This window comes from Fibrobacter sp. UWR2, assembly GCF_002210285.1.
Classification (GTDB): domain Bacteria; phylum Fibrobacterota; class Fibrobacteria; order Fibrobacterales; family Fibrobacteraceae; genus Fibrobacter.
Genome location: NZ_MWQE01000002.1, coordinates 173014 through 230684 on the forward strand (window position 1 = coordinate 173014; position 57671 = coordinate 230684).

The window sequence follows — 57671 nt, forward strand, 5'->3', positions numbered from 1 at the left end:
CACGGCCCTACCTACATGGCGAACCCGCTGGCTTGTGCTGCGGGAATTGCTTCGCTTTCGCTGTTCGAAAGTCGCAATTATGAAACGAGCGTTGCTAGGATTGAAAAACGTCTTAAACAGAATCTGGAACCGCTCCGTTCGCTTGAAAATGCAGCGGACGTGCGTGTTCTCGGTGCTATCGGAGTCTTGGAACTGAAGGCGAAACCTTCCGCAGACGATATTCTGCGCGTGATTCATGAAACCGGCGTGTGGCTCAGGCCTTTCTGCAATTACGTGTATACGATGCCTCCGTTCATTACGACCGATTCTGAAGTTGACCGCATCTGCGAAGCCATCAAGATGATTGGCGAATGTGAACCCGCGCCTGTCGTAGAAGGCGAAGACGAATTTCATGAGTGATATGGATTATTACAGCTTGAAAATGCGTGCCTCGCAGCAAGTGGGCGAGGGCGAACAGAAACACGAACAGCATATTTCCGGCGCAGAACGCATTGTAAATCGGGATTCTGTTGAGGCTGTTTGTACGGCGATGGTGCGTCGGGCCATGACGCATTCCAAGGGCGACCCGGATTTTATCAACGTGAAAATCGAGAAGGTTCACGAAAGCGATATCCAGATTTTAAAGGCCTTGCCGGTGACGCGCATAGATGTGGAAACCTGGCAGGAAGGGCTTGAAAAGGCTTTTGGACTGATTGCTCCGCTGATGGGTTCTGGCTGCGGGCTTCGCGAAAAATTGCAAGAGCTCTTGCGCGAAACTTTCCCGATGCGTGGGGCGATGCTGTACGATATCGCGACGGGTGAGCGCCTGGAACCGGACCACGAACGTGGCGTGCGCGCGACTTATATGGATGCACTCCATTCGAGCGAAGTGGATGGTTGCAAGAATCACTTTAACGAAGCGATTGTGCTGGCGACCAAGGTGGCGAATGCTCCCGGAATGGTTGCAGAATTTTGCGTGAGCGACGACCCGAATTACGTGACGGGCTATGTGGCGAGCAAGGAACTTGGCTATGTGCGCATCATGAAGATGAAGGAAATGGGCGATGAAAACGGAGGCCGCATTTTCTTGTTTGATTCGCGCAAGGTAAGTGCCGAAGAATGTATTGAGTACTTGCAGAAGAAGAAAATTTTGGTGGATGTCGGGGCATGAATCGCATTCTTGACATTTTTACGAAAGACGCTTTGGATGCAGCTCGGGCGAATAATACCTACCGCACCATGCGTTTGATGGAAACGCCGGAATCGTCATGCGTGAAAATCCGCATGCCCAATGGCGCTTCGCAGGAACAGATCCTGCTGGCTTCCAATTCTTACCTGGACTTGGCGAACGTCGACGAACTCAAGCAGGCGATGGCCCAGGCGGTTTTAGAGTGGGGGACTGGTAGCGGCGGCGCTCGGCTTACGACGGGCAACAAGACGCCCCATCAGGAACTGGAAGAATTTATCGCAAAATTCAAGGGCGAAGAATCCGCTATCACCTTCAATACGGGCTACATGGCGAATGTCGGTACGATTTCGGCGTTGTGCGGCAAGAACGACTTTATCTTTAGCGATGAATTGAACCACGCGAGCATTATTGACGGAATTCGGTTGTCGCGAGCTAAGTGCTTTGTTTACAGGCATAACGACATGGCGGATTTGGATCGGGTTATTAAAGAGGCCGCGGCGACACTAGATGCGCGGCCCTTCCGTGGGCTTATTGTGACCGACGCTGTTTTCAGCATGGATGGCGATCTTGCAAATTTGCCGGAACTCCTACGCCTCGCGAAAGAAAATGATTGTCTCTTGATGATTGACGAGGCGCATGCCACGGGCGTGCTCGGCAAGACCGGGCGCGGGCTTGCCGAACACTACGGCTGTGCTCACGCCGATGTAACTATTGGCACTTTGAGCAAAGCCGTCGCCGCCGAGGGCGGCTTCGTGGCGGGCAAGCAACAGCTGATTGATTTCCTCCGCAACAAAGCCCGCAGCTTTATCTTTACGACTGCGATGGCCCCTGCTGTTGCCGCCGCAGCCTGCAACAACTTGCACTACATCGATGCACACCCTGAACGCGTGCAGAACTTGCGCGATAACGTGAAATTTTTCTGCGAAGCCTTGCAGCATGAAGGCGTGAAAGTTGAACAGTCTCCTTCGGCGATTGTCCCGATTGTCATTGGCGACGAGGCCCGCGCTTTGGAAATTTCTGCAAAACTCCAGAATGCGGGAATACTCATTCCTGCGATTCGTTATCCGACGGTTGCCAAGGGCCAAGCCCGCCTGCGCGCAAGCTTGATGGCCACACACACGCACGAGCAACTTCAAGCCGCCGCAACAGTAATTGCGCAAGCAGTAAAGGAGTGTGTATGAGTAAAGGATATTTCGTCACAGCCACCGGAACCGATGTCGGCAAGACCTTCATCACCGCCCTTCTCGTAAAAAAGTGGCGCGATTCCGGCATTGATGCGGGCTATTATAAGGCTGCCCTTAGCGGCGCAGAACTCCGTGACGGCAAATGGGTTGCAGGTGATGCCGATTACGTGAAACGCATCGCAAATCTTCCCGATGCGCAAGAACAGCTCGTGAGTTATGTCTATAAAGAAGCTGTCTCTCCGCATCTCGCTGCCCGCAAAGAAGGCAATCCCGTAGAACTCGCGAAAGTCAAAGATGATTTTGATGCGGCCCGCAATCGCCACGAATTCATTTTCGCCGAAGGCAGCGGCGGCATTATTTGCCCCATCCGCTACGATGACCAGAAAATATTCCTCGTCGACATCATGAAAACGTTGGACCTTCCGCTGGTTATTGTTACGACGGCGGCTCTCGGCTCCATTAACGCTTGCGTGCTTACGGTAGAATACGCTCGCAGCCGCGGCCTCGATGTCTGCGGGCTCATCGTTAACCGCTACGGCTCTAGCGGAAACTTGGAAATGGAAGACGACAACATCCGCATGATGCAAGACCTGACGGGGCTTGAAATCCTTGCAAAAGTAAAAAACGGCGACACCGATCTAGGTGTGCAACCGTTTTAAAAACTAAAGAAACAAATCAGTCGGCGCTACGATGCGTCGATATCGGCGGCGATATGTAAATCGTAGTCGGGGTAGGCTTCGCTGATTTCCTTGTGCAGGATGTCCAGACCTTCTTGAGGGTTGATTTCGAAGTTCATGACCACGTCAAAACGCATGGTGCGGTCTTCAAGGTTCACATAAAAGCCGTGGAGTTGCAATGCCCAAGGGTGCTCCTTTACCAACTTCAACACGTTGCTGCGAATTTTGGCAGCTTCGTCATTCTTGGTGTTGTGTGAATACACGCCTACGCCCGTGAGAATCACGCCGGTTTCTTTGAGTACGCGTGCCTGTACCCTGCGGGTCAGTACGTCGACTTCTTCGACGGTCATGGTGTCGGGGAGTTCCATGTGCACGGAACCGAGAAACTTGTCTGGGCCGTAATTGTTGAGAATGACGTCGTAAGCGCCGCGGACTTGCGGTTCTTCGGTGAGTAGCGCCTTGATTTTCTTGACCAGGTCGCCATCGGCGCGCTTGCCCAGAATGTCGTCCAGGGTTTCGATCAGCATGCCGATGCCCGACTTGATGATGAATCCTGAAATCACGAGGCCCACGTAGGCTTCAAGCGAAATGCCCGTGAGGATGAAGACGATGGCCGATGCCAGCACCGAAAGGGAGAGGATGGCGTCGAACAGCGCGTCTGCGCCCGAGGCGACGAGTGCACCCGAATTTACGCGTTTGCCCTGGCGCTTCACGAATTTGCCGAGCACGAGTTTTACCACCACCGCCGAGGCGATAATCACCAGCGAAACTGTGGAGTAGTCTGCTGCTTCGGGGTGGATGATTTTCTTGACCGATTCCACCGCCGAGGTACCGCCGGCGTAGAGCACGATTGCCGCGACCACCATCGCGCTCAGGTATTCGATTCGCCCGTAACCGAGCGGATGTTTTTTGTCGGGCAACTTGTTCGAAAGCTTTGCGCCCACAATCGTAATGACCGAGGAGAGTGCGTCGGAAAGGTTGTTCACCGCATCGAGCGTCACGGCGATGGAGTTTGTAGCAAAGCCGACGAACGCCTTGAACGCCGACAGCACGATGTTTGCTGCAATGCCGATAATACTTGTCCGAACAATGACCTTTTGGCGATTTTCCGTTTCGTTCATAAAATTGAATCCTTTTTTAGCGGAATGACTTGGGCGATAAGCCAATCGTTCGCTTAAAGAAAATAGAAATAAAAGACATCTGGGACCATAAGGATCCGGGTCAGCAGCAGTCCTGGGTGCCGCAAGCCACATGGGAGTTTTTCGAGAAGTTCTAGCGGATAAATACATCTTTCTGTTGTCAATTTATCAAAACGAATTCGAATAAAGCCCGATATTAAGCGAATTTTTCAACTTATTTTATAGTAAGTAAAGTTCGTATGGGAGGCTTTATGTCGTTTTCATTTAAGGGATTTCCCTTTTTTGCAGGTTTTGTCGCGTTTTTGGGCACCCTCGCCAGTGCGGCAACGATTAACGTAGATATCGGCAAGGAATACCAGCGCATCAGCGGCTTTGGGGCTGCCTCGGCATGGGCCGGTTCCATCACCGACAAGAATGCCGCCTTTCTTTGGGACTCCACCAGTGGCGCCGGGCTTACGCTGCACCGCATCCGTATCGCCCCGGACGGCACCACATCTGAAACGAGTATCGCAAAAAAGGCGAGTGAATACGGCGTCAAAGTCTGGGCAGCCCCGTGGACATCTAGATACACCATAAATTACGACGGTGACAAAAAGCACCTGGATTTCAATCACGCTCAGGACTGGGCCAACACCATCTTGAAGTTTACGCAAGACATGCGGAAGGCTGGCGTTAATCTATATGCAATTTCGTCGCAAAACGAGCCCGACGGCACCGGCGACAACCACTACGAACCCGATGAATTGGCGCGTTGGGTCGGCGACTACCTTGGCCCCACCCTCGATACCACGGGCATCAAAATCATTGGCACCGAAGCTATTAACTGGTACGGATTCCCCAATTACAAAAAAGCCTTCTTCAACAATCCCGCCGCCCTGAAATACACCGATATTTTTGGGACGCACGAATACGGCGGAGACCCGGCGGCTTATCCCGAAATCCACGAAGCCGGCAAGGAATTCTGGGAAACCGAAGTCTATGATCTTGGAAGTAACAAGGAAGACGTGGGCATGGGAAGTGCTCTCCGCGTTGCAGGCGTAATCCATGACGCCCTGACTATTGCGAACATGAACGCCTGGCATTTCTGGTGGATTTATTCCTGCAGCGAAGCCAGTTGCGGCAACGGAGCCCTCTGGCCGCAAGGACAAGGCAACCCCGACAATGTGGAGCCTACCAAGCGACTCTGGGTCATGGGGAACTTCAGCCGCTTCGCGCGACCCGGCTCCTGGAGAATCGACGCCACCAAGAATCCCGAAAGAGATGTAAAGGTCACCGCCTACCGCGACTCCCTCAAGACGAAAATCGCAGTCGTCATTCTCAATTCCAAGAATGAGGAGTTCAAGGCGGACTTTGATTTCGGAAACACAAAAATTGGAAGTTTCAAACCCTACGTCACCGACGACAATAGCAACCTCAAAGAAGGAACCGAAGTCAAGGTTGATGGTACAAAGTGCAGTTTCAGCGTCCCGACCCGCAGTGCAACGACCATCGAATTCGTTCTGTGGCAGGAGCCAAAGGTTGAACCGCCTTCAGACTCTACCGATGCAATTGCCTTCGGAACGCATGCTGCGCCCCAAAACCTTCAAAGTACATATAAAGTATTTAGCCCGCTCGGCGCGTTCATCGGCGAATTCCAAGCCGGACATATCGGCGATCTCCGCAACGCCATGACAAACGCAGGCTTAAGACGCGGTGTGTATATGGTCAAATGCGGCAATGCGAAAATGCAACATATGATTTTGAAATAGCCCAGTTCAAGATATAAGGTTAGTTAAAGCAAAAAACGCAGGCTCGATTGAGTCTGCGCTTTTGGTATTAAAGGGCGTGGTTTACTTCTTCACGTGGCGATGGTACTCTTGCAAACTACAGACTTCAAAGCGGCCGAAGTCGTGCTTGTCCATGAGGCCTTCCACGGTAGAGGTGAGGGCGGCGATGGTCGTGGTGATAGGAATGCCCGACACAACAGCCTTGGAGCGCATCTGGATTTCATCGACCATGGCTTCGGCGCCGTTTTCGGTGGTGTTCACGATCCACTGGACTTCCTTGTCGTGAATGAGGTCGAGCAGGTTCGGACGGCCACGGGAGATGCGGAACACGGCGCGGGTCTTGATGCCTTCGTTGTAGAGCATCGTAGAGGTGCCGCGGGTGGCGTACAGTTCGTATCCGAGGTTCACGAGTTGGCGGATGAGCGGCACAGCCTTCTGCTTGTCTTCGTCCTTGAGCGAGACGAAGATGTTGCCCTGGCTCGGGACCTTGTTGCCCGATGCCAGCTGGCTCTTGAGGTAGGCAAGGCCGCGGTCGCGATCGATGCTCATGACTTCGCCGGTGGATTTCATTTCCGGAGAAAGCGTGATATCGACACCCGGGAACTTGACGAACGGGAAGACGGCTTCCTTGACGCTCACGTAAGGCACGTGGACTTCTTCGGTGAAGCCGATTTGTTCGAGGGTTTCGCCGAGCATGCAGCGGCTAGCATAGCTTGCAAGCGGGACGCCGATGGACTTGGAAACGAACGGCACGGTGCGGGATGCACGCGGGTTAACTTCGATCATGTAGAGTTCGCCATCTTTCACGGCGAGTTGCATATTCATGAGGCCGCAAACGTGGAGTTCCTTCGCGAATTCCTTGGCGTAGGCGCGGACCTTGTCCTGGATTTCCTTGGAGAGGGTCATCGGCGGGATGACGCTTGCGGAGTCGCCGGAGTGGATGCCTGCGGGTTCCACGTGTTCCATGATGGCGCCTACCACGGTGTGCTTGCCGTCGCTGATGCAATCTACGTCGAGTTCGGTGGCGTCTTCGAGGAAGCGGTCGATGAGAATCGGCTTGCCTTCGCCAATGGCTGCAGCTTCTTCCACGAACTTGCGCAGGTACTTTTCCTTATAGACAATCACCATGCCGCGGCCGCCGAGAACGAAGCTCGGGCGCACCAAAACGGGGTAGCCGATTTTCTCGACGATGGCGAGGGCCTCTTCCACGTTGTGGGCGATGCCGCTTTCGGCCTGCTTGATGCCGACCTTGTCAACCAACTGCTTGAAGAAATCGCGGTCTTCGGCGAGGTCGATGTCTTCGGGGCTCGTGCCGACGACGTTTGCTCCGGCCTTCTTGAGACGCATGGCGAGGTTCAGCGGAGTCTGGCCGCCGAATTGCACGATGACGCCCGCGCACTTTTCGCGTTCGTAAATGCCCATCACGTCTTCGAGCGTGAGCGGTTCAAAGTAGAGCTTGTCCGAAGTGTCGTAGTCGGTGGAAACCGTTTCGGGGTTGGAGTTCACCATGATGACTTCGTAGCCTTCGCGACGCAGCGTAAAGGCGGCATGGCAGCAGCAGTAGTCGAATTCGATACCCTGACCGATTCTGTTCGGACCGCCGCCGAGCACCATGATTCTCTTCTTGTGGCCGTGACCCGGGATTTCGCGGACGGGCTCAGAGTTTTCCGCATAGCAGCTGTAGTAATACGGCGTGATGGCTTCGAATTCGCCGGCGCAGGTATCCACGGAGTAGTAGCTCGGGATAAGGCCGATTTGCTTGCGCACCGCCATGACTTCTTCGGGAGTCTTGTGGAACAGGTAACCAATCTGGATATCGCTGTAGCCGAGTTCCTTGGCCTGGCGGAAGAGCGGCAAGTCCTTCGCGAGGTTTTCGAGAGAGCCTGCGGAAAGGATTTCGTCTTCGTAGAGGGCGAGTTCTTCGAGATGACGCAAGAAGTAGCGGTCGATTTTCGTGATTTCGTACAACTTCTCGACGCCCCACTTGCGGCGCAGTGCTTCGTGCAACACGAAGATGCGTTCGGCGCTCGGGCGGGCGACTTCCTTGGCGAGCGTTTCGTCGTCGTATTCCTTGAACTTTTCGCACTTGGCGCAGGCACCGAATCCGCCGAATCCCGTTTCGAGGGAGCGCAGCGCCTTCTGCATGGCCTGCTTGAAGTTTGTGCCGATGGCCATCGCTTCGCCCACAGACTTCATCTGGGTGCCGAGCGTAGAATCAGCCTTCGGGAATTTTTCGAACGTGAAACGCGGGACCTTCACGACAACGTAGTCGAGAGCCGGTTCAAAGCAGCTCGGGGTCGTCTGCGTAATGTCGTTGCGGAGTTCGTCGAGCGTGTAGCCCACGGCGAGGAGGGCCGCAATCTTTGCGATGGGGAAGCCCGTTGCCTTGGAGGCAAGTGCAGAAGAACGGCTCACGCGCGGGTTCATTTCGATGATGATGCGGCGACCGGTCTTGGGTTCAATGGCCCACTGCACGTTGGATCCACCGGTTTCCACGCCGATAGCTTCCATGACCTTCAGGGAGTCATCACGCATGGCCTGGTAGGCGCGGTCATCAAGGCTCTGGATCGGGGCGACCGTGATGGAGTCGCCGGTATGCACGCCCATCGGGTCGAGGTTCTCGATGGAGCACACGATAACGGCGTTGCCCTTCTTGTCGCGCATGACTTCCATCTCGAATTCTTTCCAGCCGAGGAGAGATTCTTCGATAAGCACTTCGTTGTTGAGCGAGGCGTCGAGACCGCGGTTCACGATGGTTTCGAATTCTTCGGGATTGTGGGCGATACCGCCACCCGTGCCACCGAGGGTAAAGCCCGGACGGATGATGAGCGGCCAGCTGCCGATGGTGTGGGCGATTGCGGTCGCCTCAGACATGGAGTGCGCCGAACCGGAGCGCGGGAGGTCCAGCCCGATCTTGAGCATGGCTTCCTTGAACAGGTGACGGTCTTCGGCGCGCTGGATGGATTCGGCCTTGGCGCCGATGAGTTCCACCTGGTAGCGGTCCAAAATGCCGCGTTCGTTCAGTTCCATCGCGAGGTTGAGTGCCGTCTGGCCACCGAGAGTCGGGAGCAAAGCGTCCGGGCGTTCGCGACGGATGATTTCGTGCAGGATATCGACGCTTAGCGGTTCGATGTAGGTGCGGTCGGCCATTTCGGGGTCGGTCATGATGGTGGCCGGGTTGGAGTTCACGAGCACCACTTCGTAGCCTTCGCGGCGCAGCACCTTGCAGGCCTGCACGCCGGAGTAGTCGAATTCGCAGCCCTGGCCAATCACAATCGGGCCGGAGCCAATGAGCATAATCTTCTTGATGTCGGTACGCTTAGGCATTCTTCTTGCCTCCATTCTTGTCATTCCCGCGAAGGCGGGAATCTACTTTCTCTTTTGTCATTTTTTTCGATGCGTTTTTCTGCGCGAGTGCGGCTTTCACGAGTCCGCTGAACAGCGGATGCGGCGCGGTGGGCCTGCTCTTGAATTCCGGATGGAACTGGCAGGCTTCAAAGTACGGGTGGTTCTTGATTTCTACCATTTCGACGAGCTTGCCATCGGGCGATGTGCCGGCGATTTTCAGGCCGGCCTTTTCCAAGGCGACGCGGAATTCGCTGTTGTAGTTGAATTCGTAGCGGTGGCGGTGACGCTCGCTAATCTTTTCGCTCTTGTAGAGTTTTGCGGCGTTGGAATCCTTCATGAGCTTGCACGGGTAAGCGCCCAGGCGCATGGTGCCACCCTTTTCAGTGACGTTCTTCTGTTCGTCCATCAGGTCGATAACCGGGTGGGCTGTCTTTTCGTCGAATTCCGTGGAGTTGGCGTCTTTCCAGCCGAGCACATCGCGTGCAAATTCAATCACGCAGCATTGCATGCCAAGGCAGATGCCGAGCAGCGGGACCTTGTGTTCGCGGGCATACTTGATAGCCACGCACTTGCCGTTCACACCGCGGCTACCGAAACCGCCCGGAATCAGGATGCCGTCGGCGTTCTTGATGAGGTTCGGATTCTTTTCGAGTTCTTCGGCCTCGATGCATTCCACTTTCACCTTGGCGTTGTGTTCCATGCCGGCATGTTGCAGGGCTTCGTGCACGGACTTGTAGGCGTCGCGGATGGCGATGTACTTGCCCACCAGCGCGATGGTGCATTCGTACTTCGGTTGGGTTGCCTTCTTGACGAGCTTGTCCCATTCGGAGTGGATAATCGGGTGCACGCTCAGGCGGAGCTGTTCCAACACGCGGAGGTCAAGTTCCTGCTTGGAAAGTTCGCGGGGCACGGCGTACACAGAATCCGTCACGTCCTTTTCTTCAATCACGCATTCGGGCTTCACGTTGCAGAAGAGGGCAAGTTTGTCGAGGTGATCCTGCGGGATTGTCATTTCGGTGCGGCACACGAGAATGTCCGGGAAGATACCGATGTTGCGGAGTTCTGCCACGGAGTGTTGCGAGGGCTTTGTCTTGAGTTCGCCGGCAGCCTTGAGGTAAGGCACCAATACCAAATGGACAAAGCAGGTGTTCTCGACGCCGACTTCGAAGCGGAACTGTCTTGCTGCTTCCAAGAAGGGGAGCGATTCGATGTCGCCTGCCACACCGCCGATTTCGCAGAGCACGATGTCGGCACCGCTTTCGGCGGCGGAACGGAAGGCGTCCTTGATTTCGTTGGTGATGTGCGGAATCACCTGCACCGTACCGCCGAGGTACTTGCCCGCGCGTTCCTTAGCGAGCACGGAAGAATAGATGCGGCCCGAAGTGTAGCTGGATGCCTTGGAGCACTGCACGCCTGCGAAACGTTCGTAGTGGCCCAAGTCAAGGTCGGTTTCGTAGCCGTCGTCGGTCACGAAGACTTCGCCGTGCTGGTAAGGGCTCATGGTGCCCGGGTCCACGTTCAGGTACGGGTCCAGCTTCTGCATGAACACCTTGTAGCCGCGACTCTTGAGCAGCAGCGCCAGCGAAGCGGAGGTGATGCCTTTACCGAGGGAGCTGACCACACCGCCGGTAATGAAGATGTACTTGGTCTGTTTCTTTGCGGTTGCCTTAGCCATTTTTCACCTCCCCGGCGCAAACCTTACCCGCGCGGGCCTTAAAATCCAAAATCATTTGTCTGAATTCACCGAACAGGTAGTAGGAATCGTTCGGGCCCGGAGCAGATTCCGGGTGGTACTGCACGCTGAACGCGGGGAGTTCCTTGTGGCGAATGCCCTCGACGGTGTTGTCGTTCAGGTTGATGTGGCTGACTTCCACGTTCGCCGGGAGGGTCGATTCCTCGATGGCGTAGTTGTGGTTCTGGCTCGTGATTTCGACTGCACCGGTCTTCAGGTTCTTTACCGGATGGTTGCAGCCGTGATGGCCGAACTTTAGCTTGGAAACCTTCGCACCGAGAGCAAGACCCAAAAGCTGGTTACCGAGACAGATGCCCATCAGCGGGACCTTGCCCAAAAGCTGCTTCACGACTGCCGCCACTTGCGGGAGCGAGTTCGGGTCGGCAGGGCCATTCGAGAGGAACACTCCATCGGGGTTCTTCGCCATAATTTGTTCGTAGGTGGCGTTAATCGGGAGGACCGTTACCTTCATGTTTTGTTCTGCGAGATTCCGCAGGATGTTCGTCTTGATACCGAAATCAAGCGCGACTACGTTCAGGTCGCCTTCGGTGCTGAATTCGTAACCCTTCGGGTCGCTGACCTTGCTGGCGTAGTCCTGACCGTCAAGGCCTTCCCAGGCTTTTGCCTTTGCGATTGCGTCGGCTTCGCTCATCTCGGTGCCGTCCACGTGGAGGTAGGCCTTCTGTGCTCCGTTGTCACGCAGATGGATGGTGAGGGCGCGGGTATCCACGCCCGCGATGCCCGGCTTCTTGTGGGCGAGCATGTAGTCGTGCAGGCTCTCTTCGCCGATTTCCTTGCTCACGTCGTCCAACGAGTTCACGACAATACCATTCAGGAACACGTCGCGCGATTCGGACTTTTCGAGGTTTGCGGCGTAGGCGCCGACTTCGGCCGTGGTAAAAACCACGAACTGGCCCGCGTAGGAGGGGTCTGTCAAAATCTGCTTGTAGCCCGCCATGCCGGTGTTGAACACCGCTTCGCCGACGGTATCGGTAGCCTCTCCAAAGGCATACCCGTGGAACACGGCGCCATCCGCCAGTGCCAAAAACGCCTTCTTCTCGCGTTTCGCTTTCCAGTTGAATTTATCGGTCATATATTGCTCGCTGTGTAATGAAAATCCGGATAAAAATAAAGGCAAAAGCCAGAAGCTTTTGCCAAACGATTGAAAACTTTAAAGACAGAAATGAAAATCAGATGCCCGGGGAGAGTCGCCTGGTTGCGTTGCGAGATTGCTGCAACGGCTGCGCTCAGGTGTGCCTCAATGGATTCCGATATTTTCATCGGACTCAAAATATAGTAAATCTTTTTCCCGTACGGGGAGAGTATTTTCAAATATTTTTTCAGATGCACGCGATATTTCACTTTTTGTAAAAGTCGTTTTTTTAAAAGCAATCCGCCGGCACAAGGCCGACGAATTGCATTTTGAGGTTCGGAGTACAGTTAACGGGGGAGTTGTTAATAGATAAACAGCATCTCCCTATACTTCGGCAGAGGCCACTTCTCGTCGGGCACGATGCTTTCGATCTTGTCCACGATGATGCGGAGGTTTGCCATTGCATCGAGGATTGCCTCGTGCTTGTCGCCGAGAGCGGCTTCCATCTTGGCAACGGCCTCTTCGAGGGCCTTGAGCTTTTCACCGAGTTCGCGGGCATAACCGTCCACGGCGTAGAAGCCCTGGGTCTTAGCCATCTCGTTGGTCTTCAACGCGTTACTGTATGCACAGAGCACTTGCGGGAGCACCACGTTCTTCGCGATGTCGAAAGCAATCTTGCCTTCGATGTGAATTTTCTTGTGGTAGTCTTCCATGTTGACTTCGTAACGGGAGTCGAGTTCGCGCTTGTTGAACACGCCGTACTTTTCGAACAGGGCCACGTTCTCTTTTTTCACGAGGGCCTGGAGGGCTTCCATCGTGGTGCGGATGTTCGGGAGGCCGCGCTTTGCAGCTTCTTCGACCCATTCGTCGGTGTAGCCGTTGCCGTTGAAGATGACCTTCTTGTGTTCCTTCACGATCTTCTGCAGCAAGGACTGCAATTCTTCGTGGAACTTGTCGGCCGGAACCTTTTCGAGCTTGTCGGCGATGATGTCGAATGCTTCGGCAACAATCGTGTTCAAGATGACGTTCGGTTCGGAGCAGCTCTGGCTGGAGCCCGGAGCGCGGAATTCGAACTTGTTGCCGGTGAAGGCGAACGGCGAAGTACGGTTACGGTCGGTCGCGTCGCGCGGGAGAGGCGGCAGCGTGTCGGAACCGAGCTTCATGACGCCAGCCTGCTTGCTGGACTTCGGGTCACCCTTTTCGAGCTGGTCGATGACGTCGGCGAGCTGGTCGCCGAGGTACATGGAGATGATTGCCGGAGGCGCTTCGTTCGCTCCGAGACGGTGGTCGTTACCGGCGCTAGCGACAGCCATACGGAGCAAGTCGGCGTGGGTATCGACGGCGTAAATCACGGCGCAGAGCGTGGTCAGGAAGATGGCGTTCTGGTGCGGGTCCTTGCCCGGGTTCAACAGGTTCACCTTGCCGTAATTTACGGACCAGTTGTTGTGCTTGCCGGAACCGTTGATGCCGGCGAACGGTTTTTCGTGCAGCAGGCAAACGAGGCCGTGGCGGTCAGCGACCTGGCGGAGCACTTCCATAATCTGCATGTTGTGGTCGCAGGCGAGGTTCACTTCTTCGAACATCGGGGCGAGTTCGAACTGGGCCGGAGCGACTTCGTTGTGGCGGGTCTTGGCTGGAATGCCGAGTTTCCAGAGTTCCTTTTCCACATCGTTCATGAAGTTGATAATGCGAGCCGGAATGCTACCGAAGTAGTGGTCTTCCATCTGCTGGTGCTTTGCAGGGGCGGCACCGAACAAGGTGCGGCCGGCCTGGTACAGGTCGGGGCGCTGCAGGTAGAAACGCTTGTCAATCAGGAAGTATTCCTGTTCGGCACCGAGAGTGACGGTGACCTTCTGAGCGGCGACGCCGAAGAGGCCCATGAGGCGGTCGGCGGACTTCTGCAGGGCCTGAATAGAGCGGAGGAGCGGAGTCTTCTTGTCCAAGGCTTCGCCGGTGTAGCTACAGAATGCGGTCGGGATGCAGAGCGTAGCTCCGTTGCCGTGACGCTTGATGAATGCGGGGGAGGTCGGGTCCCAAGCGGTGTAGCCTCGGGCTTCGAAGGTGGAACGCAGGCCGCCGCTCGGGAAAGAGGATGCGTCCGGTTCGCCGACGATGAGGTTCTTGCCGCTGAAGGCCATGATGGCCTTGCCGTTTTCGGGTTCCAGGAAGGAGTCGTGCTTTTCGGCGGTAGAACCGGTGAGCGGTTGGAACCAGTGCGTGAAGTGGGTAGCACCCCGGTCGATTGCCCACTTTTTCATGGCGTGTGCGACTTCGTTCGCGATGCTCGCGTCGAGCGGTGCGCCCTCGTCGATGGTGGCGAAAAGTTTCTTGCAGATGTCCTTGGGCAGGTAGGCGCGCATGGCCTCCGCGTTAAAGACGTCCTCGCCGTAAAAGTCGATGCTTGCGGGTGCTGCGGGCAAATTTGCACCCGCAGATTCACTTGCGATTTCCTTGATGGCTTTAAGCCTGTATTCGTTGCTCATGGCAATCTCCTAGTTTGAAATTTTTCGTTATGCCATATGCAAAATGCATGCCAAAAACAAAAAATTGGCGAAATCCTTGCAAAAGCGGCAAATGTTGGCTTATTACAAAAAATTGAGGATTTCCAAAAAATGAAAAAACGTTTTGTGCTTTACGGATTATGTAAATCATCTGGAGGTGAATTTGACAATCATTTGCAAATTGACTATATTTGAATTTGCGAATGAATTGCAAATTCGTTTTTTGGCGAGACTCGCCACGGATCTGGAGACTGGTGTGGAATACAAGACACAAACACGGCAGATGATAATGGATTATATGGCCGAAAATCCCGATAGGATTTTCATGGCTTCCGAAATTGCCAAAAGTCTGTCCGAGGTTTCGCTGAGTACCATCTACAGGAACCTTTCCCGTCTCGAAAAAGCGGGGATAATCCAGATTGTCGGTGCGGCCGAAAATAACGAATTGCAATACCGCTACACGGGCCCGGGTCGCTGCGAAGAAAAGATGCACCTCTTGTGCAAGGAATGTGGCAAGTTCTACCATCTCGAAGGCCCCGCGCTCAAGGTGCTGCAACTTTCGGTGCAGCGCAGCGGATTCGAACTAGACCAACAGCAGTCCGTGTTATTGGGCAGATGTGCCGGCTGCTCCCGGAGGCGCATGCGACATGGTTAAGGCTCTGTTCGGCAAGTTTCTGGTTGTACTCGCGTCGCTTTATGTATCTCGGCACCTGGAACACCATTGCCACGGCGAACACTGCCATGTTTGCCACCACATCCACCGATGCCTTGAGTTTATTTCGGTTTGCATGGAACTGGTCGTCGAGCCCTTCGAACTCGCCCTGAGCGGGGTCTTTTTCAGGCTCCCTCGTGTCAAGTTCCCCAAAACACAAATCACCACCCTCGTTTCACAAAAAGTCCTACTGCTGAATTGATGATTGCCGCCCCCAAAACGACAAGCGGCATTAAACCGCACTCCGATATCAACAACATTTGTCCATGAGGACAAGGGACTTTATATGAAAAAATTTGCATTCCTTGCATTTTTGATTTTTTTTGCAGCATTCATGCTGTCCGCTTGCGAAACGGAATCTGGTAAGAAGGACGTTTCCCAAAAGAAAATCTCTATCGTCGCAACAATCTACCCGCAATATGACTGGCTCAAGAACATCCTGGGCGAGCGCGCAGACTCCGTAGACCTGAAACTGCTCATCAAGAACGGCACCGACCTGCACAGTTACAAGTCGTCGGCACAGGACATCGCCGCCATCGCCGGCGCAGACATGGTCGTTTACGTGGGCGGAGAATCCGATGACTGGATCAAGAAGGCTCTGGAAGCCACCCCGAAGGCGGGCCGCGTACAGGTGAACCTCATGGAGGCGCTTGGCGACCGCGTTAAGGAAGAAGAAATCGTGGAGGGCATGCAGGCCGAAGAAGAGCATCACGAGCACGCCGAGGAGCACCACCACGAAGAGGAAGAAGCCGAAAACGACGAGCATATTTGGCTTTCGTTAATAAATGCAAAAATGCTCGTAGGCAGCCTCGCTGAAGCCCTTGCCAAAATCGATACCGCAAATGCGGAAACCTACAAGACGAACGTCGCCAACTTTACGGCCAAGCTGGATGAACTCAACGGTGCATATGCTGCGGCCGTATCCGAAGCGAGTAACAAGACCATTCTGTTTGGCGACAGGTTCCCGTTTCGCTATATGGTGGACGATTATGGCATTAAGTATTTTGCCGCGTTTGTTGGGTGTTCCGCCGAGAGCGAGGCGAGCTTTGAGACGGTTACGTTCCTTGCGGGGAAGATGGATTCTCTACAACTGCCCGCCATCTTCACGATTGACGGGAGCAACGGGAAAATCGCCCGCACCATCCTCGAAGCGAGCAAGAAATCCAGGAACGCGCAGGTCCTGACGCTCAACTCGATGCAGTCGGTAAAGGAAAACCAGGCCGGCGAAGATTACCTGAGCATCATGAAGTCCAACCTGGAAGTCTTGAAACAGGCTTTGAAATAATCAAGAAAGAACGAATATGAACGAACTAATCCCTCTGATAAAATGCCGCCAGCTGACCCTCGGCTATGGAAGCAAGGACCTGGTCCGTGATTTGGACTACGAAGTGAACGTTGAGGATTACCTCTGCATCATCGGCCGTAACGGATCCGGCAAGACGACGTTCCTCCGTGGAATCGCCGGCCTGCTCAAGCCCAAGTCGGGCAGTATCGAACTCTGCGATGGTCTGAAGCGTAGCGAAATCGGTTACCTGCCGCAGATGACGGTTGTTCAGAAGGATTTTCCGGCTTCGGTCGAAGAGATTGTGCTGTCGGCATTCCAGGGCAAGCACCGCCTGCTGCCGTTTTATGGACGGGACCAGCGGGACCGCGCCATGGAATGCATGGCGCTTACCCGCACCGAAAGTTTGCGCAAGTCGTGCTTCCGCGAACTTTCGGGAGGCCAAAAGCAGCGCGTGCTTTTGGCCCGGGCCCTCTGCGCTGCAGAACGCCTGCTGCTCCTTGACGAACCGGTGACGGGCCTCGACCCCGAATCATCGGAGACGATGTACCGCGTCATCAAGGACCTGCACAAGAAAGGGATGACTATTGTCATGGTGACCCACGATGTGGATGCCGCCCTAGACGATGCCACCCGTGTGATGAACTTCGACCAGATTTCCGTGAAGGGGAAATAGCCATGCCAGAAATCATCGAAAAACTATCGTTCTACCTGGATTTCCCTTTCGTGCAGTACGCGATTATCGTAGGCGTACTCGTTTCGCTCTGTTCTTCGCTCCTGGGCGTGACGCTCGTACTCAAGCGCTACTCCTATATCGGTGACGGCCTTTCGCACGTGGCCTTCGGCGCACTCGCTATTGCATCGGTGCTAAAGCTTACGAACAACATGCTGCTGATTTTGCCCGTAACCATAGCTGTAGCAATACTCCTGCTCTGCACCGGGAAAAACGCACGCATCAAGGGCGATGCCGCGGTCGCCATGGTATCGGTCGGCGCGCTTGCCATCGGTTACTTGCTGATGAATATCTTTTCGACTTCGGCGAATATTTCCGGTGACGTTTGCACTACGCTTTTCGGTTCCACATCGATTCTCACCTTGAAGGCAGAAGAAGTCTACCTGTGCATCGCGCTCTCTTGCGTTGTCATCTTCTGCTTTATCCTGTTTTACAATAAGATATTCACCATCACCTTCGACGAGAATTTCGCACGGGCCACAGGTGTCAACACCACGATTTTTAACCTGCTGATTGCGGTCATCGTAGCCGTTATCATCGTACTTGCCATGAACCTTGTGGGTGCGCTCCTGGTATCGGCACTCGTTGTATTCCCGGCACTTTCGGCAATGCGTACGTTCAAGAGTTTCTTCTCTGTAACGATTGCGGCAGCAACCATCTCGGTAATCTGTTCGCTTATCGGTATCGTGATAGCCATTCTCGCAGGGACCCCAGTAGGTTCCACCATCGTGGCGGCGGATATCGTAGTTTTCGGCCTATTCTACCTGATAGGCATCGCACGAAACGGCGGTAACTAAGTTGTCTAAACATTTCATAAAAACGGTCATCGCACTGATCGCCGTGCTTCTGCTCGCCCTGAACGCCTCCGCTAAGGATTCCGGCGGGAATGCGCCCAAGAAAATCGACGTCGACCTCACCCGCATGAGCGGCACCATGGTCTACGCGCAGGTTTACCAGATGGTAACGCACCCCGGCAAATATGTCGGCAAGCGCATCAAGATGAAGGGAGTCTTTTCGAGTTATTATGATGATGTCGTCAAAAAGCGCTTTTACGGCTGCGTAATCGCAGATGCGCTCGCATGCTGCTCGCAGGGGCTAGCGTTCGAACTGGCTAAATCGCGCAAGTACCCCGAGGAATTCCCCGATGAAGGCACGCAAATCACCATTATCGGCGACTTCGACTATGTCGTAGAAGAAGGCGAAGACGACGTCTCCTACGCCGTCATCCGCAACGCAAAAATGTCAAACGAGTAAATGAAGAATGTGGGCCTGTGCAGGGCGCATTTATTCTTTTTTTATTTATATTAGAAACGACGGCTGTGATTGTGCCGATGCATTATGAAAAAGTCTATTGTATTTTTGCTTGTCCTTTTGATTGCGGTGGCTGCTTCGGCAGCTGTCAAGAAAAAACGTTTTGATATCGGCGGGGGAGATGCGCCTGCCGCGACTGAGGTCGTCGCGCCTGCGGACGATTCGGTTTCTGCTGCGGCTGTTGCATCGGAGGCTGCTGCGGAACCCGCTGTTGCGAAATCGGTGACTGCGCCTAAAAAGCCTTCTGAAAAAACACGCTCTTTCTATATAGTTATTGCGCAGGAACAGAAGGTTCTTCGTGAAAAGTTGACTGCTGCGATTTCTGCAATGAAAAGTGGCGACTGGGGCGCTATCTGGAAATTCCTTCTCATTTGCCTTGTGTATGGTATGCTGCACGCGCTTGGCCCCGGACACGGGAAGTCAATTGTCGTGGGCTACTTTATCGCCCGACGTGGCCGCTGGCGGCAGGGTGTTGCGCTTGGCGCTGGCATTACCGTAACGCACACGATGAGTGCTGTATTGTTGCTGCTTGTCTTGTATGCGATTTTCAAGGCGACGGTATTCAATGCGTTCGAGACGGGCCGCATCGGAATTGAACGCGCGAGTTATGCGCTCATTATGCTCACGGGTGTGTTGCTGGTGGTGCTTGGAATCAAGGATTTTGTGACGCAGCGGAAGCAGGCTAAAATAACTGCGGAAGGTGTTGTCACGGAACCAGGTTCGGGAAATGCGCTTCCGCCGGTTGCCCGCTGGCGAGAAATTATCGGGGTTGCCGCCGTCACGGGAATCGTGCCCTGCCCGGCTGTGGCGCTGATTGTGCTGTTCTGCCTGCTGAATTCCATGGTGGCGCTGTCGCTCCTGGGCGCACTTGTCATTTGCATTGGCATGACGATTACGAATGTAGCCTTTGGCATTGCGGCCGTGGCATTCCGCAAGGGAATTGACAAGGGAAGTGCCCACACCCGTATTGCGACAAAAATATACACCGTCGCGACTCTCGCGGGCGGTGTCATTATCTTTATTTCGGGACTGTTACTGTTTACGAACCAGTTTGCGGGTCGCGTGTAGTAAGCGGCGCCGCAAGTGGCTTTATTCTGCGCTTTCCATCTCGTTAATCAGCTGGATATTGTACAGTTTTTGCACCTGTAAAATATCGAGGATGACGGCGATGCGCTCGTAAGTCGTGCCCTTGTCGATTTTTATGGCGACAGGGGATTTCTTATTCTGCACCGTTGCTGCCTTTTCGCGGAGTTCGTCGGGCGTGCCGCGCTGTCCGTTAAAGGCGAGTTCCGTTTCCGAAAGCTCTATGTACAGGCCTTCGGGCGTGTCGCGCTTGACTTCGCTCTGCGTCTCGGGCAAGATGAGTTTGAGTACCGATTCGTCTTGCTTGAAGACGGATGTCACCAGGAAAAACACCAGCAGCAAGAAGACGCAGTCAATCAGAGGCGTCATGTCGGGCCGGATTCGGCGGGTACGCTTTGCCATTTATGCATCCTCGTTTGTGGCATCGGCGCTCTGAGAACGAAGGTGATCTTTCTCCTTCAAAATGCGGCCTAGCTGCAAAAGCACGTCGTTTTCCACATTGTCCTGTTCCGATTCCATGCGGGCGTTCAGGTAGTTGAACGCAATGACGTGCGGAATGGCGACTACGAGGCCAATCACCGTCGTAATGAGGGCGAGCTTGATGCCTGTAGCGAATGCACCTGCGTCAGAAAGTCCCGAAACGGCGATGACGCTGAAGGCGTTGAAGATGCCGAATACGGTGCCCAAAAGGCCGAGCAGCGGAGAGATGCTTGCAATATTTTCAATCGTAGTCATACCCTTCTGTAGCGGTGAGAAGGCGAGCGCGATTTCGGTGCGGATACTTTCGATGATGATGTGGTGATCGGTGTTGTGCGTGACTACGCGGTGCAGGATTTTGGATGGCAGGCGGTTACGTATGCTTCTGTTGAAAAGAATCAGCGAGATAACCTTCCATACGATTATGGAATAACCGACGAAGTTCATCGCCACGAGCACGTAGGCGATAACGCCGCCCTGTTGAATAAAGTCTAAGATGTAGTTCATTTTTATGTCATTCCGGCCTCCGAGCCGGAATCTCCTTTATTGGTGAAGGTTATACTTGATTGGAATCTCCATTTTCCATGTCTCTTTGCCGAGTACAGTTGGAATCGGATCAAACTTGGGTACGGCTTGCACGGCGGCAAGTGCGCTTTCGTTCAGCGAGGAATACGGGCAAGGCTTTGCGACAACTGCACCGCTGATGCTTCCGTCTTTTGCGACCGTGAACTGGACGCGCACGGTGCCTTCTTGCTTTAAGCGACGGGCTGTAGCGGGGTAGTCCTTCTGCTTTTCAAAAGCTTTGCTCAGCCCCACCAAATAGGCGCGAGTCACCTTCATCAGTGAATCCTTCGATGGTTTCGGTGGTGGCGGTGGCGGCGGGGGTGGAGGAGGAGCCACGGGCTCGGGAGGCGCTTCGACAACGGGTTCCGCGTCCGTAACCACGATCGGTTCCGGCTCTGGCTCCGGTTCAGGTTCCGGCACCGTATCTTGCACGATGTTCGGGATAATCTTTGCGCGGACCACCTTCTTCACGATTTTCTTGACTTCGGGCGGGGGCGGAGGCGGCTGTAGCAGCAGGCGCTCCACATGAATCACCTCGGCGTCTTCGCGGGTGGTAACTACCTGCGTTCGCTTCAAAAATCCCCAGGCGTAAAAGCCCGCGTGCAACAAGACGGCGATAACAATGCCAAAGCAAAATACACGCCGCATCGTGAATGCGGAATACGGGTTGCGGGGCTTCGATTCAAATTCAAAATTCATTAGATCTTATTAGAAGTAATACTTCGCTTTCGCCCAGACTTCGCGGTTCTTGTCGTAGCCGGCGAGTTGCCCGCGCTTGCCGCCAAAGTGGTCGTAACCGAGCGAAATCATTACCTGGTCTGTAACGGAGTAATCGCCCGAAACGCGCGCGTAATAGGCAAGGTTGTCTATATCGAACATGCCGTAGAGCGAAAGTTTGAGCGTGTTGTTCAGCAGTTCCTTTGAAATGCGGAAAGTCATTTCTGAGGAATTCTTTTCGGCGGCTAATTTGTCCGAATAATCAGCGATGTACTTGTGTAAATACTGCACCATGAAAGTCCAGTTGTCGCCGGCGTACCAGTCGATTCCACCGAGCGCATTGAACGTGTTCTTGCGGGCGTAATCGAGGTTGTTGGCATAACCGAGCGCTTCACCAAAGTATTCTGCAATTTCGGCACGCAGCACGAATTCGCCGACAGGCATCGAGAGGTCGCCTCCGATCATGGTCATGGTCTCATGAATGCCGTGGATGACAATAGAATCCTTGACGGGATCGTAGCCTACGACCGTAACGGGCGACTGGTTATGCGTATGGAGTGCCGAGATAGAGAAGTCTAGATTCGAGAGGAAAAACGAGACGCGCGTTCCGAAGTCGCCGTTCTTGAATTTGGCATCGGGACCATCCGGGAAATCGATGCTTGCTTTTTCGGGCAATTCAGGACGCCAGGGGTTTTCTTCTTGCATGGGCATCTGGAAGTATCGCGATACGGGCACGTAAACGATTTCGGCATTCACGCGCTCGCCGGGGTACTTAATGCGGAAACCGTCAACAGCCATACGCATGTCATCGTAATCACTCGACATGAATTCGGTGTAGTCTACAGGCGAAATCAAGTCGGTAACGCGAAGCCCGTCGGCAACGCCCCACACCACAATCTGGCGGCCCGCGCGTATTTCAAGAAAGTCATTCTGGTAGTTGAAATACGCCTCTTGCAACTGCACTCCGGTGCGGTCTTCGAGAATGCTGTTGTGCACGCCATTCAGGCTGGTGAACAAATAGGCGTTCTCGTAATCTACGCGAAGTTCTGCGCGCAGGCGCGTCCGCGACGTGGTAAAATCGTGCGGATGCTGCGTCTGGACGGCGTGATACGTGTCCACGAACCCGTTGAATTGAAACGGGGATTCCTGGGCAACAGCGGTCGCCGCCGCCACCCCAATCGCTAACCACCAGATTTTAGACATTGTTACAGTCCTCTTTCCAAGCGCGGCACGGTGAATGTCTTTGCGTCAAGCGGAATGTTGAACTTGATGTCGCCGAATTCAAGGAGCGTCTTGTGGTTGGTCTGCACGTTTTCCATGCTCATCTTGGCGATAGACCAGAATCCATCTACCTGAACCACGTTTTCGACTTTTAGCGAGCGGTGCAACTTGCCGAGCTTGTCGTAGTATTCCACCTTCGCTGCAATCAGGCAGTCCTTGCGAATCCAGGAAATTTTTTTCGAGAAGATTTCGTCGCCCTTTTTCGGCACGGATTCAACCACCCAACAATCGATTCCGTCGACCTTTTCTTCGCGGAGGAGCTTGTGGGTGTCTTCGTCGATGTTGCGCTGGCCAACGTCGTCGTAAGTGAAGTCAGATCCCATGAAGTAATCCGTCTTGGAACTCTTTCCGCTAATACGGCGCGTCTTTTTCATGGCGGGCAGGTAAAGCCACTTGTCGTCATCCTTGTTGATGTCGTCGTAATCGACCGTCAGGAATCCCGTGCCCTTCACGTCGTTGGGGTAGCGGAAGAACATAATCTGCTTAGTGTCTTTGCCCACGTCCATCGCAAACGAGGTAATCTTGCGTTCGCGCTTGGCCCCGCTCTTGTTGATGAGAGTCATCGAGAGTTCGGAACTGCGGGTGTCGCCATCGGGGCGGTCATGCACTTTTTGCACGATATCGCGGCCGGTCAATGTTTCTGCGCTCACCATGGCGCTCAAGGCGACAATAATTGTCGCGGCTGTTTTTGCGAATTTCATATTCATATTTTTCTCCTATTTTCCAAAAATCTTGAATTTCTTGATTAAAAGCGGTGTCACGAAGAGGTCTGCGAGCAATGCCGAGACAAGGCCGACAAACACCACGAAGCCGAAGTTGAACATCTGCGTTGCGGCCGAGGTGGTAAAGCCAGCGAAGGTCGCCACCATGATAATCGTCGTCATCACGAGGGCCGGCCCTGCCGTGCGGAATACGTTGAGAATCGATTCGCGATAATCGTGGGTGCGGTCAAATTCCACATGCCCGTGGTTGATGAAGTGAATCGTGTCGTCGACGGAAAGGCCGATAATCATCGGGATGAGCGTCGCCGTCATCATGTCAAGCGGAATGTTCGTGAGCCCAAGGTAGCCGCCCACGAAAATACCCGGCGCAATATTCGGAATCATGCCGATAAGGCCTGTACGGATGCTGCCGAAGACGATCATCAAAAGGACAGCCACGATGACTACAGAAATCAGGAACGACGTCATCTGGCCCACTTCCAGGTACTGCTGCATGGCGGTGAACTGCGGCAAGTTTCCTACGGCAGTCACCTTTGCATCCGGGTAAAGCTTGCGAGCGAAATTCTGCAAGTCCTCGATTTCCTTCTGGAGTTCGTTGGAGTTGTAGCTCGAAATTTCAATCATCAGGCGGAGTTTCCTGTAATCGTAATCCATCCAGTAGCTCGCTTCGCTGCCGCCCGCGTTTTCGTAGAGCAAAAGCAACTGAGCAACTTCTTCTTCCGTTTCGGGAATGGCGTATTTGTCCTGACGATTTTCGTTTAGCGTGCGGTCCAAATCCTTGACGATATCAAGAATCGAGGTGGAACGCTTGGTGAGCGGATACTTCCCAGCGTACTCCTGCAATTCATCGAGCTTTTTCAGGTTTTCGACTTCCTTGGCCTTGTCATTTGCGCCAAAGTCAATCACCAAGTCGTAAGAGTAGAAACTTCCGATTTCGGATTCTGCCACGTAGAGCATCTTGTTCACGTATTCGACCTTGCGGCCCATGGTGCGTTCCACGTCAAAGGCGGGTTCTATCTTGGTGAGCCCGAAAACAGAAATTGCAGTTACAACGGCGAATACGATGGCGATGGGCTTCCCGTGTCCGAGAACGAACTTGCCGATAGAATCGAGAATGAGTCCCATGCGCGTGTCGCCACGTTCAAGCACCTTGGCGTTCGGCTTCTTGTCTTTGCCGAAACTCAGGAGAATCGGCGAAACCGTCAGCGCCACGAGAAGAATGAATGCAATCGCAATCGACGAGAGAATGCCTACGGAGCGGATCGGCTTGAGCATCACTGAAAGGAAACTAAGCAACGCGACGATCGTGGTAAGGCCGGAGAACAGCACCGACCAGCCCGTTTCACGCATGGCGTAAAGCACCGATTCCTTGCGCTTGCCGGTAAGCATCATGTTCTTGCGGAAGAACGAATTGATGTGGATGTTGTATGCAATCGAAACGGCGAAGGCCAAAATCACGGGCACCATGATGTTGGTCGCATCCATATAAAGCCCGAGATAACCCACCAAGCCGAAGGTCATAATGACGCCCGCAAAAGTCGTAATCAATGGCGAAACGATTCCGCGGAGCGAACGCGTTACCAGGAACATCACGATGATGGCGCAGAGAATGGTGATGATGAAAATGCGGCCCATCTCTTCGCCGATGTATTTCAGTTTCTGGAAACTCAGGTAAGGCATGCCTGTAGCACGCGGGTGCAACGGAGCATACTTTTCCTTGGCGATGATTTCAGCCGTTTCGCGGCCCGTCTGCATGTCGGGCGCTTCTGCCTTCACGCCCTTCGCTTCGCCTTCGGCCTTCCACACTGAATCTTCGGGGAAGGGGCGCAGCTTGATGTTGATGAAGGCCTGCTTGCGGTCGCTCGAAATCAACTTCTTCGCCAGTTCCGGCTTGTCAGCCAGACGCTTTTCGATTTCGGCAAGTCCCGCCTCGTCCGTCGGAATTTCTTCGGGCACAATCTGCGTGATTTCCATGCCCTCTTCGGTGCCAAGCATGTATTCCAAATCGACAATCGAAGTCGCCTTGCCGTCGGAATACGAGAGGCTGTCGCGCAGTTCGTTCGAAAGTTCGCGCAAAAGCTTCAGGTTGTCCGGCGTCAAGATGGAATGGTCGCTTTCTACCAGCACGCCCACGAAGTAGTCGTTACCGAAAGTTTCCTTGAACTTGTCCGTTTCGACAAGCATCGGGTCGCCCTCGATAAAGTAGCTGTCCCACGAGGCTTCGACGTAGATTTTTTTCATGCCCACGATCGAAACCGCAAGCAAAACGACAAACGCCACCAGCAAAATGGCGCGGTGGTTGAGCAGGAATTCGCCAAAACGGCCGAATCGCTCGTTGATTCTTTCAATGTTGATCTTAGGTAAGCTCATTGAGTTCTCCTTTTTTGCGGTGCAAAAATAGGGATATGGGCCTAAAAATTCTACTCCAAATGGTTTTGCTCAAAACCGAATGGGTCCATGCAAAATAGGGTGCGCCTGCTTTTTTTAATGGCAGGGTTTTCTTATTTTTGTCCGATTTTTGGAGTAAAGATGCACGTGCGGGACGACTTTACGTCCAAATATGCCTGTTTTTCATAAAAATGGGCTTTTTCTGCTTCCACGAAGTCGTAAGAATTTATATTTCTATTGACATAATGAATTAGAGTAGTACTCTTGTTCCCTATCTGGAAATTCTGGTAAAATTTCTTGGGGCTTGCCCCTGCAACTTGGGAAGAAGACGAACACTCACACCGATCGGGTGTGGGTCGTTGGGTGTATGCCCACGGTGAGTTTTCGCTTACTGTCGTGCTTAAAGTTGCGGGTTTACCAGAGTCTCCAGATAAAAGCCGAACGACACCATGCCTTTTTTGTTTTCAAAAAAGTATGGCGTGATCAGCAATCGTCATTCTCGCGCAGGCGAGAATCTCGGCATCCTGAACAAGACCACTGCTCGCAGACTGCCTTTGGCAGAAAGGTGCGAAAGATGAAAAAGACAATTTTGGCTTTGGCTACCTTTTTTCTTTGTTCATGTAACATTGACTACGATACGGATAAATTGATTGGAACTAGTTTCGTTTATATTGGGGAATGTCCTAATTTATATGATTATCTTGATAGTGAAAATTCTTGTACAAAGTCTAATGATGAACATGCTTATTCATGCAAAAAATTAGAAGCCATGAAAAAGTATTTGAGAAAGGATGAAAAATGTAAGGAGAAATTGTTGTTGGAAGTCTTGGTGCATGGGTTTGCAATTGGATCGAGTCTGTATTTATTATCAAGGTAGCAAGTAAACTGGGAACAAAACTCAAAAAAAGTAATTCAAATGTTTGAAAGGTGTAATGATGAATTATCAAGATGCTTGGAACAAAATAGTTGAGAAAGAAAAAGATCTTTCTGGAAAAAAGGAAGAAGCAGTTCAAACAATGTGGGAATCCGTTATTCTCCGAGATTATTTAGAATATAAGAAAGATTGTATCAATTCTCAACGGAAAATTAGAATCGGTTCTACGGATAAAATTGCTGACATTGTCCTTTGCAAAGAAAATAAGGAAATGTGTATTGTAGAATTAAAAAGATTTGAATTGCACGAAGGCAGAAATCAGTTATTTTCATATCTTAAACAAATAGATCGTGTATCTATTGGCGTTCTTGTTTGCGATAAATTGTATGTCTATGACTATCAATATGGACGAGATGCTGAAAAGCAACCTTATGTAGAGATTTCTTTTGAAGAGAATAATTTAGATGGAATTTCTTTTGTAGAATTGTTTAATTCATCCAATTTTGACGAAAGAAAAATTAAAGAATGGATTGCAAAAAAGAATGAAGAACGTCAATTGCTAAAGCAAAAACAAAACAATTTTAACAAAAATGTTGCTCAAATAAAAAATGAAATAAATGATAGCCTTATTAAGGAATTGCTAAAGAAGTATTTCATAAATGAAAGAGGTTTTACAAAAGAAGAATTTGAAAAGGCTGATAGTGAACATAACCAGATTTCGCCACAACCTTTACTACGTAACCGTAGAAATACGGCAAATAAGCGGATGGAAAAATTTAAAGAATGGCTTACTGCACATAAATATTCTCCAAATGTGGCAAGCGGATATGCAAGTGCGGTTAATTATATTGAACAACACCAATGCAAATTAGGAAATAATATTGATATATGGAATGCATCAAAGGGAACCATTCGAGATTTAGTTCGTGATTATGATAGCGATGGTAAGTATGCTAAAATTGGTCTAGAAAGGCATGCCGCAATTAAGAATGGTCTTAAGCGATATTACGAATTTTTATCATAATGTGTGAGATGGTTTGAAAATGCCAGAATAAATCCTATGCCCAAAACAAAAACTACATCCGAGGATGCCGATATCAAACGTTTTGAAAAGTTCGTTAAAGAACTTCTCGGCAAGGATGATGCCGAACTCTTTTTAGAAAAATACGGTGAACAGTGGAATGAACGTATTGAGAGAGATGAACCTGAATTAGATTCGTTCGTCTTAAAGGCTATTGAATTTGACAATGCTTCGTGTGCAATCATTCTTATGAATGATTGGATGAGGTTCATGAACAAGGTGGAAAATTACGAAAAGTGGAAAAAGAATTCACCTGCACAAAAGCAAGATATCATAGAAGACTATTATTTTCAAATAAAGGCTGACTTCTTTCGCGCCAGTCTAGAAAAATATGGTGGACGCAAAGGCGTCGAAGATAAACTGTTGGCGTTGAATGGAATGTTGAGAAAAAAGAATTTCGAAGATGCGTCAAAACAGTCAAAAACTCTACTCAAAATATTAGACGATAATCCGTTTGTTTCAAATGAATCCTTCCAATATGTCTCTATTATGAACGAAATGGAATGGTTTGTTTATCAGCATTATAACAAATCGTCAAATTCTAATGTTAGGAACATTAACTTTATTTGTCCGGTAGAATACATTTATTTAGAGAATGCTGCCATTGCTTTTGAAATGAAAAAATATTCAGAAGCAGAAAAATATCTGAATGAGACACTGAAATGGAACCCGGTTTCCGCATATGGTTTGTGGTTTCTCGCTCGTGTGTATCTAGAGCGAAGGCAGTGGAAACAAAGCCTAGATACAATCATTCGAGGCCTAAAATATGCGTATCGTCCATCCCATTTTAGGGCGTTTTATGATGCTTTGATGTGTTATTTCGATGGCAGGAATTTGAACAAGGATGTTTTATGTTGTATTTATTTGAAAATGCAATATGCGTCTTCGGATAAAACCAGAAAGAATGTCGCTCAGGATTTTCAAATCTTTTCTAGATCAGAATGCGCAACAAATTTGCGTGTGAAAAAATTATGCGATGCGTATATTAAGCCCCTAGAGGAGCCGGGCAAACGAAATAATAGGACTGATAGTAAATCAAGCAAGCTGGTTGATGTTTCAATTGAAGATGTTCGTGAATCGTCCCGAAAATATGGATATCCAATGGAAGTGAATCCAAAGATAATCGAACTGGCAAAATCTTATCGTGAAAAAGCCGTTTGTGCTAAAGATAATCGCGAAGCAGAATATTTTCAAACTATACTTTCTGATTTAGAGAAATGTCGGGAACAGGCGAAAAGAATTTGCGTGGCAATATCTCGTCAAAGAAAATCAAAAATTGTGAGTTGATTTGAAAAGCCAGGCGTTGCGGGCTGGCGTATGAAGCCCGCTAGAAAGGGTAGCGGAAGACCCGCTAGGGTGGGCTTAAGAGATGCCCGACCAAGTCGGGCATGACAATAAGGGTGGGGCGGGGCTGGAGCGAGGGGAACACTTTCCCCTTCAAATCTCCTCGGAGCATTCAAAACCTATTTGGAGCGGTTTTTTGTGCGAGTTTCGGCTAATTTTGGCGCATGAAAAATGCTGATTTTGTTGACCGTTTGAGCCTTGCCGAAATGGGCGAGAATCGTTGCGGAACGGTCGCCCAGATTGAGGGCGATTCCCGCTTTATTTCAAGAATTGTTTCCATCGGGCTTACACCGGGTTCCGCCTTTACGCTCCTCAAGAATGACGGGCGCTCGCCGGTGCTCGTTTTTTGCCGAGATACGGTCATTGCGGTCAATCACAAGGAAAGTTCACAGATTTTTGTCAAAGTGGAATCGTAAAAATGAGCGAAATCAAGACTATTGCTTTGCTCGGGCAGCCCAATTCCGGTAAATCGACGCTTTTTAACAACCTTACGGGACTTCACCAGCGTGTGGGCAACTGGCCCGGCAAAACGGTAGAGCAGGCCGAAGGTGAATTTGTTTATGACGGCACAATATATAAAGTAATTGACCTTCCGGGCAGTTACGGGCTTTCGGCGAACTCCGAAGAAGAAGTCGTCACGCGCGACTATATTCAGAGCGGTAAGGCCGACCTCGTCTGTATTCTGGTGGATGCATCACAGTTGGAACGCAGCCTTTACATGCTGGCTGATTTTGTGGGCATTCGCATGCCTGTGATGCTGGTGCTCAACATGATGGATGTGGCCGAAGCGGCGGGCAAGAAGATTGATGTGGCTGCGATTGAAAAGCGTCTCGGCGTTCCGGTGCTTGGCTTCAGTGCGGCCGAAACAGAACGTTATCCAGATTTTTTCAAGAAGATGGTTTCGGCCATCAAGACGCCTGTTTGCCTTGATAGCGGGAGCCTGCGCGAAGAACTCGTTGACGAAAAAAAGAATGGGGAAGATGTCATCAGCCGTATCGAGGCTACCCTCGGCGATTTTGAATACGGCGTTTGTGAAAAAGTTTGGATTGCGGAAAAACTCCTTGAAAAAGACAAACTCATTTGCGCTGTCGTGCGCGAGTCGCTTCCGTTTGCCCGCAAAAATGCGATTGATGCAATCCTTGATAGCGAAGAAGGGCGCGACGGCGGTATTCTTACTGGTGAAGCCAAGTATCGCTGGGTTTCGAAGATCGTGCGTGAATCGGCGACGCCCAAGTCCATCGAGAAGGTCTTCAGCAAGTGGGACCGCATCGCCACGCACCATATCAAGGGCAAGTTCTTTGCGTTCGGCATCATGGTTGTATCGCTGATTGCATGTATGATTCTCGCGTTTCCGGGCATGGGAATCGGTTTTGGAATACAGCCTGTATTGCAGTCGCTTGTGGAACGCGTTAGCAACGCGCTTGGCGTCTGGCCTGTGGTGATTTCGTTCATCAATCTGGTGCTCGTCGGTGGAACTTGCATCACGATTTGTATGACGAGTTTCATTTTCTCCATCATTTTCGTTTTCCGCATCCTCGAAGAAATCGGCTACATGGCGCGTTTCTCGTATGCGTTCGACAACTGGCTTTCGCGCCTGGGCTTACAGGGCAAGGCGATTATGCCGCTGTTTTCCGGAATTGGCTGCACGGCGGGTGCAGTTTGCGGTACGCGCGTGCTTGATACCCGCGGACAACGCCTGCTTGCGCTCGTTCTATTGTGGGCCATCCCGTGCGGGAGCAAGGTGGCCGTCGTGCTGTTCCTGGCGTCGACTTTCTTCGGGTCGGCCGCACCGCTGTTTGGCATCGGCTACGTGGCGTTGATTTTTGCCAGCTTCTACCTGTCTTCGCGCCTGTTCGGCAAAAAGCTTGTCCCGCAGAATGAACGCGTGGGCATGATTATGGAATTGCCACCGTATCACAAACCGCACTGGAAGATGATTGCTGCGATGGTCGGGCGCAGCACCTGGGGCATTTTCAAGAAGGCCTTGAAGATGATCCTGATGGTGGCGGCCCTTTTCTGGGCACTCTCTTACGCAGGCGACGGGAATGTGGAAAATACGCTCCTGTACAAGATTGGCAATGCGATTGAGCCCGTGACGATGTTCTTCGGAATGCGCTGGGAACTGTTCGTCTCTTATTTGGGCGGCATGTTCAGCAAGGAAGCATCGCTCGGTATCATGAGTACGCTTTTCAACCACACCGGCGAGGCGTTCTCTCTTGTGACCCGCGTGGCTGCAAGCGAAAACTTGGGCGAGGTGCTTGCAAGTACCATCACCAAGCCTGAAGCGCTTGCGTTCTTGTTTGCGTCGATGTTCAACGTTCCCTGCGTGTTGGCGATGGGCACCACCTACCGTGAGGCCGGTTCGTTCAAGTGGCTTGCGACCATCATGGGCTACTACTTGGCACTTTCGCTCGGGCTCGCCTTTGTCGGCTACCACATCGGATTGCTGATTTTCTAAGTGAAATTTTATAGCGCGCTGTCGAGCACCATCATGAGCGTGAAACCCACGGCAAAAAGGATGGTGCCGGCATCAAAATGCTCTCCTTCGCTGACTTCGGGGAGCATTTCTTCTACAACCACGTAAATCATGGCTCCTGCCGCAAGCGAGAGCAGGTAGGGCATAAACGGCGAAAGCGCCTCAGCCGCAAGCAGCGTGATTAACGCGCCTACAGGTTCTACGGCTCCGGAAAGTGCGCCCAGGGCAAAAGCCTTCTTGCGGGAAGCCCCTTCGGCACGGAGCGGGAGCGAAACCACCGCTCCTTCGGGGAAATTCTGAATGGCGATGCCTATGGCAAGCGCAAACGCACCCGAAAGCGTGATGGCTACATTCCCCGAAAGCCAGCCTGCGAAAACGATACCGACAGCCATGCCCTCGGGCAAGTTGTGCAATGTCACCGCCAGCGTAAGCATGGTCGTACGCTTCAGTTTTGCCTTGGGGCCTTCTGGCGTGGCGCTACCCAAATGCAAGTGCGGTGTTATTTTATCCAAAATGTACAGGAACAGGATGCCGGCCCAGAATCCGACCGTCGCCGGGATGAAAGCCAGTTTGCCCATCGATTCGCTCGCGCTGATTGCGGGCAAAAGTAGGCTCCAGACGGAGGCCGCCACCATGACGCCCGCCGCAAACGACAAAAGACCACGTTTGAGATTTTGCCCCATCTGCTTTTTCATAAAGAATACGCAGGCGGCACCGAGAACCGTCCCTAGGAACGGGATGGCAAGACCCTGGGCAATTTGTGCAATTGGTTGGCTCATGCCATAAAGATAGTATTAACCTTTCCCGTACGGTTTTGTGAGGTACACAAGGGCGGTGGTAAGCGTGTAGTCGGCGATGAGTGCGGCTCCAAGACCCACGATGGAGAGCAGGCCCACGTTGTGGAGCGCGCCCATAGGGCTGAAGATGAATACGAAGAACATCGCGCAAAGGATGAAAGTGGTCATGCCCATGGTCTTTCCGATTTCGCGGTAAGAGAGCAGTAGCGCGTGTCTGTAACTGCCTGTGCGTTCAAAGCCGTATTTGATGTGGTTGTTCATGTGGATGGTGTCGTCAACAGCGATGCCCAAAATCATTGGCATCACGATCATCGTAATCATGTCGAGCGGCATGCCCGAATAGCCCATGACGCCGCCAATCAGGAGGACGGGCGCGACGTTTGGAATCATCCCGATAAGGCCCGCCTTGATGCTCCCGAACGCAAGAATCATCATGATGGCGATAATCACGAACGACCCGCCGAACGAGCGCAATAGCCCACCGACCAGCTTGCCATTCATTTCGGCGTAGTTCACGACTTCACCCACCACGGAGACTTTCGCATCGGGGAAAATGCGGGCGGCATAAGCGTTTGCCGAATCCAGGTCCTCGACGATTTTGTTGGCATCATAGCCGGCCAGTTCTATGTGAATGAAGGTTGTCTTGTAATTTTCGTCCATGCGTTCAAAGAGCGCATCGGGGTCCGAGATTTCGTACAGGAACAGCAGTTGCGTGAGCATGTCCTGCGCGTCGGGAATCTTGTAATACTCGATACTGTCGGCGTTCAGCGTGCGGTTCATCTCTTTCACGAGGCGCGTCACCGATTGCACGCGCGGCTTGTCGCCCGAAATCTTGGTGAGTTGGAGTGTGCCGAGTTTCTGTTCGAGTTGCTCGATGCGTTTCATGTTGGCGGGGTCCTTGAGCGCATCGTCGTTCTCGAATTCCACCATCACGTTGAAGTCGTAAAGGCTTCCGAGTTTTCCGCTGAGCATGTCCTTGAGCCGCATCACGAAGGGAATCTTTTCGCCCATGGTTTCAGTGTAATCCATATTCACGTCGATACGCATCATTCCTGGAATTTGCAGCAACATCACCGCCGCCGAAATTACTGCGACAACAACGCTGTGCCTGCACACCTTGCGCCCGAAGAATTCAAAGAGGATGTCCGCCTTGGTGGCCCCCGCCGACTTTACTTGCGTCGGGTCTGGTTTATCATTCTTGCCGAAGCTCATGAGAATCGGAATCAAGATGATGACGTACAAGTAAACCATCGTGACGATGCCCGCCGAAATCCCGCCAATCCAACGGATGGGGCGGATGCCTGCGAACAGGAACGAAAGGAGCGATGCGACCGTGGTGATGACGGTAAAGAGAATGGGCCAGCCCGTTTCTTCGACGGCGCAAATCACGGATTCGCGGCGGTTGCCCGTGCGCCTAAAATGCATGCGGAATGAATTGATATAGTGGATGGAATAGCCTGCTGAAAGTGCCATGCCCAAAAGCACCGGGAGCGCGACCATGCTCTCGTCGCCAATAACGCCGAGCCACGCATTGATGCCGAGTACCGAAGCGATGCCGCCGACCGTTGCAATCGCGGGCACCACCACGCCGCGGAAAGACCTTACGAACAAGATAAGGCATACGAGCATCACCAGGAATCCGAAACCGATGCGCACGGCGCATTCCCGCGAAATGACCTCGTTTTCTTCCATCTCTGTGTAGCTCATGCCCGTCGGGAGCATCTCGAACTTGTCGCTCTTGAATTCGTCGGAATAGATGACCTCGCGGGCGAAAGGCGCAATGCTGTCCTTGCCGAAATCGACTCCGCCTTCGTAAGATTTCAGCGAGAGGATAATCCATGTTTCTTTCGCGTCGTCCGAGACGATGTTGTTCACGAGCGATTCGCGGGAAAGGATCAGTCGCTTTTTCGATTCCAGTTCTTGCGGGTCATTGGGAACGCCGCCCTCGAATGGGTCGATGACTTCGAAGCCTTCGTCGTTTGCAACCGGAATCGACAAATTGTGCGTCAGTGAAACAACGCGGTCGGCGTACGGCACCTCGTTTTCGAGCCTGCGCGAAAGCCTGTCAATTGCCTGCAACACCTCCGGCGCAAAAACGTCGTCGGCACGGACCATCACCATGTAGCCATCGTCGCTGCCGAATTTTTCGTTGAAGTGCGCCTGGTCGATTTTCACCTTGTCCCAGTCGTCAAACCAGTCCTCTTCGCTGCTCGTCATCTGCAGTTGCGGGAGCCCGAGACACGCCAAAAAGGTCACAATTGCCGTTACCAGCAGAATCAACCAGCGAAACTTCACCTGAAAACGCCCCAATCGGGCAAAAACCTTGTTGACACGAGAAACTTGCATTGTAAAAATCCTCCAAAAGCCCCAACGGAGTGTAATTCCGTCAGGGCTACTTCATTCCAAAACACAATAAAAAAGAATCTTTCATTTTAGGCGGTGGCGAGTGCCTTGCCGAGATCCTGGCAGGCGGCCTTGCCGGCGTCATCGGGGGCGTTCTCAATGGCGAGCGGTTCGGCTACAAGCACGAGACCGGCGGCTTCGGCGTCGGCCTTCCACGGGTTCATCCATTCGCCGCCACCCCAGCCGTAAGAGCCGAACAGGGCGACCTTCTTGCCGTTGAGCGAAGGCTTGACGGCTTCGTAGAAGGGCTGGAATTCGGAATCTTCAAGTTCTTCTGCGCCCATGGCGGGGCAACCAAGCGCATAGCGGGTGTATTCGCTCAGCTGATTCTGAGAAAAATCCGAAACGCTGAACACGTCGGCTTCGGCACCTGCTGCTTTGGCACCTTCGGCGACGTACTTTGCCATCAGTTCGGTGTTGCCGGTTCCGCTCCAGTAAATGACTGCGATTTTTTCCATTGTGATTCTCCTATTGACGAGCCTTTGGCTCTGTTGTTTGTTAAAAGTTTTACCCGACGGCGAGCATCGGGAGCGAGTAGCCGCGTTCAAAGAGGTTGCTCATGACCGTAAAACATTTCCTGAAGCATTCAAAGCGCTTTTCCGCCGTTTCTACGTCGCCATACACCTTCCAGTAACCGCAACTTTTGCAGTTTTGACCGCCATTGGCGATGAACCCCTTGACATCTTCGAGCGGGTAGCCCAAGAAAAGCCCGATTTCGTGCGGAAAGCAGTGGCACTTGCTAATACGGTATGTCAGGTTTGCAATGAGTTTGTCTTCGTCAAAATGCCTGTAGTCGTATTGTTCGAGAAAGTGCCGAATATCGCTGGCTTCGCACAGACGCTTCAGGAGGTTGCGGCGGTAAACGTACACGAAGCTTCGCCCGCATCGCTCGGCAACGACGCGCACGAATATGCCCGACGGATTCAGTTCACGGTTCCAGCGGGCAAGTAAAGCGCATAGCGGCTCATGCATCGGCATGCAGTTTTCGACGCAAAAGAGGCTACCGATTTTGCGGGCGGCAAGCGTCGGGGCGCATTGGCGAACCAGTTTGTAATCCATCAATCGTTGTGCGGTCATATTAAAAAGGGTGTGAGATGTGGAGTGTGAGGTGTGTGATTATTTCATTACTCATTTCACACTACACATTTCTGTTTACTTCCTGCAGTTCGAGCATCTTGCTGAACAGGCCGCCTTTCGCCTTGAGTTCGGCGGGGGAGCCTGTTTCGGCGATGTGGCCGTCTTGCAGCACCACGACCTTGTCGGCGTTCGCGATGGTGCGCATGCGGTGCGCGATGATGATGACTGTTTTGCCCTTCACCAGCTGCGAAATGCCGCGCTGGATCTTGGATTCGTTTTCCACATCGAGGCTTGCGGTCGCTTCGTCGAGCAAGATGATGGGCGCATCCTTCAACAGGGCGCGCGCAATCGAGATGCGTTGGCGTTCACCGCCCGAGAGCGTTTCGCCGTTTTCGCCGATGACAGTGTCGTAGCCCTGCGGCATCTTCTGCACGAAATCGTCGCAGCCCGCAAGTTTTGCAACCTTCAGGATTTCTTCGTCGCTGGCGCTGCGTTTGCCGATGCGGATGTTGTCCTTGATGCTCGTGTTGAACAGCACCACGTCCTGGAAGACGATGGAGAAATTCATGAGGAGCGTTTCGGGATCAATCTTGCTGATATCCTGCCCGCCGAGCGTTATCGTGCCGCCCTGAATGTCCCAGAAACGTGCCGCGAGCTTTGCTGCAGTCGTCTTTCCGCTACCGCTCGGGCCCACAAGTGCTGTGATTTCGCCCTGCTTTGCCGTGAACGAAACCTTTTTCAGGACTTGCTTGTTCTCGTTGTAATTGAAATCGACGTCCTTGAATTCGATATCGTAATTCTGGGGAGTGAATATGGTTACACCATCTTGAGGTTTCATCTGGTCCATTTCGCGGAACCGGCGCAGGCGCACGTTCACAAAGAACAGTTCAGCGAGGTTGTTGAACACCAGGTAAACCGGATTGTAGACCGTTGCCGCGCAGACGATGAACACCAAGTAAGTAAACACGTCAATTTCGCCCTTGGTCCAAAGGCGTGCGCCAGTAATCAGCACCGTGGCAAGGCCCATCTTGAGAATGCCCTGCGCCGAATTCAGGAACATGCCAACCTTGATATCGGAATCCATCTGCGATTTTTCGTAGTTGATGCAGTCTTTGTCAAAATGGTTGAGGTAGGCGGCTTCGCCCGAATACGAGCGGATTTCCTGCACGTTTTCGAGACCTTCCTGGATGTCTTCCATAATCATGCGGCGGGCGTTATATGAATTTTCGAACCAGCGGTCCTGAATTTTCTTGGAAAGCGCAATGAGCAATGCTGCTGCAGGCACCACCCAGAAAAGTGCGATAGACATTTTCCAGTTGTAGCAGAACAGCATAATGCCAATTATGGTGACACTTCCGATGGCGGCGAAAAGTTCCGGCACTGCATGCGAGAAAATCATTTCGAGTGCGTTGCAGTCGTCCATGATGGTCGAAGTCAAGTCCGAAAGATTCTTCTTGCCAAAGAACGAGAGCGGCAGTTTGCGAAGCTTTTCGGCAATCGAGACGCGGCGGCGCATGCTTTCGTCATACACGCTGCTGTAAGTCGCGCTGTACGAGAACCTGTAAATGACAAGCATCACGATAAACAGGACTGCAGCAATTCCCACATAGAACAAGGTTCCGTGCGGAGTCTTGCCTGCAAATTCACCGACGCCCATCTGCTCCATCAAAAAGTAAAAGAGCATCATCATCGGGAACATGAGCGAAACAAAGTGCAGGAATGTCCACAGTACGCCACGGACAAACGTGCGCGAACCTTCTTCCGAAAGAGCAAAAGTATTCTGAACCCACTTATACATTTTCGCCTCCTTCATTATCCTTTGAATTGTCGAGGGTCCATGTGACGGACTGCTGGTATTCGGCCCACATCTTGGCGTAAACGCCGTTCTTTTCAAGTAATTCGTTGTGCGTTCCGCGTTCGGCGATTTCGCCATCTTCGACAACGATAATCTGGTCTGCGTTCACCACGCTTGTAAGCCTGTGGGCGATCATCAGCACAGTCTTGCCTGCGGCCAGTTTGTGCAATGCTTCTTGAATCAGGCGTTCGTTTTCTGGGTCAGCAAAGGCGGTCGCCTCGTCGAGCACCACGATGGGGGCGTTCTTCAAGATGGCGCGCGCAAGCACCACTCGCTGCTGCTCGCCACCTGAAAGGTAAGTTCCCTTGCTCCCGATAATGGTATCGATGCCGCCTGGCAACTTGTCGATGATTTCGCGACACTGCGCAAGGTCGAGCGCCTTGTTTACCTGCTCGAGAGTCGCGTCGGGCATGCCATAGCGAACGTTATCCAAAATGCTCATCTTGAAAAGGCGAGTATTCTGGAACACGAACGAAACGTTCTTCATCAGCTCCTTCGGGTCAATCTGCTTCACGGGCACACCGCCAATAGTAATTTCGCCGCTATCGACGTCAAAGAAGCGCGGTAGGAGTTTTGCAATCGTACTCTTGCCGCCGCCCGAAGGCCCGACAAGTGCTACCGTGTGACCAGCCGGTACTGTGAGCGAAATATCGCTCAATACCTGCTTGTCGGTATCAGGGTAGGTAAAGTTCACGTTCCGGAATTCCACATCGAACTTTTGCATCGGCACCGGATTTTCGCAAACCTCCAAATCCTTGGTGCGGGCGATATCGTTGATACGGTCAACCGCGATTCCCGCCTGGTTCGTGGCATTGCTCAGGTACATGCTGCGCATCACGCACTGCGAGAACAGTGGTGTTACCAGCACGTAAATCATCATGTTCACGATGGTGAGCTTTACATCGCCGTCGTTACCGATAATGAGCGCTGCCGTCGGCACCAGGAACAGCACGAATCCGTTCACGAGAATCGTGTAGATGCAGTAAGGGACCTTCCAGTTGTTGGAATAGGCTGTGACCATCTTGTGGTAAGTCACGATACTGTTGTAGAAACTCTTGAACGAAAAAATCGTCTGCTGGAAAACCTTGACTACGGGAATCCCGCGCACGTATTCCACCGCTTCGGAGTTCATCTCTTCGAGGGCCTGCATGTAGCGTTCCATGAACTTGGTTCCCCTGCGGCCAAGGGTACCCAAAATGAACAAGGCGTATGCGATAGGCACCAAAGAGGCAAGGCCGAGTCGCCAATCGAAAACGAACATCATCACAAGCGCCACGATGGGAATCAGGATGGTGCCCGATATATCGGGCATCTCGTGTGCGATGAAGGTGTGCGTAATTGCAGCATTGTCGTCGATAATCTTGCGGAGTTTGCCCGTCGGGTTCTTGTCGAAAAATCCAAGCGGAGCTGACATCAACTTTTTCATGGCGAATCGACGCAGGTCGCCTTCGAGCCTGAATGCAACCATGTGCGAGCAGGCGAGGGCCGCAAAGTAGAGCAAAACGCTTGCGACCGAGGCGAGAACCGCTCCGATGGAATAGTCGAAAATCTTGATGTTCGTCATGTCGCCGCCAGAGATAACCTCGCGGACAATCTGCCACATCAGTAAAAACGGCACGAGCCCTGCGATGGCGCTCAATGCCGAGAGAATCAATGCTAGCGGGAACAGCGGTTTTCGCGATCCCATGTATGTGTAAAGTTTAGAGAATGTCTTTTTCATAATTATGCGACGTTTGTCATCCTGTACTTTTTCCTGTATTCCTTGGGGGTCATGCCCATCACATCTTGGAAGGCGTGGGCAAACTTGCTCCCGTTATTGTAACCGACTTCGCCTGCAATCTCGAGAATCCCGCGGTCACTTTCGCGGAGTTCCTTGGCGGCGATTTTCATGCGCTCGCGGCGGGCGTAGGTAAATACCGGCAATCCGAACACGTTCTTGAAGCAAAGCTTCATCGCGGTCACCGGCATATCGAATTTGTCTGAAAGTTCGTCGATAGTCCAGTGATTGTCGATGTTTTCGCAGATAAACGAACGAATGCAGTAGATTTTTTCAATCTGGAGCGAAGAGAGGTTGCATTCGCGGCAGGCGAACTCGCGCTGCGTATCCAGATTCTTTAGGGTGAGCAAAAGCTCCAAAATGGCGAGCCTGCCGTATTCCGCCTGTGTTTTTTCGGGCTTGTTTTCGATTTTTTCGAAGGCGCGTGCCACCTCTTCCTTGGTGTGCACGATAAACGGGCGTCCCGGACGGCACATTTTTTGCGCGAGAGTCCTGAGGTCAAGCGAAAAGCCCGCAAAATGATCCTGGATGTACTTTTCCGATTCATCGTAGAATAAAATACGGTCACCGCAGTAATCGGCAGAACGCGTCAGCGCACCCGAAGTCCAGGCGTCGTAAACCAGCATTTCTCCTGCATTCAGCTGATTGCAGGGGAGCGCTCCGCCCGCCCAACTGATGCGCCCCTTCCGGCAAAATTCAAGAATGAGAAACGGGTCCCTTTCAAGTGTTGTATGGTAGCACCCGACTTTGTGCAACCATTCAATTCCTTTGATGTTTAGCATTCTTTCCTCATAAATCGATTCAGACTGAGTTTGTTAGTCTAATCTTAAAAAGTAAGACAAATCTAACAAGTGAACGAAACTTTGTCAAGGCTAATTTTGTGACGTCAATAGAAAATTTTTATTGCAAAAATGTCTGAATGGGGTGAAAATGGACTAAATGGAGTCTGTGTTTCAAGAAAAGAATCCCGGTCTTTTCGGATTTTTCCTCCTCCGTTTGGAGCAGAACTCCCCGGACGACATTTCTAAAATGCTCCGCAAAATTAACAACCGCGGTTTTCCCGCATCTCAATCAAGGAGTATATATGAAAACACGTTTTCTGGCGGCTCTTGCTGTATCGTTCAGCATGCTTGTCGCTTGCGGCGACGACAACTCTTCTTCTGCTAACGGTGACGATGAAAAGGAACTTTCCTCCTCGTCTACCAAAAAATCCAGCGACAGCAAGGACAAATCTAGCGATAGCAAGGATAAATCCAGCAGTTCCAAGAAGGAAGACAAGAGCGAATACAAGCGCGAATTCGCAACGTCTATCGCCTCGGGCGAGACGATGTTCATCGGTACGATGTCCCTGGACCACACTGGCGATCTGGGCAAGGACTACATCGAAGTCGGCACCCGCGCAGGTGTTGTCTATTACGACAATTCCCTGTTCATTGCTGACCTTGACGTGGGCACCATTGCCCGCTACAGCCTCGATGCTAATAACAAGATTGGTAGCAAGACCGCGGAACTTTCGCTCGCGGGCGTATGGGCAAACCATATCTACTTCGTGAACGAAGAAAAGGCTTACTTGGGCGGCATGCTCGACTCGCTGCTCATCATCAACCCGAAGACCATGAAGCGCACGGGTGCGATTGACCTTTCCGAATACAAGGGCGACGATGCTCTCGTGGTAAGCCCGGGTACAGGCGTGATCGTGGACGGTCGTCTCTATGTCGGCCTGTTGCAGAACGTGAGCGACTATGCTACCGGCAATACGGCCCAGGTCGCGATCATTGACGTCGAAAAGGATTCCGTGATTGCCGTGGCCGAAGATGACCGCGTTGCAGCCGTGGGTTCGCTTGATGACTCCCAGAACCATGCGTTCATTGTTGTCGATGATTACATCTACTGCTACAGCAACGCCTCTTGGGGCTACGCTCCGGGCCAGAAGGATGGTTTCTTGCGCATCAAGGTGGGCGAAACCAAGTTCGACAAGGATTACGTTTGGAACGTTTCGGATGAACTCGCTATCAAGGACGTTACCGAGAAGGGAAATTACAAGTACCTTGGCGTAATCAGCGTGCCCAAGGGCGAAATCGTCTATTCTTTCTTGAACGTGATGGTGGACCTGCAGCAGGTCTGGACCGACATGGACAGCTACCACAATAACACCTGCAAGCCGGTTGAAATTGACCTTGCCAAGAAGACCATGAAGGCGCTCCCGATTGGTTATTCTTCTAGCTGGGCTAGCTACGGCACCTACATCGAAGAAGATGGCAATGTCATTTTCGCGGTCTCGACCGAAGAGGGCGGCAACGCCTACTTCCGTTATGACCCGAAGAAAGAAAAGGCCGAAAAGATCGCTACGGTCGAGCCTATCCCGATGTGGATTGTGCCGCTTAAATAGGCTCTTATAAACCCTTAACCTATATAGTCCTCATAAACACGATGGTCCGTTCCCGCCTAATGGTGGGGGCGGATTTTGTTATTGGTACAGGATAAATCCATTCGGATTTTCAAAGGCCCGTTTGGAGTAGAAAATTAGCCTGAAAATTGCTTAATTGCGCTGCGATGAAAAAGATGGTTTTATACAAGGCGACAACGCTTGCGATTATTATGGTTGCGTTCGGCGCGATGGCAGCCCGTGCGCAGGATGACGAAATTACCTCGATAGACGATTTTCTGGAAGAATCCGCTTCGGAAAGTAATGCGACAACTGATGACGCAAACAGCGCGACGGCGCAATCAGATGCATCTGCGGCAAATGCCTCGGGCGTTACGCAGTTGGACGAACTCTCGGTGGAGTCAGAAATAGAAGCGGAACAGGCGCAGCAGGCGAAAAAGGCGGAATCGGTTGCGACGATTGACGCGGCCGAGATGCAGAATACAAGCAAGACCGTTTCAAAAGCGGTCAATTCCGCTTCGGGCGTGAAAGTGCGCAAGTCCGGCGGCATGGGCAGCGAAGGTAAAATCAACATTCGCGGCATGGAAGGCAAGAACATCAAGGTGTTGGTGAACGGTGTCCCCGTCGAGACGCAGGGAAACTTGGGCCTTGACGATATTCCTATCGACCAGATTGCGGACATTGAAGTTTACAAGGGCTATGTCCCCGCGCGTTTTGCGACAGATGGAGCAGGCGGTGCTATCAATATCATTACTAAAAAACGCCCCGCCAATTCGGTAGATGCGTCCTATAGCCTTTCGAGTTTCAATACGCACAAGGCTTCTGTAACGGCAAGCCACGTGATTGACAGCATTGTGGGTGGGGCAGGCTTGGAAGTAGGCGTGTCGGGCTACTTTAACCATTCCGATAACGATTACGAATTCACATCTCCCTACATGAAGAGTTCTGCGGGCAAGGATACGAGCGTTGTTCGCGACCATGACCGTTATACATCTTACAACGTGCAGGCTTTTGCGAACTTGATGAATGCGTGGTTCGACCAGGTTTCGTTTGGGGCGAGCTACGGTGCGTTCGATAAGGAAATTCAGGGGGATGCGAACCGCATTGTCGAAACGAGTGCCGAAGGATACAATTTTGGGGCGACATTCGGCCTGGATAAGAAAAATATCTTTGTAAAAGACCTGAATTTCGGTAACCATTTTTCGTTCGGGTACAGTGAAAATAAAACCATTGACACGAGCCGCGTTCATTGCCGCAACTGGTATAGCTGCGATACGGCCAAAAAGAATGTGGGTGAGTTGACGATGATGGGACTCCCGAAACTGAGAACAGTGCAGGCGTATGATTTCAACGATTTGCTGAATTTGGATTACCAATTCATTAAGAATCAGTTTGTTTACTGGAATACGCTTTTCCGGTACCACAAGGAAGATCCCGAAGATGACGTGGGTTCCGAAATGGTTGGATTCAATACGGCAGGCTATCCTGGCAAAACAATTTCGGTGACGACGGGTCTTTCGCTTGAAGACAATTTCTTTGATTCGAGACTCCAGAACCTGTTGGGTTTCAAATTCCATTATCTGAAGGCTGAAATTTCAAATACTTCCACCAGTATGATACAGCAAGCGGTATTGGAAAAGAATGATTATACGGACTTTAGTTACGATGAAAGCATTATGTTCCGGATTGTCAAACCGCTTGCGCTCAAGGGCTCATACCAGCATGCAGTGCGCCTGCCCACGCCCGACGAACTGTTTGGCGATGGTGTGCGTGTGAGTGCCGCCACAAGCCTCAAGCCCGAAGAAGCTGACAATTTTAACGTGGGCCTGTCTCTTGATTTGCAAGAAATCCCGCTGGTGGCGCGATTCCGGTTTGACGGAGACGTGTTCTATTCCTACTACAAGAACCGAATTCACTACATGGGCTCGGCGCAGATGTCGGTGCCGTATTTCAATATGGACCCGATTCGTGGATGGGGTTACGAAGGCGACGTGAAACTCGATGTGAATGAGTGGGTGTTGCTCGGGACAAACTGGACTTTCCAGGATTTGCGCAACATCGATTACAATGCGAAGCAGGGTATTCTTGAAGATGCGATTATCCCGAACATTCCTCGGTTCTTCATGAACTACCTCGCTGAATTCCACATGGGCGATATATTCAATAAGAACGATTTTGTCAAGTTCTGGTGGGCTGCTAATTACACCGATGAATATTATTACGGTTGGAAAATCAGTTCCCGCCAGAGCCGGAAAATAGACGCTTCGTTCACGCATGACTTGGGCGTGGAATATTCCGTGTGGGATAATAAACTCGCTTGGAGCTTTGAAGTCGATAACTTTCTGGACGAAACCGTTTACGACAAGTATGGAGAATCTAAACCGGGACGCACTTTTGCAACCAAGATCCGGTACAGTTTCAGGTAGATATATCTAACTTCGGATAGTTTACGCTAACTAAGTTTTATGATTGGAAACTAAGTTGCATAGCGTGAACTAATTTGCAAATTTGCAACAATGTTAGTCGCTCGGAAAGCTTATGGGACTGGGGCTTGAAGTCTGTTTGTTAATTTGTATGTAGTTTGCATTTTAAGTGAATTTTAGGTAGATTATTATGCAAAGAACAACAAAGCTTTAATGAAGATCCCCGACCAAGTCGGGGATGACATTAGGGCGGAACAAAAGGAGTAAGCTATGTCCGTATGGAAAAATGAAAAGTTCTGGTTGGTGATGGCTGGTGCTGTAGGCTCCGCTATTGCAAAGAAGATTCTCAAGGCTCCCAAAACTCGCGAATATGCCGTCAAGGGACTTGCTCAGGGCATGAAGTTCACTGCCGACGCTAAGGCCACCTTCCAAGACATGAAGGACGAAGCTGCCGACATCTGCAACGACGCAAAGAAAGAAGCAGAGAAATAGACGAAAGAACGGACCTTTCGGTCCTACAGACGAAAGAGTTTTCGATGAAATGTAGAATCGTTTACGATCAGCCGGGGCGAATCCGCTTTCGGGCGGGGGCCTACGCATTTGAAAAAATGCATGAACCGCGCATCCACATGGCATGCGTGAGTGAACCTTATGTCCAGAAAGCGGTAGTCCATTCGGAAAACGGCGGTATTCTGCTGGAATACGAAGATGGCTATCGTGAACAGGTGATTGATTTCGTTCGAAATCTGAACATTGCAAATCTTCCGGAAATTGAACCCGATACCGAATATCAGCTGCAGGCTCTTGATACGGATTTCAAGAATAAGCTCGCGTTCATGATTGCGCGGCGTTACTTGGCCAAGTTGTTTATTCCGGCTCCTATCCGCACGGTGCACCTGATTTACAGGGGCCTCAAGTTTGTGGCTAAGGGCTTGAATTGCCTTGGTGAAGGAAAGCTTTCTGTCGAGGTGTTAGATGGAGCCGCTATCGGAGCGAGCATCCTGCAGCGCAATTACGAATCGGCGGGAACCATTATGTTCTTGCTGAACGTAAGTAGCCTCTTGGAAGATTATACTAAGGCGCGTACCCGCACAGCCCTTACCGCAAGCCTTGCCGTGAAGGTAGACCGCGTGTGGGTTGTCAAGGACGGCGTCGATGTCCAGGTGCGTATGCAGGATGTTCAGGTGGGCGACCTCGTGCGTGTGCGTTCCGGCAGCATGATTCCGGTGGACGGAACCGTTACCGAAGGCGACGCCTTTGTGAACGAAGCGACTATGACGGGCGAATCGCAGGCGGTTCATAAGACGGTCGGTAAGTCCGTTTTTGCGGGCACCATCGTAGATGAGGGCTCGATTGTCGTGTCGGTGCGTGCCGTGAGTGGCAATACCAAGATTCAGAAAATCATTGAACTTATCGATCGCTCTGAAGACTTGAAGGCCTCTATCCAAAGCCGCGCTGAACGCCTTGCCGACGGAATTGTACCGTTCAGCTTTATCGGATTCGGGCTCACGCTCCTGATTACGCGCAACATCACCAAGGCCGTCTCGATTCTGATGGTGGACTATTCTTGCGCCATCAAGCTTTCCACTCCGATTTCGGTGATTTCGGCGCTCCGCGAAGCGGCTGACCGCAACATGACCGTGAAGGGCGGCAAGTACCTGGAAGAATTCGCGCTTGCAGACACCATCGTTTTCGACAAGACGGGAACGCTCACCAAGGCGGAACCGAAACTTGAACGTGTTATTCCGTTCGGAAACCGCAGCGAAGAAGAAATCCTGCGTATTGCGGCCTGCATCGAAGAGCATTTCCCGCATAGCATGGCACGCGCCATTGTGCGTGGTGCCGCCGAACGGGGAATCGACCACGAAGAAGAACACGCCGATGTCAAATACATCGTGGCGCATGGAATCGCGACGACTCTCGACGGTGAACGCGCCGTTATCGGCAGCAAACATTTCGTCGTCGAAGACGAAAAAATTGCGGTGGGCGAGGCGGAGCAGAAAAAGATCGACGAACTCGCCGGAGCCGCATCCGTGATTTACCTAGCCATTGGCGGGAACCTTGCGGGCGTGCTTTGCATTAGCGACCCTCCGCGTGACGAAGCTGCAGAAGCGATCCGCATGCTGCGCGAATGCGGAATCAAGCATGTGGCGATGATTACCGGCGACAGCCAGAAGGCTGCCGAACGCACAGCGCAACTTTTGGGCATCGATACCTTCTTTGCGCAGGTTTTGCCCGAAGACAAGCACCGCTATGTGGAAAAAATGAAGGCCGAAGGCCGCCGCGTAATTATGGTGGGCGATGGAATCAACGATGCTCCCGCCCTTGCCGCCGCGAACGTGTCGGTCGCTATGAGTGATGCCAGCGACATTGCCCGCGAAACCGCCGATGTGACCCTCCGCAGCGAAGACCTGCGCGACCTCGCCGAACTCCGCACATTGAGTACGCAACTTATGGAGCGCATCCAGGCGAACTACCGCTTTATCGTCGCCTTCAACACGTCGCTACTGGCCGCAGGTTTCTTCGGGATACTTGCCCCCTCGACCTCGGCCCTGCTGCACAACCTCTCGACCATGGCGATCTGTGCCAAGAGCATGACGCCGTTGAAGCAGAATTAAGGAAAATGTTGCAGAAAAGGTAGTACAATAACTACCTTTTTAATGATGTTTTGGATAAATTTTTGCAAAATTTTATAAAAAAGGTGGTATATACACTACCTTTTTGTTAAAATTTTGATTATATTTAGAGTGTGAGATACCTGACCCTAGAAAAAGCCCTTGAGGCCTGGCTGGCCCTCCAGCCGCTTTCAGAAGATGACAAGGCTCGCCTTGCACGTCGTTTTTCGGTCGATTTCAACTACAACAGCAACCACATCGAGGGCAACACGCTCACTTACGGGCAGACGGAGATTCTTCTGCTTTTTGGGAAGGTCATTGGTGAAGCGAATGTACGGAGCGTGCAGGAGATGGTCGCGAGCGAGGTCACGCTCAAGATGATGGTGGCGGAGTCCCGTGTCAAGGAGACTCCTCTCACCCAACATTTTATAAGGGGCTTGCACCGCACATTGCTGCGTGAAGACTATTCCGTCCATCGTGAACTACCCGGAGGAATGCAAGTTGGGTATGTGGTTCATGCAGGGCAGTACAAGACTCGCCCGAACAGTGTCATTACACGATATGGCGACCGATTCGTTTATGCATCCCCAGAAGAAACGCCTGCGTTGATGACGGATCTTGTCGACTGGTACAACGATGCTGAAAATGAGGGCAAGTTGTCACCAGTGGAGTTGGCTGCTTTGTTCCATTACCGCTATATCAGGATTCATCCGTTCGAGGACGGCAATGGCAGAATTGCTCGGTTGCTCGTCAATTACATTTTGGCGAAACACGATATTCCCATGGTTGTAGTCCGTAGTCGAAAGAAGGACGAATATCTGGAGGCTTTGCATGCCGCCGATTTGAAGGTGGGATCTGCGCCTAGTTCTGGTGCGAGGGCTTCGTTGCAAGCGATTGCCCCGTTCCTCAAGTATTTCCGCAACATGGTTGCGCAAGAGATTGATGCCGATGTTCAGTTTCTCACAAAGCGTGGCGAAAACATCTGGTGGTATGATGGAGAATGCATTGAGTTCCGCACACCGAACTACGGCAGAATTCTTAACATGATGCTGAGTGAACCTGTATTGACGAACGCCGAAATCCAGAGAAAACTTGGTATTCAAAAATCAGCAGTCGATAAGTTGGTCCAGCGTCTTCTCGATAAGCACTATGTCGAGCGTGGGAAAGAGGACGGCTCCTGGCATGTATTTATCACGCCGTCTATTTAATGCGTAAAGGTGGTGTTATACCACCTTTTTCACTAAAAAAACGACTTTCCACCCTAATCCAGGTTGGAATATGGGAGATTCCCTGAAAAACGGTGATTTTGCTCAAATTTGAGGCTTGTGAGCCTGGTTTTGTGTAAAATTTTCGTTCCGACGGCCCTATTTTAAGTTATTTTTAGATTGAAAAAAGAGTTTTGCTCTTGTTCTCCAATCGAAATCTCGACCATTTCTTTGAACGAGGACAAGGCGAACGCTCACGCAGGTATGCCATTTTGCGGTGTGCCTCGGTTTGTCGTGTCAGCTGTTTGGCTGATTTATGGCCGCATAAGCCAATGACAACAGCCCGTTTGGGGCGTGGGTCGTTTGCGTTTATCGTTCAAGGCTGTCGAGAGCCCCGATTGGATAGATGCATCGACCTGCGCCTTTTCGTTTTTCAGACAGAAATCGGCAATCCTTGCAGAACCGAGCAAACTCCGTAAGTTGAAGCGGAGGCTGCGATGGCTGGAACGAAAAATGAAAAGTGCTCAATGGATTTTGTGCCTTTTGATGGTTTAAAAAATTGTTTCGTCAATAGAAATAAAGATAAAATGACGATGAAATGGTTTGACAGGCCGGATCCGACAATCTCGCGCTATATGCCGTATATTACATTTAAAAAATCCGTAAATGACAATTGTTTGTTATTTGTTTCACCTGAAAAATGGACCGATCCTTTTGAAAAAATATATCTACACGCGCATTTATCAGGTTTCCCGAACATTAAAGACTTCATTCCTCCGAAAGTGGCTTGTCTGTGTTTCACGAGACATTTAACCAGAAATTCAGATGCGTTTTGGAAAAGTTTTAAAAAAGATATTAACCAACAACTTGTTAGAGTTGAGTTCTCTTTGAAATCATTGCTTGTACAATTATGTTCAAAATTAAAAAATGTACATATATATGTCTCTGCAATTGATTACTCCCTCGAACAACGAAAAATTAAGCAGCCAAGCCTTTTTCTTCCAAGCATTATTAATCTGAATGATAACAAAAAAATTAACCAAGAAGAATTGTTTATCAAAATGCTCTCATATAAAAGGATGTCATATGAGTATGAGAACGAAATTAGAATATTTCTTGTCCCTAATGGCAACAAGGAAATTCAATTTCAAGATAATGGGGTTTTTAGAATAAAAGAATTTGACTATGCTGCTGCTGTGAAAAAAGTATGGATTGAACCGTTTCCTTCAGGATGGATTACCAAAGCGAAAGCTAAAGAGCAAATGCCATTATTATCTAGTCGGATTAATCGATCTGGTATATATAAAACACAAAAACCTTGCGAGCAAATATTGTTTTCAGATTTAAAAAATGTTGTTTTTGAGGGGGAAAAAGATCATGGTTGAAATTCTAAAAAAAACAATAGCGTTTTTTTATAGCTTTGTCGCGATGGCCTTGGCTGCACCCCACATTTGGGATGGATCCGCAGATGTGTCTTGGTATGAAGACGGAGCCCAAACATATAATCTGACAACTCCAGAGCAATTGGCAGGGCTGGCAAAGTTAGTAAATAACGGAACATCTGATTTTTCCGGAAAAACAATTTCTCTAGGTGCAAACATATTCTTGAATGATACAGTAGGAGCTGGCATTGAAACTTGGTATGAAAATGCGCATAGAAATTGGGTTCCCATTGGAACGATAAATCACCCGTTTAAGGGAGAATTCGACGGACTTGCAGGAAAAAACAACCATAAGATTTATGGGCTTTATATAAAATCAACGTCTTATCATGTGGGGCTTTTCGGTTATACAAGTGTTGCAAAAATCAGCAATATAGACATTTTAATTGGAAATATTTCGTCTGAAGACGACGATGTTGGAACTTGTGTTGGATACGCATTGATGGGATCGATTACAAATGTACATGCCGAAGGAATTAAGGTTAGAGGTGTCGATTATGTGGGAGGACTGACTGGAGATTTTAGTGGAAAAATCAAGAACAGTTCTTTTGTAGGAAATGTGACTGGACGCAATAACATTGGAGGAATTGCTGGCCGAGCTGTCAGACCTATATCAAAATGTTATTCTAGCGGAATTATAGATGGCGAGGGCAATTATGTTGGCGGGATAGCAGGAAGTGCTGCAGGAATAGATTCTGTTTATCATACAGACGGGATTGTGCGTGGGCAACGTTATGTCGGTGGGTTGGTGGGAAATAGCAGTGGGTCTGTTTTGAATTCTTATTCAAAAGGGAATATTCTCGGAACAGGGGAATATGTTGGTGGCTTGGCGGGCTATGTGAACGGAAATGTTTCAAATTCTCATTCGGAAGGTAATGTAGCAGGCTTGGGTAATTATGTTGGTGGATTAGTTGGCTTATTGTATATTTCTTATAGTAATTCTCAATCTGTTTCATGGGATATTGCTAGAGATTCGTATTCAATCGGAAACGTAAAGGGCGAAAATTATGTTGGTGGGCTTATTGGATTAGATTCTGTTTATCGAAACGCCAGGAACGATTATGCGCTAACGAGAAAAATTAATGGCGTGAGTGTTATGGGAACCATAGAGGGGAAAAATTATGTTGGAGGAATTGTGGGCAAAATGAGCTATGGCTATAGTGATAGTTCTTTTTCTTCTAATTTTTATTCAGAAATAGATTCGTGCCATCATGCTAATGGTGAAGTTGTTGGAGTAGGTTACGTTGGCGGTTTGCTGGGTTATACTTATGGTTCTATATCAAATTCATACTCTGAAGGAAATGTGAAGGGACTAAGCAATTATGTAGGAGGGCTTATTGGATATGGAACGGATGTCCAAAAGAGCTATGTGGAGGGTTCCGTAGAGAGCGATTCTAGTTATGTTGGAGGAATTACTGGTTATGCGTCCGGGACAATCGATTCTAGCTCTCATATAGGAGGACCCGTTAAAGGATTTGGTTTTGTTGGAGGCTTAACGGGTTCAGCAAAAACCATTTTAAACAGTTTTTCTGAAGGAAACGTGTTTGGGAGAGGGGATTATGTAGGGGGGCTTGTTGGATTTGTAGAAGGCATTCAGAAAAGTTATGTAAAAGGGGCCGTTGAAAGCGATTCAAGTTATGTGGGCGGACTTGCAGGTTATGTGACAGGGACAAATGATTCTAATTATCATATAGGTGGAAATGTTAGAGGTTTTAGCTATGTTGGCGGATTACTTGGTTATGCAACAAATGGCGTTTTTAATTCTCATTCAGAAGGTAATGTAACGGGATTGGGTAATTATGTTGGCGGATTACTTGGTTATGTCGCAAGCGACGTTTTTAATTCTCATTCAGAAGGTAATGTAACTGGGTTGGGTAATTATGTTGGAGGCTTAATTGGGTTGCACTATTGCCTTTACGAAGGTTTCGAACCACAAACATGGCGTATTGCTCCAAATTCGTATTCTGTTGGAAATGTAAAAGGTGGCGATTATGTCGGGGGACTTATTGGATTAGATTCTGTTTACCGTAATGTCCAAAATACATACACGTTGACAAGATATTTTAATGGAGTAAGCATGCGAGGATCCGTTGAAGGAAATTCATATGTTGGCGGAATTGTGGGCAAAATGAATTTTGGTTATCGATATAGTTCTGCGTCTTCGGACTCTTATTATAAATCAGAAATTGATTCGTGCCATCATACCGATGGTGATGTGGCTGGATTGAATTATATTGGAGGGTTGGCTGGTTATATTAAAGGCCCTGTGTTAAATTCATCTTTTGAAGGGAATGTGAATGGTTTGGGAAATTATGTAGGTGGACTTGTTGGAGTTGGGACTGATATTCGAAAGAGTTATGTGAAAGGTTCTGTTGAAAGTGATTCTAGTTACGTTGGTGGAGTTGCGGGAAAAGCGACAGGAGTTGATTCTGCTTATCATATAGGAGGCGATGTTGGTGGCTTTAGGTATGTTGGTGGATTGGCTGGTTCTACGACTAGCGATGTTTTGAATTCTTATTCTGAAGGAAATGTAAAAGGAAAAGGAAATTATGTAGGTGGACTTGTTGGAGTTGGGACTGATATTCGAAAGAGTTATGTGAAAGGTTCTGTTGAAAGTGATTCTAGTTACGTTGGCGGAGTTGCGGGAAGAGCGACAGGAGTTGATTCCGCTTATCATATAGAAGGCGATGTTAGTGGCTTTAGATATGTTGGTGGATTGGCTGGTTCTACGACTAGTGATGTTTTGAATTCTTATTCTGAAGGAAATGTAAAAGGAAAAGGGAATTATGTAGGTGGGCTTGTCGGATATGGAAAGATCATAAAAAAAAGTCATGCGAAAGGTTCTGTAATCGGGCAAAACAACTATGTTGGAGGAATTACGGGCTATTCGACAGGAACGATTGATGAAGTTCAACAAATAGATGGTAACGTTAGTGGATTGAGCTATGTTGGCGGCTTGGTTGGGTATACGACTGCTAATTTGTCTAATTCAATTGCTGCAGGGAGTGTAACGGGTGTCGGAGATTATGTAGGAGGATTAATTGGGTTGTATTATTCTCGTCATGCAAGCTCTTCTGCACAAACATGGAATGTTGTATCAAATTCAACTTATACAGGAAGCGTAAAGGGGGCTAATTATGTTGGTGGACTTGTTGGATTGGATTCCGTTTATCGCGATGTCGATAATAAAGTCGTTTTAACTAGGAATTTTAAAAGTGTTCATATGCAAGGATCTGTTGAAGGTCTATCCTATGTTGGTGGAATTGTAGGTAAAATGAACTACGGCTATAAGTACGATTCAGATTCGTTAAGTTCATATTATAAGTCAGAAATTGATTCGTGTTATCATATTGATGGGGATGTAATTGGGACAAATTATGTGGGCGGTTTATCAGGATCTATTTACGGATTTTTGTCAAATTCTTATTCTGAAGGAAATGTGAGGGGTGATGGCAATTATGTTGGCGGACTTGTTGGGTATGGAAAATACAAAATAAGAAAAAGCTATGTTGATGGATACGTTGTCGGAAATTCTGATTATGTAGGTGGCTTGGTTGGATATATGGGTGGGCAGGTAAATCACACTGATTATGGTGTTGACTCCTCTTATCATATTGGAGGTAATGTGAGTGGTCGCGATTACATTGGCGGTTTGGTTGGTTATGCGTCTAGTAATGTGTACAAATCTCGTTCTGAAGGAGATGTAAGGGGTACTGGAAAATATGTTGGTGGGCTTGTTGGATTTGGTGAAAATGAAATGAGAGTGCGTTCATGTGATGCTGTGGGCTCTGTTTCAAGTGATTCTAGTTATGTTGGTGGTTTAATTGGCTATACGACAGGAACTATTTATTTATCTAGTCATATAGGAGGAAGTGTAAGTGGACATGATTATGTTGGTGGCTTAACGGGATGCTTAATGAGTGATGTGTCAAATTCTAATTCCGAAGGAGATGTGGTCGCCACAGGAAATTATGTCGGTGGATTAGTTGGGTATATGGCAGGTGATGTATCAGATTCTCACTCAGAGGGGAATGTTTCTGCTATAGGAAATTATGTTGGTGGTTTAGTTGGTATGTATTATCGCGAATGTAAGTCAACTAACCAGTCAATATGGAATATTGCGTCAAATTCACATTCTAGCGGAAATGTAAAAGGTGGTAACTATGTCGGTGGTCTCATTGGATTGGATTCTATTTATTTCTCTTCTAACCAGACATATTATAGCGGAACGTTAACAAGAAAAGTAAACAATGCGGTACTTCAAGGTTCTGTGGAAGGAAAAAAATATGTTGGAGGAATTGTTGGTAAAATGAATTATGGTTACCGGAATTCTTCCTTCTCCTCACCATCTTATTACAAATCAGAACTTAATTCATGCGAGCATACACATGGAGATGTGGTAGGATTGAGTTATGTGGGCGGTTTGGTGGGCTATACTTATGGCTCTATATCGGATTCACATTCAGATGGAAATGTGGTTGGTGACTCTAATTATATCGGTGGTTTAGCAGGAGCTATAGCGGGAAGACTTGTTTTTTCCTACCATACTGGAGAAAAGGTGATTGGACGTGATTTCGTTGGTGGTGTGGCAGGTTCTGCGAACGTGATTCGAAATAGTTATGCGATTATGCCTTTTGTTATGGGACGTAATAATGTTGGAGGTTTGTCTGGATATGCAACCGATTCTGTTTATGCATCATATTTTGAAGGCGACACCGTCATGGGAACTTTTGAAGTTGGCGGTCTTGTTGGAAAAACTCTATCGGCTGTTGTTCGTTCGTATTCAACAACAAATGTCAAAGGTGATGACAATGTAGGTGGACTTGTTGGTAGCGCTGATTGGCATATATCTGATTCATATGCGTTAGGAAATGTTGTTGGTGATATTGACCATTCATCGACTGGTAATGATAATTTGGGGGGACTTGTAGGCTATCAATATGCTGGATCAATAAGCAACTCTATGGCACTCGGTAATGTTTCTGGTACTACCAAATTGGGTGGGCTTGTTGGTCGCTTTGATGGAAAAAGTATATCGAAATCTTATGCAAATGGTGATGTGACTGGCGATTATTATGGAAATCCTGCTGACGAAATGGGCAATTATTATATAGGTGGTTTGGTTGGCTACGCAAAGGGGACCTTTACAGAAACGTATGCAAGTGGGGCTGTGCGGGGAATTAAAGAGGATCCTGTTTATACGGGTTGCATTGTTGGATATGTGAATGGTTCTTTGAGTATCACAAATTCATATTATGATAAAACTAAATGTGATTTGGGTGCAGATGGTGGGGAAAATGCAGCTTCCATTTCTGGGGTCGTTGGAAAAACAACTGCAGAAATGTACAATCAATCTACTTTTGAAAACTGGGATTTTGTTGATACGTGGAAAATGATGAGTCAATCGTATCCTTTTTTACAAATATATGCTAATTCCTTGGTCAATGCTGTCGTGACAACGGAATCGCTAGATGGATTTGTCTATGATGGTCTGCCCAAGACTCCTCAGGTGACAATGGTGAGTCTTTTTGGGGGAATTTTGACGCAAGGAGTTGATTATTCCGTTAATTATGTTAACAATAGCGAATCGGGCTCTGCAAATATAAGTGTATGCGGCCATTACCCATATGGAGGCTGTAAAAATATTCCATTTGAAATCGCCCCCCTTGTGATTGAACCGTCTATCGCCACTATTGAAAATGTTGTTTATACCGGGTATCCCTTGACCCCTAAAGTTTCTGTCAATAATGGCGAAAATATTCTTGCAATAACCGATTACACTGTTGAATACAAAGATAATATAAATGCCGGAAAAGCGATGGCATTCGTACATTTGAAGGGGAATTATAGTGGCTCGGGATCCCAAACATTTACAATAGAAAAAGCAACGCCTGTTATTAATCAAATGCCAATGGCAAGCGATATTCCTGCTGGACAACAACTTGGTTCGTCAGAATTATTAGGGGGTGCCGCTAATGTTGAAGGTGTTTTCATATGGGAAACTCCTCAAATGACGCCTTTATCTGAAAATGACGGCTATGTTGTGGCGTTTGTGCCTATTGATACCGTTGATTATAATTCGGTTGAATTTGTGGTGCCGCTTATTGTCCGTGATGCAGCAAGCGTTGTTGTTCGCGTGAATGGTGCAGTTCTTGATAGCATGGTTGTTATAAAGGGGGGTAGTTACACATTGCCTGTGCTTCCTGATAGCATAGGTTATTCATTTGTAGGATTTTATAATGGTGATTTAAAAGTCGGCGATTCAGGAGACGAAATCATCGTGAATGAAAACACGGTTGTTGAGGCCGTTTATGAGATAAAAACTTTTGTTGTGAGATTTGTAAATAATGACATGGAATTACAATCTGAAGAATTGTCATATGGAACGCTCCCTACATATAAGGGTAGTGAACCTGTAAAGATGGCAACGGCGCAATATACCTACATATTCAAAGGTTGGGATCCTGCTATTTCATCTGTTGCAGAACCTGCGATTTATATGGCTGTATTTGATAGCGTCGTAAATAAGTATGAAGTACTTTTCAAGGATTACGATGGCTCAATTTTGAAAGATGCTGTTCAATATGATTATGGAACATCTTCGGCAAGTATTGTTAAACCGATAAATCCGACAAGACAAGAAACAGCAAAATACACCTACACATTTAAGAGATGGAACCCAACTCTTGCAGATGTAACGGGAAATACCGTTTACACCGCCGAATATGACAGCACTATTCGAGATTATCAGGTTGTCTTTGTCAATGGCAATGAAGAACTTCAATCGGAAACTGTTGCATATGGAGAAATTCCTACGTATAATGGCGTAGAACCATCTAAACCGGAAACAGCTCAGCATGCTTACATATTCAAGGACTGGGCTCCTGTAATTACGCCGGTGACGGGTAATGTGACCTATACCGCTGTTTATGATTCCATTATTAATAAGTATGACGTGATGTTTATGGATTATAAGGGAATGGTGCTATCACATTCGACTTATGCTTATGGTACGGATGCTTCGCAGATTGCGAAACCCGACAACCCAAAGAGAGATACGACTGCTAAGTATATTTACACGTTTAAGGGATGGACTCCGTCGGTTACATCGGTAACGGATAATGCTACCTACACAGCCGTGTTCGACAGCACGCTTAGAAAATATAGCGTATCCTTTGTATCAGACGGGTCCGTTTTGGAAACAGTCGATGTTGTTTACGGAGAAACTCCCAAATATTCAGGTGAAACGCCTACAAAGCCTTCGAGTAAATCCTATTCTTATGAATTTGCTGGATGGTCACCGAAACTTGGTCCGGTCGAAAAAGATTTGATATACACTGCGGTTTTCGATAGCACTGTGATAACTGGGATTGCTGATGTGCACTTTGCCAATCAGGGACTGTCTGTGAAGGCCGTGAATCGAAACATCCAAATTTCGACTGCGACAATCGGTTCTGCATACGTGATTTTTGATATGCAGGGGCGGGTGCTGCGAAAAGGACGTGTTGATTCGGTAAACTTTAATATTGTGATGCCGATTGCGGGTAATTACTTGGTAAAGATCGGAAATCAGTTGCGGCATATCAGCGTAAAATAACTGATTTTAGCAAAAAACGCCCCTGCTCAGAGCTACTTGAGCGGGGGCGCAATCGTTCCCAAAGAGACACAAGGAGGGAATTGGATTTTTGCTTCAACCAGACAAGTCCGGGTCCAAAAGCTATGGCAACAATTGGAATTAGACTTGTCTAACTAAAAGTTAGATAAATCTAACTGCAAAAACAAGGGCAAAAACGCTAAAATAGTGTAAATTTTCCGTTTCAAAGTTAGATTTGTCTAAAAAAGTATGGCTCTTGTAATATTTTTAGCCTTGCCTAATTAGTTTTATTAAACTATATTAGCCTCGTCTAAATAAGGCTGGTTGATATGGACCATACAAAACTGACTCAAAGCTTAGAAGACTACTTGGAAATGGTGCACATGCTGCGCCTGGCGAACGGGCTTGCCCGCGTCAAGGATATTGCCGCGGCTCTCGGCGTGA

The 57671-nt window shown here is 50.0% G+C and carries 45 protein-coding genes (2 of these 45 only partly in view); 26 read left to right on the forward strand and 19 right to left on the reverse strand.

Annotated features, from left to right (window positions below; translation table 11 throughout):
- The 4 genes in view from bioA to bioD are tightly spaced (at most 1 nt apart) and all read left to right on the forward strand, a layout consistent with a single transcriptional unit that may run on beyond the window.
- On the forward strand, positions 1-399 hold the 3' portion of the coding sequence (bioA, locus tag B7994_RS04925; RefSeq protein WP_088637363.1) for an adenosylmethionine--8-amino-7-oxononanoate transaminase. The gene continues 933 nt to the left of window position 1, outside the view; 399 of the gene's 1332 nt are visible here — the last part of the coding sequence; the start codon falls outside the window, past its left edge; it ends in the stop codon at positions 397-399.
- A 1-nt stretch (position 400) separates the two neighbouring features.
- Positions 401-1150, forward strand: coding sequence for a 6-carboxyhexanoate--CoA ligase (locus B7994_RS04930; protein WP_088637364.1), 750 nt, complete (start codon positions 401-403; stop codon positions 1148-1150).
- A complete protein-coding gene (bioF, locus tag B7994_RS04935) occupies positions 1147-2349 on the forward strand; it encodes an 8-amino-7-oxononanoate synthase (protein WP_088637365.1) in 1203 nt (400 codons plus the stop codon). Before B7994_RS04930 ends, bioF begins: the two co-directional genes overlap by 4 nt.
- Entirely contained in the window at positions 2346-3011 is a 666-nt protein-coding gene (gene bioD / locus B7994_RS04940; protein ID WP_088637366.1) for a dethiobiotin synthase, read from the forward strand. The genes bioF and bioD overlap by 4 nt, the downstream gene beginning before the upstream one ends.
- Before the next feature lie 26 nt (positions 3012-3037).
- Here bioD and B7994_RS04945 read toward each other — a convergent pair whose 3' ends face one another.
- Positions 3038-4150 carry a cation diffusion facilitator family transporter gene (locus B7994_RS04945; protein WP_088637367.1) on the reverse strand — a complete coding sequence of 371 codons (1113 nt, stop codon included), beginning with the start codon at positions 4148-4150 and terminating at the stop codon, positions 3038-3040.
- A gap of 269 nt (positions 4151-4419) precedes the next feature.
- On the opposite strand from B7994_RS04945, the gene B7994_RS04950 reads away from it, so the two are divergent.
- Positions 4420-5916 (forward strand): glycoside hydrolase family 30 beta sandwich domain-containing protein, encoded by a 1497-nt coding sequence (locus B7994_RS04950; RefSeq protein WP_088637368.1) that lies wholly within the window; start codon positions 4420-4422, stop codon positions 5914-5916.
- Between the two features lie 81 nt (positions 5917-5997).
- On the opposite strand, the gene carB is transcribed toward B7994_RS04950, so the two are convergent.
- From carB to B7994_RS04975, 5 genes are all read right to left on the reverse strand, one after another.
- On the reverse strand, positions 5998-9261 hold the full coding sequence (gene carB, locus B7994_RS04955; RefSeq protein WP_088637369.1) for a carbamoyl-phosphate synthase large subunit: 3264 nt from the start codon (positions 9259-9261) through the stop codon (positions 5998-6000).
- Entirely contained in the window at positions 9254-10957 is a 1704-nt protein-coding gene (locus B7994_RS04960) for a CTP synthase (protein ID WP_233143042.1), read from the reverse strand. The genes carB and B7994_RS04960 overlap by 8 nt, the downstream gene beginning before the upstream one ends.
- A complete protein-coding gene (carA, locus tag B7994_RS04965) occupies positions 10950-12107 on the reverse strand; it encodes a glutamine-hydrolyzing carbamoyl-phosphate synthase small subunit (RefSeq protein WP_088637370.1) in 1158 nt (385 codons plus the stop codon). The genes B7994_RS04960 and carA overlap by 8 nt, the downstream gene beginning before the upstream one ends.
- Complete coding sequence (locus B7994_RS04970; RefSeq protein WP_144063756.1) at positions 12104-12295, reverse strand: hypothetical protein; 192 nt, start codon at positions 12293-12295, stop codon at positions 12104-12106. The genes carA and B7994_RS04970 overlap by 4 nt, the downstream gene beginning before the upstream one ends.
- 174 nt (positions 12296-12469) lie before the next feature.
- The gene (locus tag B7994_RS04975; protein ID WP_088637372.1) at positions 12470-14590 is read right to left on the reverse strand and encodes a glutamine synthetase III; all 2121 of its coding nucleotides are present in this window, start codon (positions 14588-14590) and stop codon (positions 12470-12472) included.
- Positions 14591-14626: 36 nt separating this feature from the next.
- Between B7994_RS04975 and B7994_RS14040 the strand changes: the two genes are divergently transcribed.
- The 8 genes from B7994_RS14040 (at position 14627) to B7994_RS05010 (ending at position 19714) form a co-directional block, all read left to right on the forward strand.
- Complete coding sequence (locus tag B7994_RS14040) at positions 14627-14803, forward strand: hypothetical protein (RefSeq protein WP_158213077.1); 177 nt, start codon at positions 14627-14629, stop codon at positions 14801-14803.
- A 28-nt stretch (positions 14804-14831) separates the two neighbouring features.
- Positions 14832-15263 (forward strand): Fur family transcriptional regulator, encoded by a 432-nt coding sequence (locus B7994_RS04985; protein ID WP_233143043.1) that lies wholly within the window; start codon positions 14832-14834, stop codon positions 15261-15263.
- Positions 15256-15522: a hypothetical protein gene (locus B7994_RS13875; RefSeq protein ID WP_144063757.1), complete on the forward strand. Its 267-nt coding sequence runs from the start codon at positions 15256-15258 to the stop codon at positions 15520-15522. Before B7994_RS04985 ends, B7994_RS13875 begins: the two co-directional genes overlap by 8 nt.
- 84 nt (positions 15523-15606) lie before the next feature.
- A complete protein-coding gene (locus B7994_RS04990) occupies positions 15607-16605 on the forward strand; it encodes a metal ABC transporter substrate-binding protein (protein WP_088637375.1) in 999 nt (332 codons plus the stop codon).
- Positions 16606-16621: 16 nt separating this feature from the next.
- Entirely contained in the window at positions 16622-17278 is a 657-nt protein-coding gene (locus B7994_RS04995; protein ID WP_088637376.1) for a metal ABC transporter ATP-binding protein, read from the forward strand.
- 2 nt (positions 17279-17280) lie between these two features.
- Entirely contained in the window at positions 17281-18132 is an 852-nt protein-coding gene (locus tag B7994_RS05000; RefSeq protein ID WP_233143044.1) for a metal ABC transporter permease, read from the forward strand.
- A gap of 1 nt (position 18133) precedes the next feature.
- Positions 18134-18589 carry a hypothetical protein gene (locus tag B7994_RS05005; RefSeq protein ID WP_233143045.1) on the forward strand — a complete coding sequence of 152 codons (456 nt, stop codon included), beginning with the start codon at positions 18134-18136 and terminating at the stop codon, positions 18587-18589.
- Positions 18590-18673: 84 nt separating this feature from the next.
- A complete protein-coding gene (locus tag B7994_RS05010) occupies positions 18674-19714 on the forward strand; it encodes a nickel/cobalt transporter (protein ID WP_088637377.1) in 1041 nt (346 codons plus the stop codon).
- Between the two features lie 21 nt (positions 19715-19735).
- On the opposite strand, the gene B7994_RS05015 is transcribed toward B7994_RS05010, so the two are convergent.
- From B7994_RS05015 to B7994_RS05040, 6 genes are read right to left on the reverse strand one after another with little or no spacing between them, the layout of a single operon-like run.
- On the reverse strand, positions 19736-20131 hold the full coding sequence (locus B7994_RS05015; protein ID WP_088637378.1) for a biopolymer transporter ExbD: 396 nt from the start codon (positions 20129-20131) through the stop codon (positions 19736-19738).
- Positions 20132-20713: a MotA/TolQ/ExbB proton channel family protein gene (locus B7994_RS05020; RefSeq protein WP_088637379.1), complete on the reverse strand. Its 582-nt coding sequence runs from the start codon at positions 20711-20713 to the stop codon at positions 20132-20134.
- 36 nt (positions 20714-20749) lie between these two features.
- Entirely contained in the window at positions 20750-21469 is a 720-nt protein-coding gene (locus tag B7994_RS05025) for an energy transducer TonB (RefSeq protein ID WP_088637380.1), read from the reverse strand.
- A gap of 9 nt (positions 21470-21478) precedes the next feature.
- Positions 21479-22690, reverse strand: a complete 1212-nt coding sequence (locus B7994_RS05030; protein ID WP_088637381.1) for a DUF1302 family protein — start codon at positions 22688-22690, stop codon at positions 21479-21481.
- 2 nt (positions 22691-22692) lie between these two features.
- A complete protein-coding gene (locus B7994_RS05035; RefSeq protein WP_233143047.1) occupies positions 22693-23475 on the reverse strand; it encodes an outer membrane lipoprotein-sorting protein in 783 nt (260 codons plus the stop codon).
- Positions 23476-23484: 9 nt separating this feature from the next.
- Complete coding sequence (locus B7994_RS05040) at positions 23485-25860, reverse strand: RND family transporter (protein WP_088637382.1); 2376 nt, start codon at positions 25858-25860, stop codon at positions 23485-23487.
- A gap of 592 nt (positions 25861-26452) precedes the next feature.
- Here B7994_RS05040 and B7994_RS13880 point away from each other — a divergent pair.
- From B7994_RS13880 to feoB, 5 genes are all read left to right on the forward strand, one after another.
- A complete protein-coding gene (locus B7994_RS13880; RefSeq protein ID WP_144063758.1) occupies positions 26453-26755 on the forward strand; it encodes a hypothetical protein in 303 nt (100 codons plus the stop codon).
- Positions 26756-26810: 55 nt separating this feature from the next.
- Positions 26811-27776 (forward strand): type I restriction enzyme HsdR N-terminal domain-containing protein, encoded by a 966-nt coding sequence (locus tag B7994_RS05050; RefSeq protein WP_088637384.1) that lies wholly within the window; start codon positions 26811-26813, stop codon positions 27774-27776.
- Positions 27777-27779: 3 nt separating this feature from the next.
- Positions 27780-29120, forward strand: a complete 1341-nt coding sequence (locus B7994_RS05055; protein WP_144063759.1) for a lipopolysaccharide assembly protein LapB — start codon at positions 27780-27782, stop codon at positions 29118-29120.
- Between the two features lie 221 nt (positions 29121-29341).
- Positions 29342-29593: a FeoA family protein gene (locus tag B7994_RS05060; RefSeq protein ID WP_233143049.1), complete on the forward strand. Its 252-nt coding sequence runs from the start codon at positions 29342-29344 to the stop codon at positions 29591-29593.
- A 2-nt stretch (positions 29594-29595) separates the two neighbouring features.
- Positions 29596-31635: a ferrous iron transport protein B gene (feoB, locus tag B7994_RS05065; RefSeq protein ID WP_233143051.1), complete on the forward strand. Its 2040-nt coding sequence runs from the start codon at positions 29596-29598 to the stop codon at positions 31633-31635.
- Positions 31636-31643: 8 nt separating this feature from the next.
- Here the strand turns inward: feoB and B7994_RS05070 are convergent, their stop codons facing one another.
- The 7 genes from B7994_RS05070 to B7994_RS05100 all read right to left on the reverse strand — a co-directional run bounded on the left by B7994_RS05070 (position 31644) and on the right by B7994_RS05100 (position 40344).
- Positions 31644-32432 carry a ZIP family metal transporter gene (locus B7994_RS05070; protein ID WP_088637386.1) on the reverse strand — a complete coding sequence of 263 codons (789 nt, stop codon included), beginning with the start codon at positions 32430-32432 and terminating at the stop codon, positions 31644-31646.
- Between the two features lie 15 nt (positions 32433-32447).
- Complete coding sequence (locus B7994_RS05075; RefSeq protein ID WP_233143053.1) at positions 32448-34745, reverse strand: RND family transporter; 2298 nt, start codon at positions 34743-34745, stop codon at positions 32448-32450.
- A gap of 137 nt (positions 34746-34882) precedes the next feature.
- Positions 34883-35311: a flavodoxin gene (locus B7994_RS05080; protein WP_088637388.1), complete on the reverse strand. Its 429-nt coding sequence runs from the start codon at positions 35309-35311 to the stop codon at positions 34883-34885.
- A 49-nt stretch (positions 35312-35360) separates the two neighbouring features.
- Entirely contained in the window at positions 35361-35912 is a 552-nt protein-coding gene (locus B7994_RS05085; protein ID WP_158213078.1) for a DUF3793 family protein, read from the reverse strand.
- Positions 35913-35991: 79 nt separating this feature from the next.
- Complete coding sequence (locus tag B7994_RS05090; RefSeq protein WP_088637554.1) at positions 35992-37728, reverse strand: ABC transporter ATP-binding protein; 1737 nt, start codon at positions 37726-37728, stop codon at positions 35992-35994.
- On the reverse strand, positions 37721-39472 hold the full coding sequence (locus tag B7994_RS05095) for an ABC transporter ATP-binding protein (protein ID WP_233143054.1): 1752 nt from the start codon (positions 39470-39472) through the stop codon (positions 37721-37723). The genes B7994_RS05090 and B7994_RS05095 overlap by 8 nt, the downstream gene beginning before the upstream one ends.
- A gap of 35 nt (positions 39473-39507) precedes the next feature.
- Entirely contained in the window at positions 39508-40344 is an 837-nt protein-coding gene (locus B7994_RS05100) for an AraC family transcriptional regulator (RefSeq protein ID WP_088637391.1), read from the reverse strand.
- Positions 40345-40646: 302 nt separating this feature from the next.
- Between B7994_RS05100 and B7994_RS05105 the strand changes: the two genes are divergently transcribed.
- From B7994_RS05105 to B7994_RS05140, 8 genes are all read left to right on the forward strand, one after another.
- Positions 40647-41951: a hypothetical protein gene (locus B7994_RS05105; RefSeq protein ID WP_088637392.1), complete on the forward strand. Its 1305-nt coding sequence runs from the start codon at positions 40647-40649 to the stop codon at positions 41949-41951.
- Positions 41952-42115: 164 nt separating this feature from the next.
- Positions 42116-44374 (forward strand): TonB-dependent receptor, encoded by a 2259-nt coding sequence (locus B7994_RS05110; RefSeq protein WP_233143055.1) that lies wholly within the window; start codon positions 42116-42118, stop codon positions 44372-44374.
- A gap of 267 nt (positions 44375-44641) precedes the next feature.
- Complete coding sequence (locus tag B7994_RS05115; RefSeq protein WP_088637393.1) at positions 44642-44863, forward strand: DUF1490 domain-containing protein; 222 nt, start codon at positions 44642-44644, stop codon at positions 44861-44863.
- Between the two features lie 44 nt (positions 44864-44907).
- Positions 44908-46989, forward strand: a complete 2082-nt coding sequence (locus B7994_RS05120; RefSeq protein WP_088637394.1) for a heavy metal translocating P-type ATPase — start codon at positions 44908-44910, stop codon at positions 46987-46989.
- Between the two features lie 131 nt (positions 46990-47120).
- Positions 47121-48194 carry a Fic family protein gene (locus B7994_RS05125; RefSeq protein WP_088637395.1) on the forward strand — a complete coding sequence of 358 codons (1074 nt, stop codon included), beginning with the start codon at positions 47121-47123 and terminating at the stop codon, positions 48192-48194.
- 494 nt (positions 48195-48688) lie between these two features.
- Positions 48689-49576, forward strand: coding sequence for a DUF2971 domain-containing protein (locus tag B7994_RS05130; RefSeq protein ID WP_144063760.1), 888 nt, complete (start codon positions 48689-48691; stop codon positions 49574-49576).
- Complete coding sequence (locus B7994_RS13885; RefSeq protein WP_158213079.1) at positions 49569-57230, forward strand: GLUG motif-containing protein; 7662 nt, start codon at positions 49569-49571, stop codon at positions 57228-57230. Before B7994_RS05130 ends, B7994_RS13885 begins: the two co-directional genes overlap by 8 nt.
- Positions 57231-57556: 326 nt before the next feature.
- A protein-coding gene (locus tag B7994_RS05140; protein WP_088637398.1) for a metal-dependent transcriptional regulator crosses the window boundary here: on the forward strand, positions 57557-57671 show its start. The gene runs 323 nt beyond the window's last position; 115 of the gene's 438 nt are visible here — the first part of the coding sequence; it begins with the start codon at positions 57557-57559; the stop codon falls past the right edge of the window.

What these genes read in the sequence shown, in the direction of transcription:
- B7994_RS05070 (WP_088637386.1), bottom strand. Translation starts at nt 32,432, where the DNA reads ATGAGCCAACCAATTGCACAAATTGCCCAGGGTCTTGCCATCCCGTTC.
- B7994_RS04970 (WP_144063756.1), bottom strand. Translation starts at nt 12,295, where the DNA reads ATGAAAATATCGGAATCCATTGAGGCACACCTGAGCGCAGCCGTTGCA.
- B7994_RS05025 (WP_088637380.1), bottom strand. Translation starts at nt 21,469, where the DNA reads ATGAATTTTGAATTTGAATCGAAGCCCCGCAACCCGTATTCCGCATTC.
- B7994_RS05060 (WP_233143049.1), top strand. Translation starts at nt 29,342, where the DNA reads ATGAAAAATGCTGATTTTGTTGACCGTTTGAGCCTTGCCGAAATGGGC.
- carB (WP_088637369.1), bottom strand. Translation starts at nt 9,261, where the DNA reads ATGCCTAAGCGTACCGACATCAAGAAGATTATGCTCATTGGCTCCGGC.
- B7994_RS05090 (WP_088637554.1), bottom strand. Translation starts at nt 37,728, where the DNA reads ATGTATAAGTGGGTTCAGAATACTTTTGCTCTTTCGGAAGAAGGTTCG.
- bioD (WP_088637366.1), top strand. Translation starts at nt 2,346, where the DNA reads ATGAGTAAAGGATATTTCGTCACAGCCACCGGAACCGATGTCGGCAAG.
- B7994_RS05020 (WP_088637379.1), bottom strand. Translation starts at nt 20,713, where the DNA reads ATGAACTACATCTTAGACTTTATTCAACAGGGCGGCGTTATCGCCTAC.
- B7994_RS05050 (WP_088637384.1), top strand. Translation starts at nt 26,811, where the DNA reads ATGATGAATTATCAAGATGCTTGGAACAAAATAGTTGAGAAAGAAAAA.
- B7994_RS13885 (WP_158213079.1), top strand. Translation starts at nt 49,569, where the DNA reads ATGGTTGAAATTCTAAAAAAAACAATAGCGTTTTTTTATAGCTTTGTC.
- B7994_RS05015 (WP_088637378.1), bottom strand. Translation starts at nt 20,131, where the DNA reads ATGGCAAAGCGTACCCGCCGAATCCGGCCCGACATGACGCCTCTGATT.
- B7994_RS04950 (WP_088637368.1), top strand. Translation starts at nt 4,420, where the DNA reads ATGTCGTTTTCATTTAAGGGATTTCCCTTTTTTGCAGGTTTTGTCGCG.
- B7994_RS04960 (WP_233143042.1), bottom strand. Translation starts at nt 10,957, where the DNA reads ATGGCTAAGGCAACCGCAAAGAAACAGACCAAGTACATCTTCATTACC.
- B7994_RS05120 (WP_088637394.1), top strand. Translation starts at nt 44,908, where the DNA reads ATGAAATGTAGAATCGTTTACGATCAGCCGGGGCGAATCCGCTTTCGG.
- B7994_RS04930 (WP_088637364.1), top strand. Translation starts at nt 401, where the DNA reads ATGGATTATTACAGCTTGAAAATGCGTGCCTCGCAGCAAGTGGGCGAG.
- B7994_RS05105 (WP_088637392.1), top strand. Translation starts at nt 40,647, where the DNA reads ATGAAAACACGTTTTCTGGCGGCTCTTGCTGTATCGTTCAGCATGCTT.
- B7994_RS05030 (WP_088637381.1), bottom strand. Translation starts at nt 22,690, where the DNA reads ATGTCTAAAATCTGGTGGTTAGCGATTGGGGTGGCGGCGGCGACCGCT.
- B7994_RS14040 (WP_158213077.1), top strand. Translation starts at nt 14,627, where the DNA reads ATGCAAAATGCATGCCAAAAACAAAAAATTGGCGAAATCCTTGCAAAA.
- B7994_RS05115 (WP_088637393.1), top strand. Translation starts at nt 44,642, where the DNA reads ATGTCCGTATGGAAAAATGAAAAGTTCTGGTTGGTGATGGCTGGTGCT.
- B7994_RS05035 (WP_233143047.1), bottom strand. Translation starts at nt 23,475, where the DNA reads ATGAATATGAAATTCGCAAAAACAGCCGCGACAATTATTGTCGCCTTG.
- B7994_RS13875 (WP_144063757.1), top strand. Translation starts at nt 15,256, where the DNA reads ATGGTTAAGGCTCTGTTCGGCAAGTTTCTGGTTGTACTCGCGTCGCTT.
- B7994_RS05130 (WP_144063760.1), top strand. Translation starts at nt 48,689, where the DNA reads ATGGCTGGAACGAAAAATGAAAAGTGCTCAATGGATTTTGTGCCTTTT.
- B7994_RS05085 (WP_158213078.1), bottom strand. Translation starts at nt 35,912, where the DNA reads ATGGATTACAAACTGGTTCGCCAATGCGCCCCGACGCTTGCCGCCCGC.
- B7994_RS05000 (WP_233143044.1), top strand. Translation starts at nt 17,281, where the DNA reads ATGCCAGAAATCATCGAAAAACTATCGTTCTACCTGGATTTCCCTTTC.
- B7994_RS05040 (WP_088637382.1), bottom strand. Translation starts at nt 25,860, where the DNA reads ATGAGCTTACCTAAGATCAACATTGAAAGAATCAACGAGCGATTCGGC.
- B7994_RS05110 (WP_233143055.1), top strand. Translation starts at nt 42,116, where the DNA reads ATGAAAAAGATGGTTTTATACAAGGCGACAACGCTTGCGATTATTATG.
- feoB (WP_233143051.1), top strand. Translation starts at nt 29,596, where the DNA reads ATGAGCGAAATCAAGACTATTGCTTTGCTCGGGCAGCCCAATTCCGGT.
- B7994_RS04945 (WP_088637367.1), bottom strand. Translation starts at nt 4,150, where the DNA reads ATGAACGAAACGGAAAATCGCCAAAAGGTCATTGTTCGGACAAGTATT.
- B7994_RS05095 (WP_233143054.1), bottom strand. Translation starts at nt 39,472, where the DNA reads ATGGGATCGCGAAAACCGCTGTTCCCGCTAGCATTGATTCTCTCGGCA.
- B7994_RS05080 (WP_088637388.1), bottom strand. Translation starts at nt 35,311, where the DNA reads ATGGAAAAAATCGCAGTCATTTACTGGAGCGGAACCGGCAACACCGAA.
- B7994_RS13880 (WP_144063758.1), top strand. Translation starts at nt 26,453, where the DNA reads ATGAAAAAGACAATTTTGGCTTTGGCTACCTTTTTTCTTTGTTCATGT.
- bioF (WP_088637365.1), top strand. Translation starts at nt 1,147, where the DNA reads ATGAATCGCATTCTTGACATTTTTACGAAAGACGCTTTGGATGCAGCT.
- B7994_RS05100 (WP_088637391.1), bottom strand. Translation starts at nt 40,344, where the DNA reads ATGCTAAACATCAAAGGAATTGAATGGTTGCACAAAGTCGGGTGCTAC.
- B7994_RS05010 (WP_088637377.1), top strand. Translation starts at nt 18,674, where the DNA reads ATGAAAAAGTCTATTGTATTTTTGCTTGTCCTTTTGATTGCGGTGGCT.
- B7994_RS04975 (WP_088637372.1), bottom strand. Translation starts at nt 14,590, where the DNA reads ATGAGCAACGAATACAGGCTTAAAGCCATCAAGGAAATCGCAAGTGAA.
- B7994_RS04990 (WP_088637375.1), top strand. Translation starts at nt 15,607, where the DNA reads ATGAAAAAATTTGCATTCCTTGCATTTTTGATTTTTTTTGCAGCATTC.
- carA (WP_088637370.1), bottom strand. Translation starts at nt 12,107, where the DNA reads ATGACCGATAAATTCAACTGGAAAGCGAAACGCGAGAAGAAGGCGTTT.
- B7994_RS04995 (WP_088637376.1), top strand. Translation starts at nt 16,622, where the DNA reads ATGAACGAACTAATCCCTCTGATAAAATGCCGCCAGCTGACCCTCGGC.